Here is a 54,765-nt window from a genome sequence, read left to right on the forward strand (position 1 = left end):
CGCGATGACGGTGGCGATGATCGCGAAGCCGGTGATCACACCGTCCACGCCGCCACCCTTCGCATAATCGAACTCTCGGACGTATCCGGCGCGAGGTCAACGGGTTCTCGGATGGCGAGACATGCCGCGCGGCCACCCGGCGAGGGAACCCCAGGGGGATAAAGTCCCATTTCGTGACTTTTCTTCCGTGGCGGTCCGGCTCCCTCGCCCTGGCCGCGCTCACCGTCGTCTCCCTGCTGCTCGGCGGCCCCGCACGGGCGGCGACCGACGCGCCGAACGCGTCGGCGGACGTTCAGGGCGACGCGCTGGCGCGCACGCTGGTCGCACGCACCACCGCGGACGGCGCCATGCGCCACCTGGCGGCGTTCCAGCACATCGCCGACGAGGCCGGGGGCAACCGCGCCGCCGGCACCCCCGGCCATGACCGGTCCGCCCGGTACGCCGGCGCGCTCCTGACCGCGGCCGGCTACCGCGTCACCTACCAGCGCTTCACGTTCCCCTACCGCGAGCCGGTCACCGAGCGGCTGACCGTGCTCGGCGACCAGCCGCGCGACATCCCCGTGAACGCGCTGACCTACACCGCGAACACGCCCGAAGGCGGCCTGACCGCTGGCCTCGCCCCGGCCGGCACCGGCTGCGCCGCCGACGACTTCGACCCCGCCGCCCACACCGGCCGCATCGCGCTGATCGAACGCGGCACCTGCACCTTCGCCGCCAAACAGGCGAACGCAGCCGCGGCCGGCGCGGTGGGCGCGCTCGTCTTCAACAACGCGCCCGGCGAGCTGTCCGGCACCCTCGGCGGCCCGGATCCCGACGCCATCCCCACCGGCGGCATCACCCGCGACGCCGGCCGCGAACTCGCCGCCGAGCTGGCCGCCGGCCGCCCGGTGACCGTCCGTCTGGAGCTGGCGGAGCTGGCCGAGGAGCGCACCACGACCAACGTCCTCGCCGAGACCCGCGGCGGCGATCCCTCCCGCGTGGTGCTGGCCGGCGCCCACCTGGACTCGGTCCCCGAGGGGCCCGGGATCAACGACAACGGCTCCGGCGCGGCCGGCGTGCTGGAGACGGCGCTGCGGCTGGCCGAGGCCGACCCGGCCGGCCGCCACCCGCACAAGGTGCGGTTCGCGCTGTGGTCCGCCGAGGAGTTCGGCCTGCTCGGCGCCCGGCACCATGTGAACGGCCTCTCCCCGGCCGCCCGCGAGGACATCGCCCTCTATCTCAACTTCGACATGATCGGCTCGCCCAACCACGGGCTGTTCGTCCACGACGGCGACCCGGCCATCGCCGCCGACCTCACCGCGTTCCTGACGGAACGCGGCCACACCCCGCGCGGCACCCCGTTCGACGGCCGCAGCGACTACGCCCCGTTCGTCGAGGCGGGCATCCCCTCCGGCGGCCTGTTCACCGGCGCGGAGGGCATCAAGTCCCCGGAAGAGGCGGAGCGTTGGGGCGGCACCGCGGGCGTCGCCTACGACCCCTGCTACCACGCCGCCTGCGACGACCTCGGCAACATCGGCCGGACGGCCCTCGGCCTCGGCGTCAAGGCGATCGCACACGCCGTCGGCCGTTACGCCTGGGGGGTGCCCGATTCGTCACCATGACATGAGGCTGCGACACAAGCGTCCCGCCCGGTAGGCTCTCCGTGTGATCTTCAAGCGCATCGGCAACGGACGACCGTACCCTGACCACGGCCGGGACCACACCCGGCAGTGGGCAGACGTCGCGCCGCGCCCGGTCCGCCTCGACCAACTGATCACCACCAAACAGCAGCTCGACCTGGAGACACTGCTCGCCGAGGACTCGACCTTCTACGGAGACCTGTTCGCCCACGTCGTGAAGTGGCAGGGCGACCTCTATCTGGAGGACGGCCTGCACCGCGCGGTTCGCGCGGCGCTCCAGCAGCGCCAAGTGCTGCACGCCCGGGTCCTGGAGCTCGAGTAGGCCCGGGCCGTTGCCCCGTTCGGGGCCCGACCGGCATTTCAACTGATCATTTGGTAGGCGGCCGACGCTCACCTGACTACGCTGCGTCCATGAGCATGTTGACGCCCCCGGGCATGGGCGGCAAGAAGTTCCGCGTGACGGGCGACCGGTACCCCAGGATGCGGCCCCGCCGGCGCCGCGGCAGGCTGGTGTTCCTGCTCGTGGCCGCGGTCACCGTGCTCTCCCTGATCGGCTACGGCACGCTTCAGCTCATCGATGTGTTCTCCGGGGACGACGACGGCGGACGCGCCCCGCGCGCCCAGTCCGGCGCCCGCCCCGACCAGGACTGCGCGCCCCCGGCCCGCGACACGCGCACGAACGAGCCGAGCGCGCCCCCGGAGCCCGCCGCCATCACCGTCAACGTCTACAACGCCACCGACCGCACCGGCCTGGCCCAGGAGACCGCCGACGCGCTGGCCGAGCGAGGCTTCACCATCGGCAAGGTGGAGAACGCCCCGCGCGAGCTCGACGGCCAAGTCACCTCCCCCGGGCTGCTCCTGGGCGCCACGGCGGCCGAGGAGTCCGGCGCGCTGTCCGTCCTGGCCACCCAGCTCGACGGCGCGGAAAACGGCGAGCCGCTGGCCCTGGAGGAGGGCGCGGACCCCGCCACGGTCGTCGACCTGGTGATCGGCGACGGCTTCACCGAACTCACCGCCGCCGACGAGGCCCAGCGCCGCCTGGACGGACTCGCGTCGCCCGCTGCGGACGCCTCCGCCCCCGCCTGCTGAGCCCGCGCGGAACGCGCGGACCGGCCGTCAGTCCACCGTTCCGTACATGCGGTCGCCCGCGTCGCCGAGGCCGGGCACGATGAACCCGGAGTCGTTCAGCCCCTCGTCGAGGGCGCCCGTCACGACCGTCACCGGCGCCCCGGCCAGCTCGCCCTCCAGCCGCTCCACACCCTCGGGGGCGGCCAGCAGGCAGATCACGGTCACGTCGTCGGCACCGCGCCGCATCAGCTCCCGCACGGCCGCCACCAGCGTGCCGCCCGTCGCCAGCATGGGATCGAGGACATAGACCTGCCGCCCGGACAGGTCCTCCGGCATGCGATTCGCATAGGTGGACGCCTCGAGCGTCGCCTCGTCGCGGATCATCCCGAGGAAGCCGACCTCCGCCGTCGGCAGCAACCGGACCATCCCGTCGAGCATGCCCAGACCGGCCCGTATGATCGGCACGACCAGCGGACGGGGATGGGACAGTCGCACGCCCGTGGTGGCCGCGACCGGGGTCCTGATGTCGACCAGCTCGGTGCGGACGTCACGGGTCGCCTCATAGGCCAGCAATGTGACCAGCTCATCGGCCAGCCGCCGGAACGTCGGGGAGTCGGTACGCGCGTCGCGCAGTGTGGTCAGCTTGTGCGCCACCAGCGGGTGGTCGACGACATGGGTCCGCATGGGTTCGACAGTATCGAACGGGACCGACACTCCAGCACTGACCGGCCGGTTTACCGTTGTGGATCGCAGGTGGACAAAGAACGGCGGCGACGTGGAGAGTGGTGCGAGGAGGGAGGAGAAGGCATATGCCGCACCGGGTCGGGGACCCGCCACGCCACGCCCGAACCGTCCGTCGGCGCGCGGAACAGCGCCCCCGGACATTCCGTTGGTGAACTGTCGAGTTACCCGACAGCGCACCCCTTTTCTGCCACGATGCAGGTGGCACTGCCGAACCGAGTGGGGAGAGTCACGGTGTACTTCACCGCACTGCTCGCGCGGACCGATGATGGTTGGGAAGCGAGTGATACAGAGCTCGATGACGTGGAGAGCCTCGACGAGCTGGCCGAGTTGGCCCGCGAGGCCACTCCCGATGACGAGACCGTTCTCGTCTGCATCGAGCAGGAAGGCGCCTGGTTCGGCCTCGTCCGCGTGGACGGCGAGGACGACCCACGGGTCTTCGTCTCGGACGCCGCACGGGCGCTGCGCAGCGCGTACGGCGAAATCCTGCTGACCGATGAATTGCTGGGCCGGGAGCCGGAGGACCCCGACGTCCTGGACCAGCTCGTGGACCTCGACGGCACGGAGGACGGTGCCGTCGACGAGGAAGAAGAGGACGACAACGAGCCCGGCTCCCCGGACGCGGTGCCGCGCGGTCCGGTCGGGGACGCCGACATCCTGACCGATCTGGGAATCGACGCCGACACCGTGCTCAAGCTCACACCGGACGACGCGCTCAGCGAAATCGCCGACGCGCTGGGCTGCTCCGAGGTGCTGGAGGCGGTCAGGTGACGACCGCTTGATGGGCAACGGGTCACTGGCGACCACCGGAGACCCGCTGCGCGACCCGTGGCGGCCGGCGATGCGCGAGGCGCTCGCGCAGGCGGCCGCCGCGACCGGAACGGGGGACGTGCCGGTCGGCGCACTGCTGCTCGGCCCCGGCGGCCCGGCGGGTCCGGTGCTGGGCCGGGGCCGCAACGAACGCGAGGCCACCGGCGATCCGACGGCGCACGCGGAGGTGCTGGCGCTGCGCGAGGCGGCCCGGCAGCTCGGAAGCTGGCGGCTGACCGGCTGCACGCTCGTGGTCACCCTGGAGCCGTGCACGATGTGCGCGGGCGCCAGCGTGCTCGCCCGCGTGGAGCGGGTGGTCTACGGCGCCACCGACCCCAAGGCGGGCGCGGCCGGCTCCCTCTGGGACGTCGTGCGCGACCGCCGTCTCAACCACCGCCCCGAGGTGATCGCCTCGGTCCTCGCGGACGACTGCGGCCGGCTCCTGACCGACTTCTTCCGCGCCCGCTGACCCCCGTCCGCTTTCCGGTTTTCTCCCGGCGTGGACCGTGGGATAGGCTTCCTCCCGGTAGCGTGTCCGAGCGGCCTAAGGAGCTCGCCTCGAAAGCGAGTGTGGGGGCAACTCCACCGAGGGTTCAAATCCCTCCGCTACCGCTCGTGAGCAGGACAGACGAGAGGGCGGGCCCCACGCGCGGGGCCCGCCCTCTCGCATGCGCGTCAGGAGGGTGTGTGGACAAGGTCGTCTCGGTCGTCACCGCCGTCCACGCGCCGGGCGCCGGCTTCCTCGCGGAGACCTACCGGTCGCTCGCCGCACAGGAGTTGCCCGCCGGGTGGCAGTGGCGGTGGGTGATTTAGGGCCTGTATCGAGTTCCCGCCCGGGCCCGCGACGCCAGTCACGGCACCTCGCCGCTCCCCCAGACTCCGTCTGGGAGGTGCCCCCAGCCGAATCGCGCGAATACGGCCGGGTATGAGCTGCGATCCGGTGCCTTGCTGGGGGTACCTCCCAGGCCCCCAAGGGCCTGGGGGGGCACCGCGTCTGACGCCGCGGGCTGATCCGACCGGGAACTCGATACAGGCCCTAGGAGGACGGCGAAACGGACACGGTCGAACCGCTGCTCCCCGTTGACTCCCGCGTCGGCTTCGGCCAGGGCGGCCCCGGCGGCCCCGGCGTGACGCGGACCATGGCGCTCGCGCGGGTGACGGGGGAGTACGTCCGGGTCCTGGACGCGGACGACCTGCTGCCGCCGGGCGCGCTGGCCCGGGACATCGCCGTGCTGAACGAGCACCCCGAGATCGGCTGGACCACGTCCCGCGGCCTCGACCTGCTCCCGGACGGCACAACGGTCGGCTTCGACGACGACCCCCCGAACGGCCCGATCGACCGCGGCGCGGTCCTGGAGTACTGGAAGGCGAACGACCACCGCCCGCCTGTGCTGCCCGGAACGCTGTGCGTGCGGCGGGAGTTGCTGCTGGCCCTGGGCGGCTGGATGGCCCTCCCGGCCTCGGAGGACACGGGCCTGATCCCCTGGCCCTCAACGCCGTGGCCCTGGGCTGGTTCACCCGCGAGCCCGGCCTGCTCTACCGCAAATGGCCCGGCCAGGTCACCGGCCAGCCACCCCACCACGCCGAGGCGGAACGGTCGGCACGGATGGCGATCGCGGAGGCGCGGGCGCGTGCGCTACTGGGGTTGGGCGGGTGGCGGTGGTGAGGCGGGGGGCGAGGCGTCCGCCTTGGCCTGCCAGTGGGCGAGGTTGCCGCGGGTGATGATGATGTCGGGGTGGTTGTCGGGCCAGGCATCGACGAAGGCGTCGGCCGCCACACGGGCCACCGCCTCCCGCTCCTCCATGGCGAGGCTGTCGCTTGTGGCGCGCTGGACGAGCGCGTGGATGCGGACGGCTCGGCCGGGGTCGTGGTCGTGGTCGTGGTCGATCAGGCTCAGTCGGTGCAGGGCGCGCAGGGCCGCGACCGCCTGCGCCGGGTCGTCGATTCCCAGGTGTTCCAGGACAGGTCGGCTGGTCAGCACCGACTGCGGGATGCCGTTCGGCGAGAGCATCGCGGCGATCTCCAGCATGGGCCGGGCCAGCCCGGTCGGCCGCATCGCGTTGGCGCGCTCGATCGACAGCGACCAGGTCGCGGCCACCGGCGCGTTCTGCTCGTCGGGCAGCAGCTCCGACTCCGGCACCAGGTCCGCCAGCGCCCGGGTGCGGTCCGCCAGCAGGCGCCGGTACGAACCCTCCCCTTCAATCGGCAGCCCTGCGTCCACGACATACGCCGCGGCCTGGGACAGCGCGAGCGGAAGGAAGCCCAAGTCGCGGGCGAGCGCCCGGACATGAGCCGGGTCTTCCGTTCGGCCGTGCGCGGACAGGACCGCGGTGAGGTAGCCCGCCGCCTCGTCCTCGGTGAACAGGCCGATGTGCGCCATCCGCCGCCCGCGCCCGGCCAGCGCCGCCTCCCGGCGGCGGGTGGTCGTCACCGTCCGGCCATGGGGGCTGGCCGGCGGCCACAGCCCCTTCATATCTGCCGATGAGGAGACATCGTCCAGCACGATCAGCCACCGCACCGCGCGGTCCCCGGTCGGCTCCAGCCACGCGAGGAACGCCTCGGCCGCGCGGTCCGGATGCCGCGGGTCCACGCCCAGGATCTCCACGGCCGCCCGGGCATAGGCGGAAACGACGGCATCGCGCGTCGTCGCCGTCACCCACACCAGCAGGTCCACCTCACCCGCCCGCCAGGCGCCCCGCGCGGCGTGGGCGGCGAGCTGCGTCTTGCCCACGCCGCCCAGGCCCGCCAGCACCTGCTCGTCCGCCGCCGCCCGGAGCCGGTCCACGGCCTCCCGGTGCTGGAAGCAGTCGGCCTCGGTCGGAATCACTCCCACCAGCAACGGCCAGGCCACCGACCGCCGCGCCCCGCCCCCATTGATGGTGACATCCCCGTTCACCACCCCGGCCGCCAACGCACCCGCGCTCGCCCGCAGTTCGGCGCTCCCACCGGAGGCGAATCCCCGCTCCCCGGCCGGTACACCTTCCGCCATCACGCCCTCCCCGCCCACGAACGTCACCGCCCCAAAACCGTAATGCCCAGTGCGCCCGAGACGTCACCGGTTGGCCGCGAGGTCGGCGGTCGGCGGTACCGCTCGAAACGCCGGGGGTGTGCCGACGTCGCCACACGGCTACGGTGGACCAGCGCGCGACTACTCTGGGGGATTCATGGTCGACATTGCGCCACCTGACGTCATCGGTTTTCCGCCCTTCGACGACCGTGTGCCATATCTCGGCCGGCTGGAGGACAAAGAGCGGACGGCGCTGCTCGGCCTGGGCCGGAAGACCACCTACAAGGCGCGGACCGAGGTCATCCGCCAGCATGACCCGTCCACGCACGTGCTGCTCATCCTCCGGGGCCGGCTGATGGTGACCGCGGTCGCCGCCCGGGGGTATGTGGCTCTGCTCGCGCTGCGCCGGCCGGGTGACATCGTCGGCGAGTCCGCCGCCCTGTCGCACGAACCGCGCTCCGCGACCGTCACCACGCTGGAGAGCGCGGAGTGCCTGCTCGTCAGCCGCGAGTCGTTCCATGAGTATCTGGAGAACCACCCGGCCGCACACCACCAGTTGACCGGCTTGTTGATCGACCGGGTCCGGGCCGGCGACCGCAGGGCGCTTCAGTTCGCCTCGCTGACCGTGCGGGAACGGCTCGCGGTGCTGCTGCTCGACCTCATGCGTTCGCACAGCCGCCGGACGGAGTGCGGGCTGCTGCTGACCGTCCCGCTGAGCCAGCAGGAGCTGGCCGGCTCGGTCGGGGCCTCCCGGGAGGCGATCGCCCGGCTGTTGACCAAGCTGCGCGAGGACGGCGTGGTGGTCACGGCCCGGCGCAAGATCTGGGTGGTGCAGCCGGACGTGCTGCGCCGGATCGCGGCGGGAAGCTGACCTTCCCGAGCCGTTGTGCGTCATCGGTCACAGTCCGTCTGTGTACGTCGTCCTACGACGAAACCGGCCCCTGCAGCAGGCTGCTCCTCCTACCCGGTAACACCGAACGAGGGGCCGCCATGACCGAACCGCTGCATCAGACCATCCTGTTGGCCGACATCGAGGGATCGGGCCGGAGTGACGACGTCGTCCGGCGGGTGAAACGGCACCACATGTACGAGGTGGTGCAGTGCACGCTCGACGCCGCCGGGGTGAGCCGGACCGACCAGCGCCTGGAGGACCGGGGTGACGGGGTTCTGGCACTGGTGAGCGCGGCCGTGCCCAAGGCCGCGCTGCTGCGCGCCATGCTCACCGAGATCCCGGCCCGGCTGCACGACTACAACCGCATCGCGGCAGACAGCTCCCGGGTGCGGCTGCGCACCGTACTGGCGGCCGGAGAGGTCGCGTTGGACGAGATTCCCGGCGCTCTCGGCGGCGTCATCGGCTGGGACCTGGACCAGGCGTTCCGGCTCCTGGACAGCGAGCCGCTGCGCGCCGAGCTGCGCCGCCGGCGGGACAGCGGCGGCACGGGCGAGGACGCGGTGATCTGCGTCTCGGAGGCGGTGTTCGGGGGCGTGGTGCGCCACGACCACCACGGCATCCGCCGCGCCGCGTTCCACCCGTTCACGGTGGAGGGCAAGGAGGGTCCCGTCCGCGGCTGGCTGTACGGGGAGCCGACGAGGGAGCGCGAGCCGGCCGGGAACGAGGAGCACGGCGGGCACGCCGGTCCCGCCAGTCGGCCCGGCGGCGCCCGGCCACCGGCGGGCGCGGTGTTCAACGGGCCCTATGTGGCCGGGAATCAGTACGGCGTCTCCGGCGGCCAGGTCGGCGGCGACGTCGTCATGGGGAACAAGATCGTCGGCGACGGGACCGGCGGTGAGCGGCCGTGAGCGCCGAGCCCGTGCCCGTGCCCGAGGCGCGGCAGCCGGACGCCAACGGGGCACCCGCGCCCGGCAACGCGGAGGAGCAGCCCGCCGCCGACGCCCCCCGACCGCAGCAGGACACGGACCGGTCCGCCGACGCGGAACCGGCGGAGGGCGAACACCCCACCGAGGCGTGGGCGGCGGCACGTGAACTCCGGGACTACGCGCCGCCCTCGTTTGGCGGCGGCCTGGTGGCCGGGAATCAGCACGGCGTCTCCGGCGGCCGGGTCCACGGCCATGTGGTCATGGGAAACGCCTACTTCGGCGCGCCCGTGGCGGAACGGCTCCAGGGCTCCGGGGAAGTGCTCGGCGGGGACGTGGACCGGCTCGCCGACGTGTTCCACGAGAGCCCGGCCTTCGTGGCCGCCCTGGAGGAGTTGCGCGCGTCGCGCGTGGTGATCCTGCGCGGCGAGCACGACTCCGGTCGCGGCACCGCCGCGCTGATGCTGCTGCGCCATGTGGGAGCCGCGCGTATCCGTGCGGTGGATCCGGAGGACGGGCCGGCCGTGCTCGTCAAGGAGGCCGAGGCGGCGGACGGTTACGTGGTCGCCGATCTGCCGACCAGCCGCAGCCGGCCGCTGGGCGAGCACCATCTGCTGCGCTGCCGGGAACGCCTGCGCAAGCGCGACGCGTACCTGGTGGTCACCGTGGAGAACTCCGCGGTGCTGCGGGACGTGCGCCCGGTGGCCTGGCGGCCCCCCGCGGCCGACGCCGTCCTGCGCTCCCATCTGCGCGCCTACCTGGACACCGGTGATGCCGCCGAAGTGGAGGGCGTCGTCGACGCGTTGCTGGACGTGGCGCAGGTGCGGGCCTTCCTCGCCGTGGAGGCCCGCCCGGTGGCGCAGATCGCCGGCTTCGCGGCCGAGGTCGCCCGTTACCACCGGGGCGAGATCGACGCCGAGCGGCTGGACCAGTTCGGTCAGGAGTCGCTGCTGGGTCAGGTCCGGGAGTGGCTCGGCGCTCCCGAGGACTCCGTCACGCTCCGGGACAAGGCGTTCCTGCTGGCGCTGGCCGTCTGCGACGAGGGCCCGTACGCCACCGCCGCCGAGTTCGGGGACCGGCTCTGTCACCGGATGCAGCGGGTGGAGTCCCCGGAGGAGGATCCGGGTCTCACCATCTTCAGCACCTCTCCGGCCGAGCGCATGAAGCTGGCCCGCGCCAGGTGCTACAAGGAGAACGAGCAGACGCCCTGGGGCCCGCTCCCCCAGTCCCTGGCCCGGTTCGAGGACCCGCGCACGGCGGAGCTGCTGCTCCGCGAGGCGTGGGCCGGTCATCCGGCGGTGCGCGCCCCGATGTCCGGCTGGCTGACCGACCTGGCCCGGCACGCCGACCCGTTCGTGCGGACGCGCGCCGCGGCCACCGCGGCGACGCTGGCCGTTCACGACTTCTCCTCCACGATGCACGGGCTGCTGCTCGACTGGGCGTCCAGCCGCGACTACCGGCTGTGCGTCCAGGCGGCCAACGCGCTGGCGCTGGCCGCGGACGCCGGGACCCCGGCGGTACACCGGGTCCTGCGGGACTGGAGCACGGACAGCCACCCGCGCCGCCGTTGGACGGCTCTGCGCGCGTACGGCCTCGTCGGGCCGCTGGCTCCGGCGCAGACCCTGGACAGCCTGGCCGACCTGGTCACCCGCCCCGTGCCCGGGGCCGGGGAACCGGACGGACCGTCGGCGGCCGAGCTGGCCGCCGTGGTGGACGCGGCCGAACTGCTGCTGCTCGACACGCCCGGCAGCATCGTGCTGCGGCGGTTGACGGACTGGTGCGACGCCGACCCGCCGGCCCTGCGCGCGGTCGCCCACCAGACGCTGCTGGCCGCCGCGGCCCGCCGGGAGGTCCCCTTCGACGACCCCGCGAGCTGGCCGTTGCTGCTGCGCTTGTACGACGACGCGGAGCCCGGTTCGCCGGTCACCGACGCCTTCACCGCGCTGTGGCGGCGGGTGCTCGGGGACCGCCGGATCACCGCGGCCGCGCAGCAGCGCCTGCGTGAGTGGGTGCTGACCTCGGAGGACGAGGCCGGTGTGGAAACCGTGCTGGCCGGGCTGCTCCCCCAACTGGTCGCGTCCGATTCCGATCGCGACCGGCTCTGCCACCTGCTGCGTGTCATGCCCGGCCGGGACGGCGGCCCGCCGCCTCCCGTGGCCCACCGCCTGCTCGGAGGGCTGACCGCCCGCTCGGAGACCTGACCTCCGCCAACCACCCATCGAGAACAGCGCGACCCATGTGTCCAGCGCAGTTAGGAGCCACCATGGCGGGTTACCGCTACGCACCCCAGTGGGATCAGCACGCCCGGCGCGACACCGACCTCGTTGACCCGGTGGTGACGGTGCGGCCGCTCTCCCGGTTCGAGTTCATCGGCCGCACGCCCGAACACCAGGTGGACTACGCCCTGGTGTTCACCGGCGCGCACGGCGGCTACGAGGTTTTCATCCCGCCGCGACGGCCCACGCGTGGCGAACTGAGCGGCGGCCGTTTCCTCTCGGTGCACGAGGTGGACATGGGCATCCACCACTTCAAGCGGGAGTTCCCTCTGCCATCCGACAACGACGCGTTCACCTTCCTGGGCGAACTCGACGTCTCGTGGCGGGTCGTGGCCCCGGACCGGACGGTCGCCAGTCAGGTGCGCGACGTGCCGGCGCACGTGACCCCCCGGCTGGAGGAGCGGCTGCGGGTGATCACGCGCCGGTTCGCCATCGAGGACAGCGCGGGTGCCGAGACCGCGGTGCGCGACAACCTCACCCGCGCGCAACTGGCCGAGGACCTGGGGCTGCACATGACCTATGGGGTCCGGCTGACGCTGGACGAGGCCGCCCGCAACCACCAGGCGGCACTGCGCGACCTGGCCTACCAGTCACAGCTCGCACCCAGGGAGATCGACCTGGAACGGCTCCGGGAGACGGGACGGCAGGAACTGGAGGAGCTGAAGCAGCGGCACCGCCACCAGATCGAACGGGCCGACCTCGCGCACGAACAGGAGATGCTGGCCGAGAAGGCGCGTTATTACGCCTGGTACCTGGAGCAGCGCGGCGTTGTCCCCTGGGCGCTCGAACTGGCTCAGCGGCCCCATGACCTGCCGCAGATCCGGCAGTTGATGAGCAAGGAGCAAGAGGCCCGCATCGCGCAGCAGTTGGACCTGCTCGACCGGGTGGAGCAGAGCGGGCACTGGGAGAGTCACCAACTGGCCGAACCGGTACGGGAGACCCTGCGCGCCATCCGGGAGCTCTTCGCGGCCCCGGACGCCGCGCCGCCCGCCGTGCCGCCGTCCCTGCCTCCGGGCGGCGGCGACGGCCCGGCGGGGGCGGCCCAGGAGTCGGCGAGTGACGCGCCATGAGCGATCCCGATCCACCGCCCCGGAGCTTTCCCCAGCCACTGGCGGAGCAACTGCTCGCCGAGATCCGGGTGGAGATAGGCCGCGCCGACAGCAAGGCGGCCATGCTCGTCGCCGCGCTCGGGGCGGCCGCGGCACTGTTCGGCGGGACGGTGGCGCAGAGCGGCTGGACCCCCGGGGCGCTGCCGGTGGCCGGGCAGGTCCTGTGGTGGTGCGGAACGCTGTCCCTGGGCCTGTCCCTGGCCGCGTTCCTGCTGGCCGTGGCGCCTCGGTACGGGCGGCGGCGGTGGGAAGCGGGCGACCCGCTCACCTATTTCGGGGACGTCCTCCGCGCCGCCCGGCAGGGAGAACTGCCGGCGGCGCTGGCCGAGACGGATGAGTCGGCGGAGCGCAGGCTCGTTCGCGCGCTCGCCATCAACAGCCGGATTGCCGCCCTGAAGCTGCGCTGGGTGCGGCTCGGGCTGACGGCGTTCGCCGCCGGGGGGCTCCTGCTGCCGATGGCGCTGCTCAGCCGGTGACCGGGGGCCGGCGGAAGCCCGGAAGACGGCGGAAGTCAGCGGAACGGAAGAGAAGTTCGGAAGAGTAAGGAAAGGAAGAAGAATGCCGGACCAGCAACGGGATGACGGCATGCCGCCGCGCTACCCGGGAACAGACGTACCACCGGCCTACCCCCAGCAGCCGCACACACCCGCCGCGGCCCCGCCCGCCTACCCCGGCGACGTCCCCGCGGCCCCGTCGGCACCGCCCGCACCACCCCCGCCCAGCTACCCGGGCGAACGGCCGCCCGCGCTGTCCGCGCCGCCGCCCGCACCGCCCGTGCCACCGCGGCCGCCCGCGGCGCCACCACCGACCCGCGTCTTCGACCCGGCCCGCGACCTCGCGCTGCACGACGGGCGCCACGTCATCTCCGGCATCCAGCGCGGGACGGACAGCACGGCCATCACGCAACTGCTGGCGCTGCTCCCGCACTTCGTGTGCAGCCTGGCCATCGTCGGTGCGCTGACCGCGGCGCTGTTCGGCGGCGCGTCCGGCACCGTGGCGACCATCGCCTGGGTGCTCTCCGGCGCTCTGGTGTTCCACCGCCCCACCGAGCGGCTGATGGCGCGCCGCCTGTTCCGGCTGCGACCGCCGACCGATCAGGAGTTCTCCTACCTTGCTCCCATCTGGGTGGAGATCGCCAAGCGGGCCCGGGTGGACCACACGGTCTACGAGTTGTGGATCGAGGAGAGCGACGAGATCAACGCGGTGGCGGCGGCGGGCCACATCGTCGGGCTGACCAAGCGCTCGTTCACCGAACTGCCGCCCGGCCAACTGGCCGGCGTGCTGGCGCACGAGCTGGGCCACCACACCGGTGGGCACTCCTGGGCCCGCCTGATGGGCCAGTGGTACGCCCTGCCGACGCGCGTCACCTGGGCCGTGCTGCGCGAGATCACGCGGGCGGTGCTCCTCGTCTCCCGCAAGCTGTTCTGCATGGGCGGGGTCTTCGTGATCACGGTCATCGGGTTCACGGTGATCGCCGCCGTGCTGAGCATGCCGTTGATCTTCGTGCCGATGCTGCTCAGCCCTTATGTGCTCGCGGCGGTGGACCGGGCCGCGGAGCTCCGCGCGGACCGCAAGGCGGCGGAGCTGGGCTTCGCGCTGACCCTGATCGAAGTGCTGCGGCAGAGCGATCTGGTGGAGGCGGACCGGCGCGGCCGGACCGCGGAAAAGTTGCTGAGCACGCACCCCAGCAGTGAGACGCGTATCCGCAGGCTCCAGGAGTACGTTCGCCAGGCGGGCTGACACCGCCCTCCGGCGGGCGCCCTGTTCGGCTATCGTCCGTGCTGGTGTCCCGCCGGACGGCGGGGAAGGAAGCGAAACGGACGGAGGCGGGGCGATGACGCTGGCGCAGGCGAGGAAGATCGCTCTCTATCTGCTGCTCGCCGCCGTCCTCTATGCCGTGCTGACCTTTCCCGACCGGTCGGGTGAGTTCGCGCAGCTCGCCTTCACGGCTCTCTCCGGTGCCGCCGACGCCGTCGGTGATCTGTTGACCGGGCGCTGACCAACACGTCGTTATCGGGTGCTTGCACACGGTGGATCCGTCTTGTGATGCTATGAGTGCTTTTGCCCGTGGTGACGGCCGTGAAGGGGTGGTCGGCAGTGGCGGCGACACAGAGCCGGGGTGCCGGCGCCCGGGCGCTGACGCAGGCTCTGTTCGAGCGGCTGGCCGGCTGTGCCCCGGGGAGTGCCGAGCACGCGCGGGTGCGCGGTGCGCTGATCGAGGCCAATCTGCCGCTCGTCCGCTATGTCGCCCTGCGCTTCCGGGGCCGGAACGAGCCCATGGAGGACATCGTCCAGGTCGGCACCATCGGGCTGATCCACGCCATCGACCGCTTCGACAGCGCACGCGGTGTGCAGTTCCCCACGTTCGCCATGCCGACCATCGTCGGCGAGATCCGCCGGTACTTCCGGGACAGCGTGCGCACCGTTCATGTGCCGCGGCGGCTGCACGAGCTGTGGGCGCGGGTGCGGAGGGCGGCCGAGGAGCTCACGGTGGCACTGGGGCGCACGCCGACCTCGGCGGAGATCGCCGAACGGCTGGAACTGCCCGAGGAGGAGGTGCTGGCCAGCTTCGACGCGGGCCGCGCCTACCGGGTGTCGTCGCTGGAGTCGGCCGGCGAACGCGACGACGGGATGCCCGGGCTGATCGACCGGCTCGGCTACGAGGATCCGGAACTGGCCGGCGTCGAGCACCGGGCGCTGGTGCGGCATCTGCTGGTGCAACTACCGGAAAGGGAACGGCGGATCCTGCTGATGCGGTATTACCGCGATCTGACGCAGGCCCAGATCTCTGCCGAGCTGGGCGTTTCGCAGATGCACATCTCCCGGCTGCTGTCCCGGAGCTTCACCCGGCTGCGCGCCGCAAATCCGCTCGACGTCTAAGTCCGAAGAGGGACCCAACTCCGGGAACTCCCACATCGGCTGTGCCGTTTTATCGACATGAAGCTACGTCGCGTTGATGACATGTGACATTCTGTGGGAACCGCGTTTGCCGTGGCGGCAGGACCGGTATCCACGAGAGGGCGCCTTCTCTCGTCGGATGTCACATCCGGAAGCGCGCCGCCGCGACCCGTCCACGACCTCAAGGGGGTGGCATGTCCGTAGAACTGGGCAGCTCGAAGGTGCTCACCACGACCGGCACGCCGCACGTACCCGCGCCGCACCTACCCTCGTTGCCGCAGGAAGCTCCCGCGGAGACCGACAACCTCGACACCCGCACGCTCTCGCGCTCCCTGTTCCAGCGGCTGGCCGCGCTCGACGCGGACAGCCCCGAGCGGGGCTACGTGCGCGATACCCTCATCGAGCTCAACCTCCCGCTGGTTCGCTACGCGGCGGCCCGGTTCCGCAGCCGGAACGAGCCCATGGAGGACATCGTCCAGGTCGGCACCATCGGACTCATCAAGGCGATCGACCGCTTCGACTGCGAACGGGGCGTGGAGTTCCCGACGTTCGCGATGCCGACGGTCGTCGGTGAGATCAAGCGGTTCTTCCGCGACACCTCGTGGTCGGTGCGCGTCCCGCGCCGCCTCCAGGAGTTGCGGCTGGCGCTGACCAAGGCGAGCGACGAGCTGTCCCAGCGCCTGGACCGTTCCCCCACCGTTCCCGAACTGGCCGCCTGCCTGGGCGTGTCGGAGGACGAGGTCGTCGACGGGCTCGCCGTGGGCAACGCCTACACGGCCAGCTCGCTGGACTCGCCGTCCCCCGAGGAGGATGGCGGCGAGGGCTCGCTGGCCGACCGCCTCGGGTACGAGGACAGCGCCCTGGAGGGCGTCGAGTACCGCGAGTCGCTCAAGCCGCTGCTCGCCCGGCTGCCCGCCCGCGAGCGGCGCATCATCATGCTCCGCTTCTTCGGGAACATGACGCAGTCGCAGATCGGCGAGGAGGTCGGCATCTCACAGATGCACGTCTCCCGGCTGCTGACGCGCACGCTGGCACAGCTCCGCGAGGGGCTCACCGCCGAGGAGTGAGGGGACCGGACCGGCGGACGGCCCCCGCCGGTCCGGGCGAGTTCAGCGGATCGTCCCGGTGGCGGCCAGGACGCGTCGCCCGGACGCGTTCAGCCGAGGGCCAGCCAGGCCACCACGGCGAGCACCACGATCGCGACCACGACACCCACGATCAGACCGACGCGCGGGCCCGGTGCGGGCGTGCCCGGCGTGGCCTGCCGCGTGGCGGCGTCGTCGTTGACGAACGCGCGGAACATCTGCGTGCTGCCGGCCGGGTCGTGATCCTGGGGACCCTGCGGAGGCTGGGGTGCGTGAGGGTTGTGCGCCATGCCTGCCGACCCTAGCGAACCGGGCCCCGGGAGGGACACCCCGGTCCCACGCCTGCTTCGAAACGGGTCCGCTCCTACGGGGTCAGCCGCAGCACGGTCAGCCCGCCCGGCGTGCGCACCTCCAGCGAGGCGATGTCGGCGCGCCGCAGCGGCGTTCCCACCGACAGCGACGCCTCGTCCTTGGGCAGCGCGTACCAGCGCGCCAGTTCCTCGACGTTCCCGTCGGGGCCGACCGCGACCAGCAGATAGTCGCCGCCGCGGCCTCCGTCGTACGCGCAGTGCATGTCCACCCGGGTGCCGCCGTCGTCCTCGACCAGGCTGACCGTCGCGCTCACCGGGTACGCGCCGACCGGCGTCATCGGGGATCCGGCCGGCCCGTCCTCGCCGCCGCCGTTCACAAAAGTGAACATCAGCGCCAGGCAGGCGGCCAGCGCCACCGTGCCGGCCGAGACCGCGACCAGCACCCGCCGCCGGCGGCGTTCCCGGCGCACCCGGGCCAGCAGTTCCGGCAGCAGGTCGGCGGGCGGCGGCGGTCCGGCCGTCGACTCCGTCTGGGCGAGCAGCCCGGGCAGTCCGGCCAGCTCCCGCACGGCGCGCGAGCAGTCGTCGCAGCCGCGCATGTGTTCCTCGAACGCGGCCCGGTCCTGCGGCGAGAGCGCGCCCAGCACATAGGCTCCGTCGAACGTGCGGAACGGATCCCCGCTCATCGGGTCACGCCCTTCTCCTCAAGCACCAGGCGCAGGGCGCGGAGCGCGTAGTGGGTACGGGACTTGACCGTTCCCTCGGCCACGCCGAGCCGGGTCGCCGCCTCGGCGACCGACAGACCCTGGAAGTAGCACAGGACCAGCACCTCGCGGTGCCGCTCGGAGAGTTCGCCGAGCGCGTCGGCGACCACCCAGCCCTGGACGGCGCGTTCGGTGTCGTCCGGCACCGCCCGTTCCGGGGGCTCGTCGGTGCTGATCTCGGCCCGCGCCGCCGCCGAGCGCCAGTTGTCGATGACGATGCGCCGGGCGACGGTGAACAGCCAGGACCGCGCCGACCGCGCCGACTGGTCGAGCACCCCGGGGTGGCGCCACGCGCGCAGCAGCGTCTCCTGCGTGACGTCCTCGGCCCGGGCCCGGTCCCCGCCGGTGAGCTGGAGGGCGAACGACCACAGCGCCGCGGCGTGCTCGTCGTGCAGCGCGCGCATGAGCTCGTCCTCGGCCCCCTCAGCCACGCGCGCCCGCCCTGCCGCCGAAGCGGAGGGCGAGCAGGGCGGCACCGAACACCACACAGCCCACCTCGGTCACCACGCCCCACACCTCCTCGTCCGTACGGAACTGCTCCTCGACGCCGAAGAACCCGACCGTCAGCGACAGCACGTACGCCAGCAGCGTCGCGACGCCGAAGCCGACCGCGAGCAGTTCCGGCAGCCAGTGCCCGCGCCAGGCCAGCACGGCCACCGCGATGACGGCGCCGGCCCCGACGTTGACCAGGAACATCGGCCCGACCTCGTCGTCGTAACGCGCCCAGTCCTGCCACACGACCAGGTGCACCCACGCCGAGCCGAGCAGGCCCAGCGCCACCAGTACCCGCAATCCCCAGCCGACCATGGTTCGCTCCCTCGTGTCACGTTCTCGTTCATCACACGAGACGGGGCTCCGTCCGGTTCATCCCGCGATCGGCTTCGTCCCGCGATCGGCGAATCCGGCCGGGGAGTGAACCGGCGGCGGCGCCGTTCCGTGTGCAGGGGTATGACTGCGACCTCACACAGCCGCCGCGCCCTGCTCGCCGCCTCGGCCGCCTCCGCGGGCGCCCTGGCCCTGGCCGCGTGCGGCGACGACAGCTCCGACTCCCCGGGCGGCTCGGGCTCCGACAACTCCGGGAACGCGGAGAGTTCCGGGGGTTCCGGGGACTCCGAGGGCTCCGGCTCCGCCGAGCCCGGCACGCTCGCCGCGCTGGCCGACGTCCCCGTGGGCGAGGCCACCCCCGCCACCACCCCCGACGGCGAGAACGCGCTGATCTTCCGCGCCGACGAGACGACGGTCGTCGCGTTCAGCGCCGTCTGCACCCACCAGGGCTGCGGCGTCGAGCCCGACGGCGCCGAGTTCCACTGCCCCTGCCACAACTCCGTCTTCGACGCCGCCACCGGCGAGGTCATCAGCGGCCCGGCCAACGCGCCGCTGCCCGCCATCCGGGTGAGAATCGAGGGCGACCAGATCGTCACGGAATAGCCGCGCCGCGCGGCGGGGTTCTGGCCCGCATGGAAACGACTACCGCGCACCCTCTCGCCCAGGACCTCGGCCGCGTCGGCATCTGGAGCAGTGCGCTGCGCTCGGAGGATCCGGCCCGCCGCACCGAGATCGCCGACGCCGCCGCCGAGCTGGATGAGCTGGGCTACGGCACGCTCTGGCTGGGCGGCAGCCCCGGCGTCGCCCAGGCCGTGCCGGTGCTGGCGGCCACCTCCCGGCTCACGGTGGCCACCGGCATCCTCAGCATCTGGCAGCACGAACCGGCCGATGTGGCAAGGGCGTTCAACGAGACGAACGCGGCGCACGGCGGCCGGTTCGTGCTGGGCCTCGGGGTCAGCCACAGCGCCCTGACCGACCGCTACCGGCGGCCGTACTCGGCGATGGTCGACTACCTCACCGCGCTGGACGAGGCCCCCGACCCGGTGCCGGCCGACCGCCGCGTGCTGGCCGCGCTCGGGCCGCGGATGCTGAAGCTGGCCCGGGACCGGGCGGCCGGGGCGCACCCCTATCTGGTCACGCCCGAGCACACCGGCGTGGCCCGGGACGTGCTGAGCGACACGGTGGTCCTGGCGCCCGAGCTGAAGGTCGTTCTCGACACGGACCTCGACCGCGCCCGCGCGACCGCCCGCGCGTATCTGTCGTTCTACCTCGGCCTGCCCAACTACACGAACAACCTCCGCCGCCTCGGCTTCGACGACCAGGACTTCACCGGCGGCGGCAGCGACAAGCTGCTGACGGCGGTGTTCGCGCTGGGCGACGCGGACGCTGTCCGGCGGCGGGCCGACGCGTATCTGGCCGCCGGCGCGGACCACTTGGCGCTTCAGGTGGTCACCGGGGATCCGCTCAACGACATCCCGCTGCCCGCGTACCGCGCGCTCGCCGACGCGTTTGAACTGGGCGGCCAGGGCGGCTGACCGGACGCGGCGGCCATGGCCGGCACCATCCACCGGTTCCGGGGGCTCGTAGGGTAGGAGGCGTGCGACCAGGTGAACTGCTCGGTTCGGGCCGGAGCGCCGATGTGTACGCGTTCGGCCCGGGCCGCGTGCTGCGCCGGTACCGCGACGGCTTCGACGCCACCGGCGAGGCGGACCTCATGGCGCGCCTCGCCGCCCACGGCTACCCCGTTCCCGAGGTCCACCGCGGCGCCGAGCCCACCCCGGCCGATCTGGTGCTGGAGCGGCTGACCGGTCCGACGATGGCGGAGGCGCTGTTCAGCGGCGCGGAGCCGCCGGAACGCGCCGGCGCCACCCTCGCGCGCCTGCTGCGCGACCTGCACGCCCTGCCCGGCCGGATCGTGCACCTTGACCTGCACCCCGAGAACGTGCTGCTCACTCCGCGCGGCCCGGTCGTGATCGACTGGCGCAACGCCGAGGTGGGCCCGCCCGGCCTCGACGACGCCATGACCGCGCTGATCCTCGCCGAGGCGGCGGTCGGCCCGTACCCGCTGGCCGAACGGGTGCTCCCCGCGCTCCTCGACGGCGCGGACGCCACCCTGCCCGACCATCTGGACGAGGCCCGCGCGCGCCGCGCCGCCAACCCCACCCTGTCCGCCGAGGAAGTGGCCCGGCTCGCAACGGCGGTCTCACTGATACACCGTCTGTTCACCGGAGAACCTCAAATTTCGCTCTGAGTCCTGTCCTCCGGCATTTCACCCGGGTGGCGCTCGGGCATGGTGAGGGTGAACGCTGACCACGCGGTACGGAATCTCCCCTCCGGAGTCTGGCCATGACAGGAAAACCCTCCGCCACCATCCCGGAAGTCGGCACGATGGTCCGCGACCTCTCACGCGACAAGGTCGGCCGCGTCATGGCCCACCTCTACGGCGCCATCTGGCTCCGCCCGCCCGGCGGCGGCCAGGAGTGGACGGCCCGCCCGGAGGACATCACCCCCGTGACCGCCAGCGAATCCCTGCGGGGCCGCGTCGCCGAACTGAACCGCCGCGCCCGCAACGTCTTCTGACCCGCGCCCCCCGCTTGTGCTCCCCGGGTGAATGTCGACATCACCACCATCGCCGACCGCCCCGACCTGCGAGAACAGCTCTGGATACCGGACACCTGGCCCGAGTTCGTCCTGCACGACCCCATCGGCTGGGCACACTTCCCCCGACTCGCCGACATCTCCCGGAGTTCACCCTCGCCGCGGTGAACGAGGACGGCGAGGTGGTGGCCCGTGGGCACAGCGTTCCGTTCGCCCTGCACACCCCGCGGCGCGGCGCGCTGCCGCCCACCGGCTGGGACCAGGTGCTGCTGTGGGCGTTCTCCGACCGGCGCCGCGGCGCCGAGCCGGACACGGTCAGCGCGATCGACATCACCATTCACGCCGAGTACCTCGGCCGGGGCCTGTCCTCCCGCATGGTCGCCGCCCTCCGGGGCAACGCCCGCGCCCGCGGCTTCGCCGAACTGGTCGCGCCCGTCCGCCCCAACGCCAAGCACCACGAGCCGGCCACGCCCATGGCCGAGTACGCGTTCCGCACCCGGGACGACGGGCTGCCGACCGACCCGTGGCTGCGCACCCACCTCCGCGCGGGCGGCCTGATCGACTCGGTGGCGCCCGCGTCCATGGTGGTCACCGGCTCCCTCGGCCAGTGGCGGGAGTGGACCGGGCAGCCGTTCGACACCGACGGCTGGGTCGACGGGCCCGGCGAGCTGATGCCCGTGCGCTGTGTGCCGGACCACGACTACGCCATCTACGTCGAACCGAACGTCTGGGTCCGGCACGCCCTGCGGTGAACGTCACCGGCCGCCCAGCCGGGCGGCGCGGCGCAGCACCTCCCGGAGCATGGCGGGGGTCAGCCGGCCCGTGGACGTGTTGCGCCGACTGGGGTGGTAGCAGCCGAGCAGCCTCAGCTCCGGCCCGCCGTCCGCGTGTTCCACGGCGGCCTCGGCTCCGTGCCCGAACACCGGGCGCGGGCGCGGCGGGCGCCACCCCGCGCTGTCGAGCGCGGGCAGCAGCGCCTGCCAGGCGAACCCGCCCAGCGCGACGGCCACCCGCAACGTCGGCCGCAGCAGCTCCAGTTCGCGCACGAGCCAGGGGCGGCAGGTGTCCCGTTCCCCGGTGGTGGGCCGATTCCCCGGCGGGGCGCAGTGCACCGGGGCGGTGACACGCGCGCCGAGCAGCTCCCGCGCGTCCGGCCGGTCGGCGAGCCCGACGGCGTGCAGGGCCGGAAAGAGCACGTCCCCCGACGGGTCACCGGTGAACATCCGCCCGGTGCGGTTCCCCCCGTGCGCGGCCGGCGCGAGGCCGACCACCAGCACCGCGGCGTCCGCCGGCCCGAACCCGGGCACGGGCCGCCCCCAGTACTCCTGATCCCGGAAGGCCGCCCGCTTGACCCGCGCGACCTCCTCCCGCCAGGCCACCAGCCGCGGACACGCCGTACAGCGGACGACGGCCTCCGCCAGTTCCCCGACACTCCGGGCACGCGCCGCGCCGACCACCGGATACATGCACAAAATGGTGCACCATGACCCACCGCATCACCTACCGCCGCATCTACGAGGCGCCCTCCCCCGACGACGGCAAACGCATCCTGGTCGACCGCGTCTGGCCACGCGGCATGCGCAAGGAGGATGCCCACCTGGACGAATGGCTCCGCGACATCGCCCCGTCCACCGACCTCCGTCGCTGGTACGCGCACAGCACCACGCGCTTCCCCGAATTCCGCCGCCGGTACCTGGCCGAACTGTCCGACGAATCCCACCACCCCGCCGCCTCCCACCTCCGCGCCCTCGCGTCCCACTCCCCGCTCACGCTGCTGACGGCCACGAAGGACACCTCCCACAGCCAGGCGGCGATCCTGGCGGACTGGCTGTCGGAGCGGTGAAGCCGGCGTTCCCTGCCGTACGACACGAAAAGCCCCCGCCGGATAACCGACAGGGGCTTTGACCTGCGCGCTCGGCAGGATTCGAACCTGCAACCTTCTGATCCGTAGTCAGATGCTCTATCCGTTAAGCTACGAGCGCTCGGCCCGGGGGCCTGTTGCGGGGACAACACTACATGACCCGCCGCCGGGGGCGAAATCAGATTGCGGTGGGGGCTCTGACCTGCGGAAACAGCGAAAAGCCCTGGTCCCGTCGGGGGGCCAGGGCGTCGCTCGGTGATCTTGCCGGAGGTGGCGGAGGCTCCGGGATTTGAACCCGGGATGGGGGGTTACCCCAAACCGCATTAGCAGTGCGGCGCCATAGACCAGACTAGGCGAAGCCTCCTCGCACAGCAGCGCTGGCGCTGTGTGCGTGCGAGCAAATGATGCCACAGCCCGAACGGCCGCAGCCAATCGGATTCCACCCTATGGGGGTGTCGCCGTCGCGTCGAGTTGCGCAACGTGACGGCCCGAGGAGCGTTAGCAGTGGGAGCGAAGGTGCGACCGGCGCCTTCGGCCCTTTGGAACATGGAGAGCACCCGCATGCTGCACAAGAGCCTCGCCGCCGCACTCGTCCTGGCCGCCTCGGCCGTCGCTCCGGCCGCTGCCGCGCCCGCTCCCGAGCCGTACCGTCTGCTGATCACCGTCTCCGGCAGCGGGTCGGCGGACGGCACCCATGAGCTGACCTGCCGGCCGGCCGGCGGCGACCACGCGGACCCGGCCGGGGCGTGCGACGCGATCGCGGCGGCGGAGCAGCCGTTCGTGGCCGCGGACGCCAAGGCGCTGTGCACCTACATGTACGGCGGTCCGGCCACCGCGACGATCGAAGGGACCTGGGCAGGGGAACCCGTCCGGGCGACCTTCAGCCGGGAGAACGGATGCGAGATCGCGCGCTGGGACGCGCTGGTCCCCGCGCTGCCCGCGGTCGGGGCCTGAGCTGCTGTTTTCGAACGCACCGCCGCGCCCGTTGCGCCTGCCCGTAGACTCCCCCTAATGAAGGCACGGGGGACGTGCACCTGAACACGTGGGTCAAGGGAGGAACCGACGTCGTGAGCAGCAGGCCAGCGAGGGGCGCTGCTCGCCTCGCCGCCATACTCGACGCGCTGCCCGACGCGCTGTTGCTCGTCAACGGCAACGGCACCGTCGTCAACGCCAACGCCATCGCCGTGGAGACGCTGGAGGCTCCGGGCGCCCCTCTCGTCGGCCGTGGGCTGCTCGATATCGTGCCGGAGTTCGACCCGCGCCGTATCCCCGGTTCGATGCGCCGGCCCGAGGAGGATCCCAGCGTCCGCACCCGGCCGACGCGGATGATCGCGCGGCGCACCGACGGCACCGAGTTGCCGGTCGAGGTGACCAGCGCCGGGCTCAACGCGGGTCATACGCCCTACCGGTCCGCGATCGAGGCGGCCTTCGCCGACGACTACTCCGGTGAGGAGCTTCTGGTGCTGGTGGTCCGCGACCTGTCCGACGCGCTGGACACCGAGGCCGAACTGGTGCGCCAGCAGCGGCAGACCGAGATGATCCTGCGGGCCGCCTCCGAGGGCGTGGTCGGTGTGGACACCGCGGGCCGCATCGTGCTGGTGAACCCGGCCGCGGCGCAGATCCTGGGGCACCGGGCCAGTCAGCTCGGCGGTCAGGAGCTGCACGCGCTGGCCCAGCATTCGCGGGCGGACGGGACGCCGTTGGCGTTCGAGGAGACCCCGCTGCACGACACCCTGACCTCCGGCCGCAAGCACCGGGTGCGCGGCCAGGTGCTGTGGACGAAGGACGGCCGCGCGGTGCCGGTGGACCTGACCACCGCGCCGGTGCGGGACGGCGATCAGTTGGTGGGCGCGGTGCTGGCGTTCACCGACCGCCGGGCGTACGACGCGCTGGCCGCGCGGAACGAGCAGCTCACCTCGGTGTTGCGGGAGGGGCTGCGGGGGCCGCTGGAGCAGTTGAAGGGGGAGCTGTCGGCGCTGGCGTCGGATCCGGCCGGGCAGTTGTGGCCGGAGGCCAACCAGGTACTGCACCATCTGGCCGCCGGGTACGCGCGGATGACGACCCTCGTGGACAACGTGCTCAGCTATCAGCGGCTGGACGAGGGCCGGGAGAAGCTGTCGCTGAAACGGGTGTCGCTGGACACGGTGGTGACGGCGGGCGTCGAGGGCGCGACGGAGCTGATCGGGCCGGGCCGGGCGCAGTTCGCGGTGCACGCGCCGCCGATCGAGGCGGAGGTCGACCCGGACCGGATGGCGCAGGCGCTGGCGCATCTGGTGGCGGACGTCGCCGGGGTCGACGCGACCGGGCAGGCGGCGGGCGCGTCCGGGGCCGGGGACTCGACGATCGTGGTGGCCGCGGCGCAGCGCGGCGATGTGGTGCGGATCGAGGTGCGCGGGCCGTTCTCCGGTGGTGATCCGGTGCACGAGCCGATCGTGCGCGGGATCGTCCGGCAGCACGGTGGTGTGCTTCAGACGCACGAGGTGGGCGGTTCGTCGGCCTATGTGCTGGAGGTGCCGGTCGCCGCGGGCGGTGGCAACGCGCCGCCGGCGAAGCCGCGGGACGCGACGGGCGACACGACGGTGATGCCCGTTCCGGCGCAGCCGGTGCGGGGCACGGGCAAGGCGCCGATGGCCATCGAGCCGGCGCCGTCGGGCGAGGCGCCGACCGGGCGGCGGCGCAGGCAGGCGCCGGCCGCCGAGGACGCGCCGGAGCAGGAGCCCGAGCCGGACACGGGCAACGGGCGGCGGCGCCGGGCGCTGGCCGCCGTGGAGGAGACGCCCGCGCCGGCCGCCGTGCCGCCGGCCGAGGGGCCGACCGGGCGGCGTCGGCGGGCCCGCCCCGCGGCCGAGGAGACCCCGGCGCTCGCGCCCGCGGTGCCCCAGCAGTCGCTTCCGCAACAGCACCAGTCCCAGTCCCAGCCCCAACAACAGCCCCAGCCCCAACAACAGCTCCAACCCCAGCAACAGCCTCAGCCGCAGCAGCCCGAGCCGACCGGAGCCGCCGCGCTCGAACCGGCCGTGGCGCAGCAGCCCGCGGCCCAGCACGGCCCCATGCACGGACCGATGCAGGGACCCATGCACGGGCCGCAGCCGCAGCCCCAGCCTCCGCAGCAGGGGCAGCCGCAGCCGGAGGACTCGGACGAGCCGCCTGTTGTCGAGCACTCGGTCGTGGCGGCCAGCCCGATCCTGGACGGCAGCGTGCCGGTCTCACCGCCGCCGCGGCAGCCGCGCGCGTTGCCGATGCCGGGCAGCGACCGGGCGAAGGCCGACCACCGGTCCTCCGGGGTGAGTGTGCAGACGCTGGGCCAGGGCGTTCCGGTCGGGCCGCACCTGCCGGCGCCGGCGCTGCCCGCCCCCGCGCAGCCCGTTCAGCCGGCGCGGCGCCGGAAGCTGGCGACGCCGCCGGCCGACGACCCGCGGCTCGCGCCCGTGCCGGGCGCGCCGGAGCGGGAGGAGACCCAGGGCCGGGGTCGGCAGTTCGCGATCAGCGCCCCGGCGGCGGGCGCGGCCGAGGGGCCGGAGCCGCTGGACGGGCCGAACGGCGCGGTGGAGGTGACCGGGCGCGGCGCGGTCGGGCGCGCTCCGGCGCCCGCCGACGACGAGTTGCCGCCGGAGCCGCTGGACAATCCGCGCCGGTTGCTGGTGTGGCCGGAGCCCGATGTGTCCACGCAGCAGGCGCTGACCGACCGGGGTTACCGGCCGGTGATCGTGCACTCGCGCGAGGAGGTGGACGCGCAGATCGCGGCGTATCCGGCCGCGTTGTTCGTCGACCCGCTGACGGGGCCGATCACGCGGACGGCGTTGCAGTCGCTGCGTTCCGCCGCGGTGGCGGCCGAGGTGCCGGTGCTGGTGACGGCCGGGCTGGGCCAGGCCAGCCGGGAGGCCGCGTACGGCGCGGACCCGGCGGTGCTGCTGAAGGCGCTGGCGCCGCGCGACTCCGAGCAGCATCCGCCGCGGGTGCTGCTGGTGGAGGAGCAGCAGGCCATCGCGAACGCGCTGACCGCCTCGCTGGAGCGGCGCGGGATGCAGACCGCGCACGCCACGACGGACGCGGAGGCGATGGAGGTCGCGGCCCAGATCCGGCCGAACCTGGTGGTCATGGATCTCAACCAGGTCCGCCGACGGCGGGCCGGGATCATCGACTGGCTGCGGGTGAACGGCCTGCTGAACCGCACCCCGTTCGTCGTCTACACGGCCGCCGAGATGGACCCGAGCCAGCTTCCGCTGCTGGCCTCCGGGGAGACGGTGCTGTTCCTGGCGGAGCGTTCGACGAACCCGGAGGTGCAGGCCCGGATCGTGGATCTGCTGACCAAGATCGGGGCGCACTAGGCCGGTGGGGAGCCCGGCTGGTCCAGGGTGGTGACATCGAGTTCGCCCTGGGCGTAACGGGCGCGGAGCACCTTCTTGTCGAACTTGCCCACGCTCGTCTTCGGCACGGCCTCGACGCGGGTCCAGTGTTCGGGGAGCTGCCAGCGTTCGACGCGTTCGCCGAGGAAGTCGCACAGCTCGCGGTAGGTGGGGCACTCGGCACCGCCCTCGCCGGCCAGGACGACGGCGGCCAGCGGGCGTTCGCCCCACCGCTCGTCGGGCACGGCGACGACGGCGGCCTCGGTGACGGCGGGGTGCGCCATGAGGTGGTTCTCCAGGGCGACCGAGGAGATCCACTCGCCGCCGGACTTGATCACGTCCTTGGCGCGGTCGGTGAGGGTGAGGTACCCGTCGGGCGAGATGACGCCGACGTCGCCGGTGCGCAGCCAGCCGTCCGGGCTGAACCGGTCGGCGGGGCGCTGGGGTTCGCCGTCCGCGCCGCCGTGGTAGGCGGCGGCGACCCAGGGTCCGGTGACCTCCAGCTCGCCGGCGGAGGAGCCGTCCCACGGGAGGAAGCTGCCGTCGGGACCGGCGAGCCGGGCCTCGACTCCGGCGGGGAAACGGCCCTGGGAGACGCGGTAGGGCCATTCCTCCTCGGGGGTGAGGCCGGCGGGCGGCAGCGAGGTGGTGCCCAGCGGCGAGGTCTCGGTCATGCCCCAGGCGTGCAGGACGCGGACGCCGTGCCGTTCCTCGAAGGCCCGCATCAGCGCGGGCGGGCAGGCGGAGCCGCCGATGGTGACGCGGGCGAGGGAGGAGATGTCGCGGGGGCGTTCGGCGAGCTCGGCGAGGAGGCCCTGCCAGATGGTGGGCACCGCGGCGGCGTGGGTGGGGCGTTCGGCCGCGATCATCTCGGCGAGCGGGGCGGGCTGGAGGAAGCGGTCGGGCAGCAGCAGGCCGGTGCCGGTGAGGAAGACGGCGTGGGGTATGCCCCAGGAGTTCACATGGAACATGGGCACCACCGGCATGGACGTGTCGGCCTCGGTCAGGCTCATCGACTCGGCCATGCACGCCTGCATGGAGTGCAGGTAGATCGAACGGTGCGAGTAGGCCGTTCCCTTGGGGTCGCCGGTGGTGCCGGAGGTGTAGCAGAGGGCGGCGGCGGTGCGTTCGTCCAGGTCGGGCCAGTCGTAGTCGGTGGGGCGGCCCTCCAGCAGCGCCTCGTAGTCGTGGACGGCGGCGCGGGTGCCGGCGAGGGCGGCGATGTCGCCGGGGCCGACGACGACGATGTGGCTCACGTGCGGGAGGTGGGGAAGCAGCGGCGCGAGCAGCGGCAACAGGGTGCCGTTGACGAGGATGACGCGGTCGGCGGCGTGGTTGATGATCCAGGTGAGCTGGTCGGGCGGCAGCCGCAGGTTGAGGGTGTGGAGCACGGAGCCCATGGCGGGGATCGCGAAGTACGCCTCGACGTGCTCGGCGTTGTTCCACATGAGCGTGCCCACGACATCCGCGCGGCCGACGCCGAGGTCGTCGCGCAGGGCGTGGGCGAGTTGGGCGGAACGGCTGCCGGTCTCGGCGAACGTGCGGCGCCGGGGCGCCGCGGCGTCGCCGGTCCAGGTCGTGATCCGGGAGCGCGCGTGGATGGTCGTGCCGTGCCGCAGCATGCGGCTGACCAGAAGCGGGACGTCCTGCATCGTGCCGAGCACCGGGGCCTCCTGCGGTCCGCGCGGTCGCGCGCGAGCGGTGGGTGTCCGGTGATTGTGCGGGCGGCGGGGCCGCCGGGGCATTAGTACGGAGCTACCAATTACGCGGCCATCGCCTGGCTGTCCCGGTGTGCGACCTCGGCCAGCTCCTCGTCCTCGCGCAGCTTGGCGAGGGCGCGGGAGACGGCGCTCTTGACGGTGCCGACGGAGACGCCGAGCACCTCGGCCGTCGACGCCTCGCTGAGGTCCTCGTAATACCTGAGGACGACCATGGCGCGCTGGCGGGCGGGGAGCTTGACGACGGCGCGCCACATGGCGTCGCGGATCGCCTGCTGCTCCGCCGGGTCGGGCTCCGGCAGCGGGTCGGGCTCGGGCAGCTCGTCCACGGCGTACTCGTCGACGCGGCGCTTGCGCCACAGCGAGGTGCGGGTGTTGAGCAGGGCGCGGCGGACGTAACCGTCCAGGGCCCGGTGGTCCTCGATCCGCTCCCAGGCCAGGTAGGTCTTGGTGAGCGCCGTCTGGAGCAGGTCCTCGGCGTCGCTGGGGTTGGACGTCAGCGAACGGGCCGCGCGCAGCAGCACCGGGCCGCGGGCCTGCACATACGAGGTGAAGGTCGGCGGGGTCACCGTCTGGGCCGTCCTGGGCGTGGTCATGCCTTACAAATTAGGAGACATCACCCCCCGAACGGATCGGCCACAGGTCGCGATGACGCATCCCCCCCAGGGTGTAGAAGGGGTGCTGGCGCCACCTCCCAGAGGTGGAGGGGACCGCTCCTTTCCCTCAGGGGCGGTCAGGGATTCCCCTGGTGATCATCCGCCAGGACGGCGACCGGGGCGGCGACGAGGTTGCGGTCGATGAGGAGTTCCCGGCCGCCGTGGGTCTCGGGCACGTCGCCGGCGTACTGGTGGATGCGGCGGTCCGGCTGCCAGGCGGCGGGGTCGAGGGCGGGCTCGGCGTGCAGGGTGGGCTCGGTACTCCAGCGGGCGTACCACAGCACCTCGGGCAGGTCGGGGGTGCCGGCGAGGCGGGCGTTCTCCAGGTGGGCGATGCCGGAGGTGGCGCTGGAGTAGTAGCCGGGGATGAAGCCGGCGGCGTCGAGGCGGTGGGTGAACCCCTGGACGAACGCGAGGGTGGTGGCGGCGCAGCCGGGGTCCTGGTGGTCGTAGTCCTCCATGTCCAGGTAGATGGGGCTGCCGGGGGCGAGGCCGAGGGCCTGGGCGGCGGCGATGGCGTCCTGGGCCTCGGCGGCGCCCTGTTCGCGGGGGCGTTCGGCGTCGATGGGAACGCGGTTGGTGCCGGGCAGGCGGGTGCAGGGCGACTGGGAGCCGACGTAGAGGGGGAGCAGGCGCCAGCCGAGGTCATGGACGGCGGTGACCCAGTCGGGGGTGAGGTGGGGCTGGCCGGGGCAGCCGCGGCCCCGGCCGCCGATGTAGACGCCGACGGCGCGGTAGGGGGAGGCGAGCCAGGCGCGCATGGTGTCGAGGTCGGGGGCGTCGCAGGTGTCGAACGCGGGGCCGCGGTAGATCTCGGCGCCGGCGGCGGCGAGGTCGCCGGTGGTGGGCGGGGGTGCGGGGGTGTCGGCGAGCGCGGGGGTGGAGGGGAGGAGGGTGAGGAGGATCAGCAGGGTGGGCAGGGTGAGCAGCGGGAGGAACCGCGACGGGCGGTTTTGCCGCGACGGGGCGCGGCCGGTGTGATGGACATACCGCATGGCACGAGTGAAGGCCGGGCGCGGGGCGCGGGCGGCGGTGACACTCCCGGGGGCGGAGGCGTTCATCCGCACGGCGGTGCGGGCGTTCCGGTCCGTTCCGTTCGGAATGAACGAACCGCGCGGCCGCTCCCGAGGGAGAGCGACCGCGCGGCGGCGTGACGTTCCTGCTGACTCTGCCGGCCGGAGTCGCTTGTGCTGGACAGCGCCCCGGCTGGGCCCGGCCGGCTAGTCGACGAGGAAGAAGTTGAAGGCGGTGTCGGACTGGTCGATGTAGGCGAAGGCGGGGCCGATCACGTTCGCGACGTTGCTCTCGTTGGAGTTGCCGAGACCGACGGCGGACTGCTGGGTGGTGGTCGAGTTCCCCAGGTTGTCGTCGCCGACGCCGCTGCCGAGGCTGCCGACGTTTCCGCTGGCCAGTGCGGCCTGGTCGGCGGCCTGGGCGACGCCGGCGGCGACGCCGAGCAGCAGCGGGACGGCGGCAAGGGTGGTGACGGCGCGAACGATGCGGGTGTGTGCCATGGGTCAATTCCTCCGTGGAATCACGTGCTTGGGGTGTACTCGGCAGTCGGCCGGGCTGCCTCGAATGGAGTACGACGTCGCGGCATCAGAATTGCCCACCTGACACCTCAGCACCACTCAGCGCAGTCGTATTCGCCCGCACGCGTGACCTCGGGGGATTAAACTCGTTCAGCCTGCGGCGGTCAGCTCTTCGATTCGCTTGGCGAAGTCGGCCGCCGGCAGCGGTAGTTCGATTTCGTCGACGAACTGCACGGCGTCCGGCACGTAGTGCACCACCGCCGCGGCGACCTCCGTGAGGTAGGCGCGGTCCCCGCACAGCCGGGCCAGCACCCGCAGCACCAGCGCGGGGCTGCTGCCGTCCTCGGCCTCTTCCTCCTCTTCGGCGGCCTGCGCGTGGCCCTGGGGGTCGGCCTGCCGGTGCCACAGCTCGGCCTCCCAAGTCTCGCCGAGGGTCATGTGGTGCAGGTAGAGGCAGTAGGCGGCGGCGCCGTCCCCGGCGCCGGCGGCGAACTGCCACCAGAAGCGGGCGCTGTCCTCCCGCCCGGCCAACTGGAGCACGCAGCCGAGAACGCGCGCGCCCTCCGGCTCCGGAACGCGCCCCCCGAGGAAGCCGGCCATGTGCTGGAGCGCGCCGTCCTGTTCGACGACGGTGCGGCAGAGGATCGCCAGGTACTGGGCGATCTCGGCGTCGGCTTCGTGGGTCTCGGTGTTGTGGGCCTCGGCGCTGTGGGCCTCGGCGCCGGGCTGGCCCGGCCGGGCGACGCGGTCAGCGATCCGCGCGGCGCGCTCGGCGATCCGGGCCGCGATGCGGGCCTCGGCCGCCGCGATCTCCTGGTCGCTGTAGTTGAGGGGGCGGTCGGCGAGGACGGCCCGGGCCAGCGCCTGCTCAATCGACCGGACGGCCATCCTCGTTCCTCCCCTCTTCGTCCTCGATGCCCGGAACGTCCCGCAGGCCGAGCGCCTCCTTGAGCCGGTGCCGCGCGTACCGCGCGGTGGACCGGACGCCGGGCACGCTGATGCCCAGGATGTCGGCGGTCTCGGCGGTGCTGTAACCGATGCAGTAACGCAGCACGATGACATCGTGCTGGCGCTCGGGCAGCTCTCGGATGGCCTGGTAGATGGAGAGGCTCTCCTCCAGCTCCCCTATGGGGTCGACCGCCGAGTGCAGGGCGTGCGTCTCGAACGCGGCGGTGTCCATCACGACCGGCCGGCGGCCCCGGGCCCGGGCGGCGTCGATCGTCCGGTGCTTCAGGAGGGTCCAGGCGTATCCGGCGGGGCTGTCCAGCCGGAGCACGGTCGGCCACTCGGCGGCGAGCTGCTCGAAGGCACGGTCCACGGCCTCCTCCGCGTCGGACCGGGCACCCAGGTAGAGCTCGGCCCACCGGACGTACGCGGGCCGGTAGAGCTGGTGAAAGGCGCGGAAGTCCGCGGGCAGCGGCGACAGCGGAGCCACACCGGTTTGCCGCGCGGGCAAGGAGTCGGTCACCGGACCTTCGGGTCCTCTCGTCGAGTCTTCGTGAATGGGGTGCCTCTGCCCCTTATAGCGACCGGCGGCTGCCGATCGTGCATGGCGGACGACAGGAATCTTACGGAACGAAGCTTTTCAGTTACGAATTGGATCAACGTCGGGTCAGCGGGCACCCGCATAAGGCCAGTTGAGCGGCAACGCCCGCCCCCGCCGAACACCGCACCCAGGCTGGCAAAGTCCCCGTCGGATCACGGTAAACCGCCCGGGCCTGAGGCGTCGTCATCCGCACACAGCCGTACCCCCGTCAGATCACGGCTATCCACGGCGCCATGCCTAGCGCGCCGGCCCGGGCGCCCGATGCCGTGATGTTCATACGTCCAGCGTAACCAGGCCGACGACCCCGCCGACGCCGGATAACGGTCACCACGGCCACGACGCGGAACCACGCACTCGGCGCGCTGTCGCTGCCCGGGGGCGCGCAAGGCGTTCCACGCGCCCGTGCGGGCTCGGACCTCAGTAGCCGATGACTCGCCAGCGCTCGACCCACCGCAGCCAGCCCCCGCCCGTTCCGCGTATCTGCACGCGGTCGGCCTCCACCTGCCAGACGGTGCCGTAGAGGGTGGCCTCGGGGAGGTCCGCCCTGACGATGTCGTAGACCTCCAGGTCGTCCTCGACCGGCCGGGACCACGCGTGAGCACAGTGCTCGCAGAGGTACCCGACCACGTCACGCCCCGCCACGGACGCCGGCACACCCGGACGGACCGCCTCCACGTGGCACCGAGGGCACGGATCGGCGGTGTGCGCACCCACTGATCGGGACATTGCCCGATCGTGCGGCACGGCGGCGGAGCACGGCAACCCATCCGTCGCCAAGGCCGGCGAGCCAGGGGGAGTCCGGTGGAAGGGGGGTGGGGTCAAAGCTGCACGAAGTCCGGGGGCCGACAGGGCTCGCGGACCTCTTCTGAGCCACCCCCCTTGGCCGCCACACCCCGCGTTCGAGGCATCGGACCGGCCCAACACGCGGCAGGGCAGCGCTCACTGCTGACACAGGCGGGTGAGGGCGTTGGACAGCGGCCGGCCGACCGCCGGGAACGCCGACGGCCCCTGACCGTTCCTGCTGGTCAGGGGCCGTTCTCACTGTTCGGCGAGCGGAGGCGGTGGGATTTGAACCCACGGTGACGTTGCCGCCACGACGGTTTTCAAGACCGTTCCCTTCGGCCGCTCGGGCACGCCTCCCGGGTGCGCGGGGGCCGCGCACCCGGACAGCCTAGCGGCTGTTCATTGGTCGCCCACGCGTTCGCCGAGGACGATCGTCGTGGTCTGTTCCTGGCCGTCGCGTTCATAGGTGACCTCGACCGAGTCGCCGGGGGCGTAGGTCCAGATCTGGCTGATCAGCGTGGGGCTGCTGTCGATCAGCGTGTCGCCGAAGCGTGTGATCACGTCGCCGGGCTCCAGGCCCGCCTGGTCGGCCGGGCCGTTCGGGGTGATCGGCTCGGTGCCGTCGTTCGTGGCCTCGACGATCTGGGCGCCCTCCGTCTCGCCCGTCGCCGGCTCCACGGAGGCGCCGATGATCGGGTAGACCGGCTCGCCCGTCTCTATCAGGTCGGAGGCGACCTGCACGGCCTGGTTGATCGGGATGGCGAAGCCGAGGCCGATGCTGCCGACCTCGCCCATGCCGTTGCTGGAGCCGCGTATCGCCGAGTTGATCCCGATGACGGCGCCGTCGGCGTTGAGCAGCGGGCCGCCGGAGTTGCCCGGGTTGATCGAGGCGTCCGTCTGGAGGGCGTTCATGTAGGAGGCGCTGCTGCCCTGCGCGTCGCTGGAGGCGACCGGGCGGTCCTTGGCGCTGACGATGCCGGTCGTGACGGTGCCGGACAGGCCGAAGGGCGCGCCGATCGCGATGGTGGCGTCGCCGACGGCGACCTCGTCGGAGTCGCCCATCGCCAGCGGCTCGAGGTCGCGGCCGTTCAGGTCGGTCAGGCGCAGCACGGCCACGTCGTAGCCCTCGGCGCGGCCGACGACCTCGGCCTCGTACGTCTCGCCGTCGGAGAACGTGGCGGTGAGCGTGCCGCCGTCGGCGGCGGTGGCCACCACGTGGTTGTTGGTGAGGATGTGGCCTTCCTCGTCGTAGACGAAGCCGGTGCCGCCGGAGCCGCCCTCGGTGCCGCTGGCCGCCTCGATCGTGACGACGCTGGGCAGGGCCTCCTCCGCTATCCCGGCGACCGACTCCGGCGGGCGGGCGACGGTGTCGCCGTCGTCCGTCTCGTCGCTGACGATCGACGAGCCGCCGTCGCTCTCGTCCGCCACCACGTAGCCGACTCCGCCGCCGATGCCGCCCGCGATGATCGTGGCCGCGACGACTCCGGCGAACAGGCCGGTGCGGCGCTTGGCCGGCGGGGGCGGTGGCGGGGGGAACGCCGACCAGGGAGCCGGCGGCTGGGTGCCGTCGGCGGGCGGCTGGGCGGCCGGCTCGGGCATGAGCGGCGGCGGAGCGCCGTGCGCCATGGGCGGCGGGCCCTGGGGAATCGGGGCGGGAGCCGGAACCGGGGGACCCGCGGGCGGTGGCGCGGCGGCCGCCGGGGGCGACGGCGGAGGAGGCTCGACCGGCGGCGGTGCGGCCGCGGGTGGGGTGGCCGGCGGGCCCGCCTGCGGCTCAGGCGCACCGGCGGCTGGCACTTCCGGCTTGCCGGCGCCTTCGTTCTCGGTGCTCACAGCTTTCTCCTCAGGTGCACGACAGATGTGCGAGCAGTCTTTCCCATGGTCTGTCAGACGGACATAAACCCCGCCGGTGCTTCGCCCGCGTGGCACGATGTCGCGGTGACCGCCGACCGCCACCACCGCATCAAGGTCATCGCGCACCGGGGGGCCTCCGAGGATGCCCCGGAGCACAGCCTGGCCGCCTACCGTCAGGCCATCTCGGATGGCGCGGACGGGCTGGAGTGCGATGTGCGGCTCACGGCCGACGGGCATCTCGTCTGTGTACACGACCGCCGTGTCAACCGTACCTCCAACGGTCGGGGAGCCGTCTCGGCGCTGGAGCTGGCGCAACTCGCGGAGCTGGACTTCGGCTCGTGGAAGTCGCCGGCGGGCCGCACCGAGACGCCGGACTCGGCCGATCCGGAACGCACCACCGTCCTCACCCTGGAACGGCTGCTCCAACTGGTGGCCGACGCCGGGCGGCCGGTGGACCTGGCCATCGAGACCAAGCACCCCACGCGCTGGGCGGGTCAGGTGGAGGAACGGCTGCTGCGGCTGCTGGAACGGCATCCGCTGCCGGGCCGGGTGCGGGTCATGAGCTTCTCCGCGCGCTCGCTGCGCCGAATTCAGCTCGCCGCGCCGGAGGTGCCCACCGTTTTTCTGATGAATTTCCTGCTGCCGCGGCACCGCGCCGGCCGGCTGCCGCCGGGCAACCGGATCGCCGGGCCGGGCATCCGCATCCTGCGCCGCGACCCCGGCTATGTGGAACGGGCGCACCGGGCGGGGCACGACGTATACGTGTGGACCGTGGACGATCCGGCGGACGTCGAGCTGTGCGCGAAGCTGGGCGTGGACGCGGTGATCACCAACCGGCCGCGTACGGTGCGTGACCAGCTCGACCGCCTCGGCTGACGGGAGCTGACCGAAAGGGCCCCGGCTTTCACCCGGCGTGCCCCGGCGCATCCGCTTCGTATCCGATCATTACGACTGCGTCAACAGATGTCGCATGGCCGGTTTCCGTCGGATGCCCCGAGGGCACCAATCCTGTGGCGTGGGGCATAAGGAGGTCTCGGGGGTGGCTTTGGTGGTCACACAGCAGGTACCGACGTCGTCGATGTCGGTGCCCCACGGCCCATCAGGCGTGGGGACGGCACGGCGACGATTGCGCGCGGATTTGCGCGAAAGCGGGGCGTCGGAATCCGTTATCGAGGATGCGGTATTGATCCTTTCCGAACTGCTCAGCAATTCATGCCGGCATGCCCGGCCGCTCAATCAGAACCAGGAGATTCATGCCTCCTGGAGTCAGGACAGCGACGGCGCCGTGACGATCGCGGTCACGGACGGTGGCGGCCCGACCCGGCCGCGGCCCGCGTCGCCCTCCGTCACCGCCCGCGGCGGACGCGGGCTGACGATCATCACCTCCCTCGCCCGGGCCTGGGGCGTGCGGGAGGCGGCCACGGGTGCGGTGACCGTCTGGGCGGTCCTTCCGGCCCTGGGCGGCTAGGCTGCGGCGCACAGTCGTACGCTCATCCATCCAGGAGATCCGCACACCATGGCCAAAAAGCGCCGCCCCCGTCCTCAGCCAAGCGCCTCGGCCACGGGGCGGCCCACCGACGGCGACGTCCCCGTCGTCGGCGCCCGGGAGCCGTGCCCGTGCGGTTCCGGCCGCCGCTACAAGGCCTGTCACGGCCGGGCCGCCGCCCAGGCCGCCACCGAGCTGGTCCGCCGCCCGTTCGAGGGGCTGCCGAGCGAGTGCGACTGGGTCGCGCTGCGCGAGCTGGTCCCCGCCGCCACCGTGCCGCTGGTGCTGGCCGACGGCCTGCCGGAGGACGTTCCCTCTCTGACCCTGGGCACCGTGCTGCCGATGGCCTGGCCTGCGCTGCGCCGGGACAACGGGGAGGTGCTGCTCGGCCTGCAGAACGACACCGCCACCGGCGATCTCAGCCGCGACCTCGCCGACGTGCTGACGCGGGCGCTGACGACCACGCCGGGCAATCCGGTGTCGGCCGGCCGCCCCGCGCCCGACGGGCCCCGGCTCCAGGACCTGCTGGACCTGACCGCGCCCTTCGAGCCGCAGGTGCACGAGGGCTTCGACTTCTGGCTGGACGACGCCGAGAAGGCCACCGGCGACGTGGCCGCCTCGCTGGAGCGGGCCAACGCCGCCGCCACGCCCACCGCCCGGCTCACCGGGGTGGACGCCGCCTACTGGTGCAAGACGCCGGAGAAGAACCATCTGCGCTGGGTGATGCCGCACCCGGAGGAGCAGTTGCTGGACGCGCTGGCCCGGCTGCACGCCGCGGGCGCCTCGTCGCTGGGCGAGGGCACCCGGCTGGTGGGCTCGTTCCGGGCGCACGGGCTGACCGTTCCGGTGTGGGACCTGCCCACCGCGCAGGGCGCGGACGAGTGCGAGAAGCCGACCGCGGCGTTCCAGGAGCGGCTGGCCGAGGCGCTGGCCGTGACCGCGCCGCTCTCCGCCGACGAGCGGCGCGCGCGCAACGGCCTCACCAACCGTCAGATCACCCTGAACTGAGGTCCGATCGGGAGAGCCGACACCCCCGCACGGGGTAGTGATTCCGGTCACAACTCCCCCCATCCGACGCGAGTTCGGGCGATTGAGCGGCCTCGCGGGATTTGCGAATCCCCGATGAGTTGTTACCTTCTGAGGTGGGCCCGGTCGCTGGTGCATCCCCCGTCGCCAGCGATCGGGTCCTTTCATGTCGCCGTCGTCCGCGTGCGCGGCCGTTCATCGCACCTCAGTGCATGAGCCAGCCCCCGGGATCCGGCGCGGACAGCCCCGCGTCGGCCAGCACGTCCAGCAGGTCGCCGGCGCGCGGCAGCGCCACCTCCCCGTCGCGCGGCTCCGGCTCGCGCGCCCAGCCGACCCGGCCCGGGCCCGTTCGCGAGGGCGGCAACGGAATGTAGCCGCCCGTCCCGTGGAAGCGCAGCGAGCTGGGCACCCGGTCCAGGGCGGCCAGCAGCTCGCCCAGCTCGGGCAGTTCATAGGGCTCGACCAGCAGCATCCAGCGCGTCGGCCCGGCCACCACAGGGCCCGGCCGCACCCCGCGCCGGTCGAGCTCGGCCAGCGCCCGCGCGCCGGCCACCGCGGGCAGGCTCATCGCGCACGGCGCCCGGCCGCCGGTGGCCAGGATGATGGCCGCGCGCGGGCGCGCCGTCCACCACCAGTGGACCATCGGGCCGTCGGTCGTGGCCGCCAGCACATCGGGGTCGAGGGGATGCGCCCCCGGCACCACGCAGTCCGCGCGGGGGCAGCAGCAGCCGCCGTCCGGCCGGGCCTCGGCACCGGGCACGACCGGCCACCCCCACTGCCGCGCGTAGACCAGGGCGGCGCCGCGCAGCGCGGATCCCTGGTGACCGTTGCCGTTTCCGTTCTTGCGTCGCTCTCCGAGGATCTCGCGCATCAGCGCTCGTCCCTTCCCGTCGCGGGTCAGTTGCACCACGTGGAACACAGATCACCGTATGCAGCGGGTCGCGCTAGCGAGGAGCGGCGGGCACCGGGGCCTGGCCGCCAGTCGGTAGGACGTCAATTCTCAACGATCCGTTCCGATATGTACCCAGCCCGCCCGGCTCGATCCTCCGCCGGGCCCGTTCAGTCGACCGCGAGTTGACCGACCGAGCGCCTCTTTTCCGCCAATTTCCGCCAAACTCGTCCCGGCCCGGCCTGTCGGACCCGGAACCCGCCCGCTACCTGGGCATCATCCAACACGGCAGGACAATACTGGACAGCCGTCCGCTCCACCCGTTCCCGCGGAAAGTCCCATAGCGACGCACATCACATGGGGGTTCGCCTCGCACATGAGTACCTCACCCCCATCGAAAGTGGCTGGAATCCACCACACCCTGCCCACCGTGCCGCAGACTTCCCCGCCCGGCGACGACATCTCCCCCACGCGCCCGGGCGGCGTCCACGACCGGCTCGCCTCCTGGATCTCCGACCTCACCACGCTGCACGCCCTCACCGAACGCCTGGCCCGCGCCCGCACGCTCGCCGACGCGCTGAACGAAACGCTCCGGGCCGGCGCCGGGCTCATCGGCGCCCGCCGGGGGCTGGTCTCCCTCCGCCCCGCCGACGGCCTCGGCCCGGAACGGCTCGCCGGGCTCGGCCTCTGCCACGCCGACCTCGGCCACCTGGAGACCGTGCCGCGCGGCTTCGAACTCCCGCCGGACGCGGCCGGCCGCCCCACCGAGATCGTGCACCGCGACATCGCCCGCGAGACGGCCGACCCCCGGCACCGCGAGGTCGCGGCGAAGCTCGGCTTCGCCGCCAGCTACGCCGTGCCGCTCACCGCCGAGGCACCCGGCCACCTCGGCTGTGCGGTCTGGCTGTACGACCAGCCGGGCCAGCCCGACCACCGCCAGCGGCGGCTCCTCGCGCACTATCTGCGCGGCGCCGGCCAGCACATCGCCAACCGGCTGGAGTTGTGCCGCGCCCGCGCCACCGTCCGATCCGTCCACGAGGGGCTGCTGCCCACCCGGCTGCCGCGGCTGCCCGGCGTCTCGCTCGCGGTGCGCCACCGCAGCGGGCCGCGCGGCGGCGGCGACTTCTACGACGCGCTCGCCCTGCCGGACGCCGCCCTCGGCCTGGCCGTCGGAGGCACCACCGGCACCGGGCCCACCGCGCTGGCCGCCATGGGCCGGCTGCGCGCGGGCCTGCGCGCGTACGCCGTGATGGAGGGCGAGGACCCGGTCGCGGTGCTGTCCGACCTGGAGCTGCTGCTGCGGCTGACCGAGCCGGGCCGGTCGGCCACCGCGCTGTTCGGCTACGCCGAGCCCGCCGCCCGCCGCATCGTCCTCGCCTCCGCCGGACACCCGCCGCCGCTGGTCGTCGGCGCCGGCCGCGCCGTCTTCGCCGAGACCACCCTGTCCGCGCCGCTCAACATGCTGGCCTGCTGGGAGGCGCCGAGTGTGCACCTCAGCGTGGCCGAGGGAGAAACGGTCCTGCTCTACAGCGACGGCCTGTTGCACCGCACCGGCGAACCGCTCGACCGCGCCTTCGCCCGCCTCCAGGCCGCCGCCGCCTCCGCCGGCGCCGCCGCCCGCGCCGACCCCGGCGCCCTCGCGGACCACATCCTGGCCGCGCTGCTGCCCGACCTCGACGGGCCCGGCAGCGCCGACAACACCGAGGACGTCGTTCTCCTCGCCGCGCGTTTCGGGTGACCGCGGGCGCTGTCGCCCGGCGTTCCGCCCGACCTACGATGGAGCGAACCCGGAAGCGAGGAGGCGCGTCGTGGCCGACGAGCAGCAGGCGCAGGAGCAGGAAGCCGCCGAGAAGCAGAGCGAGGAGCGCAAGAACGGCGTGACGCGCCAGGTCTCCGACGAGCTCGCGGAGAACATGAAGCAGGGCTGGGCGGACACCGAACGGCGCGACCTGTCGCCCATTCCGCAGGCCGATCACACCGCCCGCCGCCGCGCCGAGCTGTCCGCCCGTTTCCCCGGCGAGCGCATCGTCGTGCCGGCCGGCCGGCTCAAGACCCGGTCGAACGACACCGAGTACCCGTTCCGCGCCTCCGTCGAGTACGCCTACCTGACCGGCGACCAGACCGAGGACGGCGTCCTCGTCCTGGAGCCCACGGGCGACACCGGCCACGACGCCGCGCTCTACCTGCTGCCGCGCTCCGACCGGGAGAACGGCGAGTTCTGGCTGAGCGGCCAGGGCGAGCTGTGGGTCGGCCGGCGCAACAGCCTGACCGAGGCCGAGCAGCTCTACGGCCTCCCGGTCAAGGACGTCCGCACGGTGACCGACGTGCTCCGGCAGGCCACCGGCCCGGTGCGCGTGGTGCGCGGCCACGACGCGACGGTCGAGGAGGCGCTGACCGACAAGATCACCGCGGAACGGGACGCTGAGCTGCGCGTATTCCTGTCCGAAATGCGGCTGATCAAGGACGAGTTCGAGATCGCCGAGCTGACCCGCGCCTGCGAGTCGACCGCGCGCGGCTTCGAGGACGTCGTGCGGGTGCTGGACAAGGCGCAGGCCACCTCCGAGCGCTACATCGAGGGAACGTTCTTCCTGCGCGCCCGCGTCGAAGGCAACGACGTCGGCTACGGCTCGATCTGCGCCGCCGGCCCGCACGCCACCACCCTGCACTGGGTGCGCAACGACGGCCCGGTCCGCGCGGGCGACCTGCTCCTGCTGGACGCCGGGGTGGAGACCACCGAGCTCTACACGGCGGATGTCACCCGCACGCTGCCGATCAACGGCCGGTTCGACGCGCTTCAGCGCCGTGTCTACGACGCCGTGTACGAGGCGCAGGAGGCCGGGATCGCGGCCGTCCGGCCGGGCGCGAAGTACCGCGACTTCCACGAGGCGGCGCAGCGCGTGCTGACCGAGCGGCTGGTCGAGTGGGGCCTGCTGGAGGGGCCGGTGGAACGCGTTCTGGAGCTGGGTCTCCAGCGCCGCTGGACGCTGCACGGCACCGGCCACATGCTCGGCATGGACGTGCACGACTGCGCCGTGGCGCGCCGCGAGACGTATGTCGAGGGAACGCTGGAGCCGGGCATGTGCCTGACGGTGGAGCCGGGGCTGTACTTCCAGCCCGACGACCTGACGGTGCCGGAGGAGTACCGCGGCATCGGGGTGCGGATCGAGGACGACATCCTGGTCACCGAGGACGGCAACCGGAACCTGTCGGCCGCCCTGCCGCGCACCGCCGACGACGTCGAGGAGTGGATGGCGCGCCTGCGCGGGTGAGTGGCGGGACGCGGCGCTGACGGGCAGGTGTCAAGGGGGCGAATCCGGGTACAGCCTGGGCACGCGGATGTGCGCAACCGCGTTGTTTGAGGCAACTTCTGCCGGAAGGGGACCGTGTGTCCGACCAGTCGACGGATCCTGACGGGCATAGTCCCGGACCACCTCGCCAGCATCCTGCGTGCCGCGGCACCGGGCGGGGTGGTGTCCGTTGAGTGCCGCTCTCGGCCTGCTCGCCGTGCTCGTCCTGACCGCCGGCACAGGCTATTTCGTCGCCCAGGAGTTCGCCTATGTGGCCGCCGACCGGCTGGCCCTGCGGCGGGACGCGGCGGCGGGCGACAGGCGGGCCGCCCGCGCCCTGAAGGTGCAGGAGCGGCTGTCGTTCATGCTCTCCGGCGCCCAACTGGGCATCACCGTCACGGGCCTGGTCGTCGGCTTCCTGGCCGAGCCGGCGCTGGCCGCGCTGCTGGACCCGGCGCTCGGCGCGGCCGGGGTGCCGGACGCGGCGGTGTCGGGCGTGGCGCTGGTGGTGGCGTTCGCGCTGGCCACGGGGATTCAGATGGTGCTGGGCGAGCTTGGCCCGAAGAATCTGGCGCTGGCCGTGCCCGAGCGGCTGGCCAAGGGCCTGGCCGCCTCAACGCTGCTGTATCTGCGGGCCGCCGGGCCGCTGATCCGGATCTTCGACGCCTCGGCGAACCGGCTGCTGCGCCGGGTGGGCATCGAGCCGGTCGAGGAGTTGCACCACGGGGCGACGCTGGAGGAGCTGGGGCATCTCATCGGCGCCTCGCACGAGCAGGGGCGGCTGCCGCACGCGACGGCCGAACTGCTCGATCACGCGCTGGAGTTCTCCGAACGGATCCTCGCCGGGGTGATGGTGCCGCGCGTCGAGGTGAACTCGGTGCGGGCCACGGCGCCGGCCGCCGAGGTCGTCGATCTCATCGGCGCGCACGGGCACTCGCACTATCTGGTGGTGGGCGAGCGGATCGACGACATCGTCGGGGTCGTCGGGGTGCGCGAGTTGATGCGGATGTCGCCGGAGCGGATCGCGCGGCGCACGGCGGGCGCGCTGGCGCGGCGGGCGCTGCTGCTGCCGGACACGCTGCCGCTGCCGGGCGCGGTGGAGCAGATGCAGGCCGCGGACGAGGAGTTCGCGGTGGTGCTGGACGAGTACGGCGGGGTGGCCGGGATCGTGACGCTGGAGGACATCGCCGAGGAGTTGGTCGGCGAAATCGCCGACGAGAGCGATCAGGTGGAGGAGCTGGCCGTGCCGGACGGCAGCGGCTGGCTGGTGGACGCCGGGCGGCGGGTGGACGAGGTGGCGGAGGCGACCGGGGTGCCGCTGCCGGAGGACGACGCGTTCGAGACGGTGGCCGGGCTGGTGATCGACCGCTGCGGGCGGTTCCCACAGGCCGGGGATGTGATCGTGGTGGAGCTGGCCGATCAGGCGCTGGCCAAGCTGGAGGTGCTGTCGCTGGACCGGCGGGTGCCGGCCCGGATCCGGCTGGAGCGTGCCGAACGGACCCGCGTCGCCGAACGGCCCGGGCGGGGATCCGTCCGCCAGCGCGAGGGGCAGCCCTCATGACCGGCGCGCGGGCCGCCGGGTCCGGGGAGGCGGCGCGGTGAGCCCGGGGCCGGCGATCCTGGTCACCGTGGCGCTGCTCATCGGCAGCGGGTTCTTCGTGGCCGCCGAGTTCGCGCTGGTGGCGGCGAAGCACCACCGGCTGGAGCAGGCGCGGACCGAGGGCGCGCGCGGCGCGCGGGCGGCGCTGGCGGGCATGCACGAGCTGTCGCTGATGCTGGCCGGGTCCCAACTGGGCATCACCGCCTGCACGCTGGGCCTGGGCAGCATCTCGGAGCCCGCGATAGCGCACCAGGTGGATCCGCTGCTGCACGAGGCGGGGCTGCCCGGAGGGCTGAGCTATGGCATCGCGTTCGTGGTGGCGATGACGGTCGTCGTCTTCCTGCACATGGTGGTGGGCGAGATGGCGCCGAAGTCGTGGGCGATCTCGCACCCGGAGCGTTCGGCGATGCTGCTGGCGCCGCCGTTCCGCGCCCTGGTGCGGGTGGTGCGCCCGTTGATCCGCTGGCTGAACGGGATCAGCAACGCGCTGGTGCGGCTGTGCCGGGTGACGCCCCGGGAGGAGCTGACACCGGTGCACGACCGTGAGCAACTGGCCCACCTGGTCGCCGAGTCGCAGCGGCTCGGGCTGATCAGCGAGACGGACTCGGGGCTGATCACGCGGTCGCTCACCGAGCCGCAGGCGCCGGTCGGCGCGATCGTGGTGCCGGCCGAGCAGATCATCGCAGTGGGCGGGGACGCGGGCACGGAACAGATCCTGGCCACCGCGGCGGCCAGCGACCACACGCGGCTGCTGGTGCGCGACGGGCCGCGCGTGGTCGGTTCGGTGCACGCCCGGGACGCCATGGTGGCCCGCGCCCGGGGCCGCCGGGTGACGGCCCGGGAGCTGGCGCGCCCGGTGCCGGAGCTGACCGCGGACGACACGGTGGCGCACGCGGTGGAGCAGCTCCGGCAGCGCCGGGCGTCCCTGGCGGTGGTGCGGGGGGCGGACGGCCGGGTGACCGGGCTGATCAGTCTGGACGATCTGCTGGTGCGGCTGATGGGGCCGGCGGCCGGATCAGCTCGATGACGCTGCTGAAGCTGTCCTCCCCATGGCCGGCGGCGACGGTCCGGTCCACCAGCGCCAGGACGGAGTCCAGGGCGCTGGTGTCCAGGCCGTGGGCGCGGCTGACCTCGGCGATGTGCCGGATCGCGGCCGCGTCCATGCGGAGGTTGCCCGCCGCACCGAGGTGCTCGCCGGTGCCGATGGCCGAGGCGAAGCCGGCGGCGATGGCGGGCAGCAGGGTGGCGACCTCGGTGGCGTAGGACAGGAAGTCCTCGGGGGAGATGCCCTCCGCGCCGGCCAGGGCGAAGGCGTGCACGAGGCCGGCCGCTCCGGTGAAGAAGGCGTCGAGCATGGCGAGGTCGTGGGCGGCGGCCAGGCCGGGGTCGGTGCCCAGGTGGCGGACCTTGCCGCCGAGTGCGGCGAGGGTGTCGCGGTGTGCCTCGAACGTCTTGGGCGGGCCGCTGGTGAGGATCAGCGCGTCGGGGGTGCCGACGACGGGGACGGGCACCATGACGGCGCCGTCGAGGAAGGCGATGCCGTGCTTCTCGGCCCAGGCGGCGAGTTCGCGGCCCTGCTCGGGGGTGCCGTTGGTCAGGTTGACCAGGGTGCGGCCGGCCAACGTGGTGGCGAGCGGGTCGAGCACCTGGCGGGCCGCCGTGTCGTCGACGACGCAGATGACGGTCAACGGGGCGGCGGTGACGGCCTCTTCGGGGGTGGCCGCGACGCGGGCGCCGCGCGCGGCCAGCGGCTCGGCGCGGGCGGCGGTGCGGTTCCAGACGGTGACATCGTGGCCGGCCGTGAGGAACGCCCCGGCGAGCGCGGTGCCCATGGCACCGAGCCCGAGGACGGCGACGGATGCCATTTCATGCCTCCTTGGCGAGCAGGGTCACCATGGCGGCGGCGTCCTTGCCGCCCTGGCCGGCCGCGACGGCGCGGTGCAGCAACTCGCCCATCGGGACCATCAGATCGGGGCGGATGCCCTGGGCCTCGCTGGCGTCGAGGATGTTGACGTAGGCGGCGGCCTGCATCGCCAGGTTGGAGTTGGCGGCGTCGCCGGGAGCGCCCTCCTCGGTCTGGCGGGCGATCTCGGGCAGGCTGGTCAGCATGGCGTTCAGCCAGGGCAGCAGCCGGGTGGTGGTGAACTCGGTGGCGCTGATGCCCTCGGAGCCGGTGAGCGCGAGAGCTTGCAGGGCGCCGCCGAACAGCCCGTACATGCCGCTGAGCAGCGCCAGGTCGACGAGCGCGGCCAGCCCGGGATCGGTGCCCAGGAAGTCGGCGACGCCGAACCGTTCGAGGGTGGCCTGGTGGGTGTCGAACGCCTCCCGCGCGCCGCTGTAGAGGATGCTCGCGCCGGGGTGGCCGATCATCGGCGGGGTGGCCATGATGCCGCCGTCGAGGAAGGCGATACCGTGCTTCTCGGCCCAGGCGGCGAGTTCGCGGCCCTGCTCGGGGGTGCCGTTGGTCAGGTTGACCAGGGTGCGGCCGGTGAGCGAGGCGGCGACGGGGTCGAGCGTTTCATGGACGGAGGCGTGGTCCAGCAGGCAGGCGATCACCAACGGGCTGGCGGTGATGGCCTCTTCGAGGCCGGCGGTGCGGGCGCCCCGGGCGGCCAGCGGCTCGGCGCGGGCGGCGGTGCGGTTCCAGACGGTGACATCGTGGCCGCCGGACAGCAGTGCGTCGGCCAGCGCGGTGCCCATGGCGCCGAGCCCGAGCAGGGTGACGGCGGGCGCGGCGGGCGTGCGGTCGGTCATCTGAGGGTCTCCCGAGACATACGTGTCGCTGAGGTGGTTGAACGAGGGGAACGCGGGCCCGCGCCACCGCAAGACTTACTCAGCGCTGTACGCTCGACAAGTACCGACTAATTTGTCAGGTACCAACTTATGGGTCAGTAATGGGGGAAGGGGCGGTCACCATGCCACAACGGCCCTATAGCTGCGGAATTGACGCGGCCATCGACGTCGTCGGCGGGAAGTGGAAGGTGCTGATTCTCTGGGCGCTGCACGACGGGGAGCGGCGCTTCGGGGAGCTGCGGCGCTCGATTCCCGGGGTCAGCGAGAAGGTGCTGATCCAGCAGTTGCGGGAGTTGGAGGCGGACGAGATCGTGCACCGCGAGGTGTTCCGGGAGGTGCCGCCGCGCGTGGAGTACTCGCTCACGGAGTTCGGCGTGTCGCTCAACCGCGCGCTCGGCCCGCTCGGCGCCTGGGGCAAGGAGCACAAGCAGCGGATCGAGGGCATCCGGGACCGGCAGGAGGCGGCGGCCGAGGCGAAGAAGACCCCGGCGCCGTGCGACGACGCCGGGGAATGCGTGGATGTGGTGGCTGTGGCGGACGGGGTGGGAGCGGGCGCTACTCCACGGTCACGGACTCGATGACGACGTCCTCGACGGGACGGTCGTTGGGGTCGGTCTCGGTGGTGGCGATCGCGTCCACGACGGCGCGGCTCTCGTCGTCGGCGACCTCGCCGAAGATGGTGTGCATCCCGTTGAGGTGGGTGGTCGGCGCGACGGTGATGAAGAACTGCGAACCGTTGGTGCTCGGCCCGGAGTTGGCCATGGCCAGCAGGTAGGGGTCGTCGAAGGTCAGCTCGGGGTCGATCTCGTCCTCGAACTGGTAGCCCGGGCCGCCCATGCCAGTGCCCTCCGGGTCGCCGCCCTGAATCATGAAGCCGTCGATCACGCGGTGGAAGATCGTGCCGTCGTACAGCGGCTCGCCGTCCTCCTGGCCGGTCCACTGGAGGGAGCCGTCGGCCAGGCCCACGAAGTTCGTCACGGTCAGCGGCGCGGACTCCGGGAACAGCGTGACCGTGATGTCGCCCTCGCTGGTGTGGATCGTGGCCTCGGTGACGTCCGTGACCTCCGCGCCCGAGGGGCCGGCCGGCACCTCCTCGGCGGGGGTCTCGGTGGTGGGCTGCTCCTCGGCGTCCGGCGGAGTGGAACCGCCGTCCGCGTCGCCCTCGTCGGAGTCCGAACCGCAGGCCGTCAGCAGCCCGAGGCAGAGCAGCGCCGTCGCCAGTCGGCGAGGAGAGCGGATCATGTCAGGTGCCTTCCGTGTGCCCGTACGCGGATGGTGAGCGCGCTCATCATGCACCACGCACGCCCCGGGCGTCTCCCCCGTGTCCACCCGTCGGAACGGCGGGCGGACACGGGAGAGTTGACCTGCTCACCTCCCGGCGAGCAGCTCGGCCCAGGCGGGATCCGTGGCTATGTCCCGGAGCTGGTCCACGCTCAGCGGGGTGCCCTCGCGCGTCGGCACGGTGTCCTCGTGGTTGGTGTTCTGCTGGGAGAGGCTGAGAGCGGTGCCGTCCGGCCAGACGGCGGTCACCGTCCACAGGCCCCACGAGCTGGCCTCGTCCGGCGGATATGAGCAGGTCTCGACCGCCACGCCGCCGTCGGCCCCGGTCACCACGCACTCCGGCCCCAGCGACTCGAAGACGGCGGTGTCGTCGTCGGGCATCATGTCGTAGGCGGCGTAGGCGGTGATGTCCATCGCCACCGGGCCCGCGCCGTCGTCGAGCTCCGTGTAGGCCGCTCCCGGCTCCTCGGTGTCGCCGACCTGGGTGACCGTCTGGCCCTCCGGGACCAGGTCCCGAAGGACCGCGACCAGGTCTGCGGAGGGTATGTCGCTGTAGTCCTCCGCCCAGTCGCCGGTGATGCCGCCGTCCTCCGGCGGCGGGCCGTGCTCCGCGGTGGCCGCCTCGAACGCGTCCTGCCAGACCTGGGCGTACGCGATGTCGCCGAGCTCGGACCAGTCCAGCGGCGGAGGGGTGCCGTCGCGGCCGTCGCGGCTCACCATCACGGACACCTGCCACATGCCCGGCGCCTCGGCGCTCCAGGTGCCGGGGCCCTCCAGCCAGACCTCCCAGGAGTGGAACGGCTCCTCCTCGGTGCCGCTGGTGCCGCCGCCCAGATCGGGGGCGTCGCCCACGGGATACGTCTCGGTGAGGGTGGAGAACCTCAGACCGTCCGGCTGCTCCCGCTCCTGGCAGCCGGGGATCCCCACACAGCCGGCCATCTCACGCCAGTCCTCGCCCCCGTAACGCGTCAGCGACACGGTCACCTCGAACGGGCCGGAGCCGTCGTCGGCCGTCACGGACACGATCGGGTCGCCGCTGACCTCGGGCCCGTCCACGTAGGGCTCACTGATCTCCCACTCGGACGGGAGCAGGCCGGTCAAAGCGTCGATCATGTCCTCGTCGGTCAGCTCCGGCGTGTCCGCGATCGCGGGAGGTCCGCCGTCGTCTCCGCCCCCGCCCGGCAACTGCACGGCGGCCACCCCGATCGCCGCCACGGCGGTGGCGGCGCCGGCCACCGCGCCGACCCGGCGCCGCCACAGCCGGGCCCTGCCGCGCCGCAGTCCCCCCGCGACCAGCGCCTCGGTGTCGGTGTGGAACGCGGTGCCGGCCTGCCGCAGCATCGCGCCGAGCTCCCGCTCGTAGTCGGGCTCGACGTCCCCGTACCCGTAACCGTTTCTGTCGTTCATGTCGTTCGTGGTCATGGCTGGTATCCCTTCCACCGGGCCCTATGCGGCGGTGAGTTCGGCGAAGCCCGCGTTCCCCAGCCGGGTACGGAGCTTGGCCAGCGCGCGGCTGGTCCGGGTGCGGACGGCGTTGGAGCTGACACGCATCGCGTCCGCGGTCTGCTCGACGCTCAGGTCCTCCCAGTACCGGAGCACCAGCACGGTGCGGTCCTTGGGCGGCAGGCCGTCGAGCGCCTGGAGGAGGGTGATCCGCAGCGACGAGTCACCCATCTCCACGGGTAGTTCGGGAAGCTGATCGGCGGGGCGCTCGGTGCTGCTGCGCCGCCGTCGGTAGGTGAGATAGGCGCGGACGAGCACGGTCCGCGCGTAGGCATCCGGGTTGTCGATGCAGCGGCGCCGGTGCCACACGGTGTACATGCGGCCGAGCGTCTCCTGCACGAGATCCTCGGCGAGATGGGTGTCCCCGCCCGTGAGCAGGCACGCCGAGCGGTAGAGCGCCGGGCTCCTGCTGACTGCGAACTCGCGGTACGCGTCCTGATCGCGCCGCCTCATCTGCCCCCCTGGTGTTTCTCGGCGTCCGTGCACTTATCTCGACGCGCCGGGCCCGCCGATATGTTGCACCCGGCGGTGCCGCCCCGTGACGGCACCGCCGGGAGACTGGATCAGGCGGCGAACAGAGCCCGCCACTGGTCAGCGGTGGCGATCTCCGTCAGCTCCTCGACGCTCAGCGGCGCGTCGGCGCGGACCGGCTCGGTCTCCCAGTCCGGCGAGTTGACCGCGGAGACGCTCAGCGAGGAGCCGTCCGGGTAGACGACGTCGACCCAGTTGAGCACGTACGGGTCGTCCTCACCGGCCGGCCACTCGCAGGCGCTGACGGTGGTGCCGTCCGGCAGGGTGGTGTCCTCGCAGGTCGGCTCGGACGCCTCGGCCTCGGCCTCCTCGGCGACGAGCTCGTCCTCGGTCACCAGCTCAAGCTCCTCGTAGGAGGCCACCAGCTCGGAGTCCTCCGACGCCATGCCCTCTTCCTCGGTGCCCTCGGTGGCCTCCCAGGCGGTGATCTCCACCAGGCCCGGGCCCTCGCCGTCGTCCACCTGGAGGGTGGCGTAACCGGGGTCCTCGTCCGTGCCGTCGGTGATCTCCAGGCCCTCCGGAGCCAACTCACGGAAGACGGCCCGCAGATCGGCGGACGGAATGTCGCTGACCGGCAGGTCGCCGTCGTCCGGCGGACCGTACTGCGCGTCCGCCTCGTCGAGCACGTCCTGCCACAGCGGGCTCTGCACGACCTCGGCGAGCTGGTCGAGGTCCAGCGGCGGCGCGTAGGAGGCCGGGTCCTCAAGGCCCAGCAGGTCCTTGCTCTCCGACAGCACGACCGCGCGCCCACCGGGCTGCTCCAGCCCGGAGCCGCCCGGGCTCTCCAGCCACGCCTGCCAGGTGATGTCGTGGTAGGGCTCGTCGCCCTCCTCGTCCGAGCCCGCGTACGCGTCCTCGGTCGTCACCAGGGAGAGGATCGACCCGTCGGGCAGGACGGTGTCCTCGCAGGTGAAGCCCTCCGTCGGCTCGCCCCAGCCCTGGCAGCCCGCGATGTCGTGCCAGTCCTCGGTCGCCCAGCGGTACACGTCCAGGGAGAGCGAGACTTCGCCCGCGCCGTCATCCGCCGTCAGATAGGCGTACGGCGCGTCGGTGGTCTCCAGTCCCTCCCCGTCGGACCCGGTGATCGCCAGGTCCGCCGGGAGCTGGGCGGTCAGCGCGTCGATCGTCTCCTGGGCGGTCACCGGCACCTCAGCGGCCGGTGCCTCACCCACGGTCCCCGGCGTCTGCCCGACGGCGGCCTGAGTCGGTGCCGCGGCGGCCATCGTCGCGGCGGCGGCCGTCGCGATCGCCGCGGCCAGCAGCACCCGGCGCCGCCCACGCGGCTTCGTCATGGTGTCCCCGTTCGTCATTGCCAATCCCCTTCGTCGGCTCGCGCCCCGCAGGGCGCTTCGGCGAGCCGCGATCCCCCGCGTCTCTCGCCCTTCACTTCACTCGACGCGCCGGGGCTCAAGGGATGTTGCAGACTTTTTTCGAGTGACTTCGGAGAACTTCCGAGGGGACCTCCGGGGGGGACCTCCGGGGACGCCAACTCACCCCTCAGACCAGCGCCTTGGGCAGCGCCGCGAGGATCGCGTCCACCGTCTCCTCCGGCGTCCACTCCGAGGTGTCGAGCCACAGCCCGAGGCGGGGCGTCCGGGCGCGCAGCGACTCGTCGAGCGCGGCGACGGTCCACGGCCCATAGCCGTTCTTCTCCCGCCCCGCCTCCCGGGCGGCGACGGCCTCGGGGCGCGGCGCGAGCACGACGACGTACAGCGGCCGGGTGCGCACGAGTCCGGTGAACGCGGTCAGGTCGTCCTCCAGCACGATGTCCTGCACGACCGCGGTGACCCGGCCGAGGCGTACAGATCCGCGGCGGACGCGGCGAGCCGGTACCGCAGCCGAAGCTGCGCCCCGGCCTCGGCCGCCGCCTCGGCGGGCGCCCCGGGCAGCATCTCCTCGCGCCCGGAGACGATCATGCGGCGGAACGTGTCGCCGCGCACATGGGCGGCCCGCGGCAGCCGGGCGGCCAGCGCCTGGGCGACCGTGGACTTGCCGGCCGCCATCACGCCGGTGATCAGCACGACCGCGCCGTCGAGTGTGCCGTTGGTCGTCATCGTTCGGGCTCCTCACCACGCGGTGGTCCGGGCAGGCCAAAGCGCCCCCGGTCGCGGTGGACCGGGGGCGTCGGCAGGCGGGTCAGGCCTGCGTGGCCGGCTTCGGCTCGTCCACCGGCCGGGAGCTGGTGACGTCGCCGGGGGCGGCCTGGATGGTCTTGGCCGTCACCGGCTGCTGCGGCTCGGGCTCCTCGCCCTTGGGCGGAGCCGCCGCCGCGGAGGCGTTCTCGGCCTTCATGGCCGCGGTCTCGCTCTTGAGGATGCGTGCCGACTTCCCCAGCGAGCGTGCGATGTCGGGCAGCCGCTTGGCCCCGAAGACCAGCAGCACCACGATGAGGAGGAGAACAAGCTCTCGCGCCCCGATCTGACCCATGACTTCCACCTCCATGGAGACGTACACAAAACGTCCCGCGCCAGCCGCAACGGTAGCGCGCCTGAGGTAAAGATTGCACAAATCGCAAGACAATACCTCTACGCAGCCCGTATTAACAAAACGCATAAGGCACTTCACGCCCATATCCCCCCGGACCGCCGACCCACTCCCCGCCCACCACCCCCTGTGGCATGATCCGGTGCTCGGCGTAACGGCACGGGGAGACCGGACACACAGGCCTGACAGGGGGACGCGAACATGCGGCTGCGAAGCGCGCGAAAGGTACGGAACGCACTCGTCGGAACGGTCGCCGTCTGCGCGCTCGCGGCATGCGGCGGCGGCGGTGACGACAACGACGGCGACGGCGGCAGCACGAGCGGGGACACCAAGGACAGCGGAGCCGAGGAGGGCGCGGGCGGCGGTGACGACGGCGCCCCGGAGGACACCCCGCCCGCCCTCCAGCTCACCGTGCCCGCCGCGTACGACACCTCCCGGGGCTGGCAGACCGACGGGATCGGCACCACACTGGCCCTGCCCCGCTCCGGCGCCGTCGCCACCTTCACCGGGGACGGCATCGCCGAGGGAACGTTCACCGTGCGGGACGTGACCAACGGCGAGCCCCTGTGGACCAGCGCCCCCGTGACGGCCGTCGGCGAGAGCTCGCTGGGCTCGTTCACGCTCACCTCGGGCGGCGCGGAGTACCTGGTGGCCTGGTCGGCCGGCGCCGCCGGGGCGGACGCCGTCGACCGGGGCGACGACACCGTCTCGATCGACATCTTCGCCGTCGAGGGCGCCTCCGGCGACGCCGTCGAGCCGCTGCACGTCGACGTGCCCGGCGAGGGCAGCGTCAGCGACGGCGGCACCGCGCTGCTGGTCGAGCTGGGCGACGGCAAGGTCGTCTCCGTGGACCCGGCCACCGGCGAGACCGCCGAGCACGACCCCGAGACCCTGGCCCCGCCCGCCTCCTGCAAGGACTGCTCGCCCGGCGGCGAGATCTTCGCCATGACCGCGAACGGCCCGCTGGCGACGGACAGTTGGTCCTACGACGGCCTCTGGGTCCCCGGCGGCTGGGCCAGCGGGGACCTGACGCCCGCCGACGCCCGCTCCGACTCGTCCCCGACCGGCATCTTCATCGGCGACAACCTGCTGCTCACCCAGTGGGAGCGGGAGGGCGACGACGCCGACATCTGGGTCGCGCTGGACACCGCCACCGGCGAGACGATCTCCACCGTCACCTGCCAGCCGGACGACGGCTGGGGCGGCAGCGGCGGCGACGGGGAGCCCGCGCTCTCCGGGGACGCCCGTTACCTCGTGAACGACCAGGTCGTCCTGGACCTCCAGGAGGGCACCGGCGTCTGCTACCTGCCGACCGAGGAGACGAACGAGATCACGTTCACCTCGGTGAGCTCGACGGGCACCGCCTGGGGAACGGCCCATGTCAGCGACGGCTGGTCCACCACCGAGGAGCCGGTCGCGGTCGAGGTCGCCAGCGGTGAGTACGAGTCGCTGGCCGACGGCCCGGTCTACCCCTTCGACGACTTCGGCGGCATGGGGCTCTTCCTGGACGAGGAGAGCAACACGGTGGTGGTCTACCCGCACGCCGAGTGAACGGGCGGCCGGTCGAAACGAAAGGTCAGGACGCCCGCAGCAGGGCGCCCTCGCGCCACTTCAGCACCTTGTCGAACGTCACGACCGCGCCGCCGCTGCCCGGCTGGTTGTCGAACCGGACCCGGTCGGCCAGCGCCTCGATCAGCCGCATCCCGCGCCCGTCCTGCTGGAGCTCGCGGGGCTCGGGCCGGGCGAGGAAGGCGTCCGCCGGGAAGCCGGGCCCGGAGTCGGTGACCTCGATGCGGCACACGTCCCCGTGGATGGAGGCGGTGACCTGGTAGTTCTCGGAGTGGCCGCCGCCGTGCCGGACCGCGTTGGAACAGGCCTCGGACAGGGCGACACACAGTTCGTGGGAGATGTCCGCGTCCACCCCCGCCGCCTCCATGGCGCCGAGCAGAAGCCGCCGCGCGAGCGGGACGCTGGCCGCTTCGCGCCGCAGTTGGAGAGACCACCAGATGCTCATGTTCCAGCCTCCTGGCCGCGGCTCGACATATCCGTAGGTATTGCCTACCGGTCCGCGCCGTAAGCGCGGAACGCCCAAGCTCCCCCATTCAGCGGACGTATCGGGACATACCAGCCGATACGTCATCGCTTCCGGACACCTCACCAATCGCTTATCGAACGGGTGCCCAGGAGTCCCCCCACTATGCCTTCGATGAGATGATGACCCGGCCATGCGTGCCGGAGCCGATCTGCGACTGCTGCGAGCCGCGGTCTTCGCCGCGGCCTGCGCCGCGCTGGCCGCCACCGGGCACCTCGCCGCCACCGGCTCCGGAAGCGGCACGCTGCCGCCCGCGACCCTGGCCGCCGGCTGGGCCGTGGCCTTCGCCGCCGCCGTGCCGCTGGCTGGGCGCGAACGCCGCTCGGCACCCGCCATCGCCGCCGCCCTCGCCGCCGGACAGCTCGCGCTCCACGTGCTCTTCTGCCTGGGCCAGCACCGGCCCGGCCCGGCCGGGAGCGGCCAGCACGGGACCGACCCGATCGCGCTGGCCCGCCGGCTGCTGTGCAACGACCACGGGCTCACGCTCACCGAGGGCAGCGCGCTGCGGATCATCGACGCCGCCGGGCTCCACCACCCGGGCCCGGGCACCACCCCGCACGCGGCCGAGGCC

At 72.9% G+C, this 54,765-nt stretch carries 56 protein-coding genes, 4 tRNA genes and 4 pseudogenes (2 of these 64 running past the window's edge); 35 read left to right on the forward strand and 29 right to left on the reverse strand.

Annotated elements, in window-relative coordinates; all coding sequences use genetic code 11:
- A protein-coding gene (locus RM590_RS05040; RefSeq protein WP_311703135.1) for an AEC family transporter crosses the window boundary here: on the reverse strand, positions 1-48 show its start. The gene continues 876 nt to the left of window position 1, outside the view; 48 of the gene's 924 nt are visible here — the first part of the coding sequence; the start codon lies at positions 46-48; its stop codon lies beyond the left edge, outside the window.
- A 125-nt stretch (positions 49-173) separates the two neighbouring features.
- Between RM590_RS05040 and RM590_RS05045 the strand changes: the two genes are divergently transcribed.
- The 3 genes from RM590_RS05045 to RM590_RS05055 all read left to right on the forward strand — a co-directional run bounded on the left by RM590_RS05045 (position 174) and on the right by RM590_RS05055 (position 2,708).
- Entirely contained in the window at positions 174-1,601 is a 1,428-nt protein-coding gene (locus RM590_RS05045; RefSeq protein WP_311703136.1) for a M28 family peptidase, read from the forward strand.
- A gap of 43 nt (positions 1,602-1,644) precedes the next feature.
- Positions 1,645-1,941, forward strand: coding sequence for a type II toxin-antitoxin system VapB family antitoxin (locus RM590_RS05050; RefSeq protein WP_311703137.1), 297 nt, complete (start codon positions 1,645-1,647; stop codon positions 1,939-1,941).
- Between the two features lie 89 nt (positions 1,942-2,030).
- Complete coding sequence (locus RM590_RS05055) at positions 2,031-2,708, forward strand: LytR C-terminal domain-containing protein (protein WP_311703138.1); 678 nt, start codon at positions 2,031-2,033, stop codon at positions 2,706-2,708.
- Between the two features lie 27 nt (positions 2,709-2,735).
- Here the strand turns inward: RM590_RS05055 and upp are convergent, their stop codons facing one another.
- On the reverse strand, positions 2,736-3,371 hold the full coding sequence (gene upp / locus RM590_RS05060; protein ID WP_311703139.1) for a uracil phosphoribosyltransferase: 636 nt from the start codon (positions 3,369-3,371) through the stop codon (positions 2,736-2,738).
- A 291-nt stretch (positions 3,372-3,662) separates the two neighbouring features.
- Between upp and RM590_RS05065 the strand changes: the two genes are divergently transcribed.
- From RM590_RS05065 to RM590_RS05085, 5 genes and pseudogenes are all read left to right on the forward strand, one after another.
- Positions 3,663-4,199 carry a tRNA adenosine deaminase-associated protein gene (locus RM590_RS05065; protein WP_311703140.1) on the forward strand — a complete coding sequence of 179 codons (537 nt, stop codon included), beginning with the start codon at positions 3,663-3,665 and terminating at the stop codon, positions 4,197-4,199.
- A 10-nt stretch (positions 4,200-4,209) separates the two neighbouring features.
- Positions 4,210-4,707 (forward strand): tRNA adenosine(34) deaminase TadA, encoded by a 498-nt coding sequence (gene tadA / locus RM590_RS05070; RefSeq protein ID WP_311703141.1) that lies wholly within the window; start codon positions 4,210-4,212, stop codon positions 4,705-4,707.
- A 56-nt stretch (positions 4,708-4,763) separates the two neighbouring features.
- Positions 4,764-4,850 (forward strand) — tRNA-Ser (locus tag RM590_RS05075).
- Positions 4,851-4,925: 75 nt separating this feature from the next.
- Positions 4,926-5,051, forward strand: a complete 126-nt coding sequence (locus RM590_RS05080; RefSeq protein ID WP_394813787.1) for a hypothetical protein — start codon at positions 4,926-4,928, stop codon at positions 5,049-5,051.
- 227 nt (positions 5,052-5,278) lie between these two features.
- Positions 5,279-5,904, forward strand: a pseudogene (locus tag RM590_RS05085) (glycosyltransferase); the annotation flags it as partial.
- Here RM590_RS05085 and RM590_RS05090 read toward each other — a convergent pair.
- Entirely contained in the window at positions 5,875-7,227 is a 1,353-nt protein-coding gene (locus RM590_RS05090) for an NB-ARC domain-containing protein (protein WP_311703142.1), read from the reverse strand. The pseudogene RM590_RS05085 and the gene RM590_RS05090 overlap by 30 nt on opposite strands.
- Positions 7,228-7,402: 175 nt before the next feature.
- Between RM590_RS05090 and RM590_RS05095 the strand changes: the two genes are divergently transcribed.
- From RM590_RS05095 to RM590_RS05135, 9 genes are all read left to right on the forward strand, one after another.
- Complete coding sequence (locus RM590_RS05095) at positions 7,403-8,116, forward strand: Crp/Fnr family transcriptional regulator (RefSeq protein WP_394813788.1); 714 nt, start codon at positions 7,403-7,405, stop codon at positions 8,114-8,116.
- 119 nt (positions 8,117-8,235) lie between these two features.
- Complete coding sequence (locus tag RM590_RS05100) at positions 8,236-9,045, forward strand: nucleotidyl cyclase domain-containing protein (RefSeq protein ID WP_311703144.1); 810 nt, start codon at positions 8,236-8,238, stop codon at positions 9,043-9,045.
- Positions 9,042-11,261 carry a hypothetical protein gene (locus RM590_RS05105; RefSeq protein WP_311703145.1) on the forward strand — a complete coding sequence of 740 codons (2,220 nt, stop codon included), beginning with the start codon at positions 9,042-9,044 and terminating at the stop codon, positions 11,259-11,261. The genes RM590_RS05100 and RM590_RS05105 overlap by 4 nt, the downstream gene beginning before the upstream one ends.
- A gap of 62 nt (positions 11,262-11,323) precedes the next feature.
- Complete coding sequence (locus RM590_RS05110; RefSeq protein ID WP_311703146.1) at positions 11,324-12,406, forward strand: PE-PGRS family protein; 1,083 nt, start codon at positions 11,324-11,326, stop codon at positions 12,404-12,406.
- Positions 12,403-12,921 (forward strand): Pycsar system effector family protein, encoded by a 519-nt coding sequence (locus RM590_RS05115; RefSeq protein ID WP_311703147.1) that lies wholly within the window; start codon positions 12,403-12,405, stop codon positions 12,919-12,921. The genes RM590_RS05110 and RM590_RS05115 overlap by 4 nt, the downstream gene beginning before the upstream one ends.
- Before the next feature lie 82 nt (positions 12,922-13,003).
- Positions 13,004-14,185: a M48 family metalloprotease gene (locus RM590_RS05120; protein ID WP_311703148.1), complete on the forward strand. Its 1,182-nt coding sequence runs from the start codon at positions 13,004-13,006 to the stop codon at positions 14,183-14,185.
- A gap of 94 nt (positions 14,186-14,279) precedes the next feature.
- Positions 14,280-14,444, forward strand: coding sequence for a hypothetical protein (locus RM590_RS05125; protein ID WP_311703149.1), 165 nt, complete (start codon positions 14,280-14,282; stop codon positions 14,442-14,444).
- Between the two features lie 62 nt (positions 14,445-14,506).
- A complete protein-coding gene (locus tag RM590_RS05130; protein ID WP_394813804.1) occupies positions 14,507-15,325 on the forward strand; it encodes an RNA polymerase sigma factor SigF in 819 nt (272 codons plus the stop codon).
- Between the two features lie 212 nt (positions 15,326-15,537).
- A complete protein-coding gene (locus RM590_RS05135; protein WP_311703151.1) occupies positions 15,538-16,410 on the forward strand; it encodes an RNA polymerase sigma factor SigF in 873 nt (290 codons plus the stop codon).
- Positions 16,411-16,499: 89 nt separating this feature from the next.
- On the opposite strand, the gene RM590_RS05140 is transcribed toward RM590_RS05135, so the two are convergent.
- The 4 genes from RM590_RS05140 to RM590_RS05155 all read right to left on the reverse strand — a co-directional run bounded on the left by RM590_RS05140 (position 16,500) and on the right by RM590_RS05155 (position 18,310).
- Complete coding sequence (locus RM590_RS05140; protein WP_311703152.1) at positions 16,500-16,718, reverse strand: hypothetical protein; 219 nt, start codon at positions 16,716-16,718, stop codon at positions 16,500-16,502.
- Between the two features lie 74 nt (positions 16,719-16,792).
- Positions 16,793-17,425: an anti-sigma factor gene (locus RM590_RS05145; protein WP_311703153.1), complete on the reverse strand. Its 633-nt coding sequence runs from the start codon at positions 17,423-17,425 to the stop codon at positions 16,793-16,795.
- Positions 17,422-17,934 carry a sigma-70 family RNA polymerase sigma factor gene (locus tag RM590_RS05150; protein WP_311703154.1) on the reverse strand — a complete coding sequence of 171 codons (513 nt, stop codon included), beginning with the start codon at positions 17,932-17,934 and terminating at the stop codon, positions 17,422-17,424. The genes RM590_RS05145 and RM590_RS05150 overlap by 4 nt, the downstream gene beginning before the upstream one ends.
- The gene (locus RM590_RS05155; protein ID WP_311703155.1) at positions 17,927-18,310 is read right to left on the reverse strand and encodes a hypothetical protein; all 384 of its coding nucleotides are present in this window, start codon (positions 18,308-18,310) and stop codon (positions 17,927-17,929) included. The genes RM590_RS05150 and RM590_RS05155 overlap by 8 nt, the downstream gene beginning before the upstream one ends.
- 141 nt (positions 18,311-18,451) lie before the next feature.
- On the opposite strand from RM590_RS05155, the gene RM590_RS05160 reads away from it, so the two are divergent.
- From RM590_RS05160 to RM590_RS05180, 5 genes and pseudogenes are all read left to right on the forward strand, one after another.
- Positions 18,452-18,931 (forward strand): Rieske (2Fe-2S) protein, encoded by a 480-nt coding sequence (locus tag RM590_RS05160; protein ID WP_311703156.1) that lies wholly within the window; start codon positions 18,452-18,454, stop codon positions 18,929-18,931.
- 29 nt (positions 18,932-18,960) lie between these two features.
- Complete coding sequence (locus tag RM590_RS05165; RefSeq protein ID WP_311703157.1) at positions 18,961-19,863, forward strand: LLM class F420-dependent oxidoreductase; 903 nt, start codon at positions 18,961-18,963, stop codon at positions 19,861-19,863.
- Positions 19,864-19,925: 62 nt separating this feature from the next.
- The gene (locus RM590_RS05170; protein ID WP_311703158.1) at positions 19,926-20,579 is read left to right on the forward strand and encodes a phosphotransferase; all 654 of its coding nucleotides are present in this window, start codon (positions 19,926-19,928) and stop codon (positions 20,577-20,579) included.
- A gap of 95 nt (positions 20,580-20,674) precedes the next feature.
- Entirely contained in the window at positions 20,675-20,908 is a 234-nt protein-coding gene (locus RM590_RS05175; RefSeq protein ID WP_311703159.1) for a hypothetical protein, read from the forward strand.
- Positions 20,909-20,935: 27 nt separating this feature from the next.
- Positions 20,936-21,678 (forward strand): annotated as a pseudogene (locus RM590_RS05180) (N-acetyltransferase).
- A 3-nt stretch (positions 21,679-21,681) separates the two neighbouring features.
- Here the strand turns inward: RM590_RS05180 and RM590_RS05185 are convergent.
- Positions 21,682-22,392 (reverse strand): uracil-DNA glycosylase, encoded by a 711-nt coding sequence (locus tag RM590_RS05185; RefSeq protein WP_311703160.1) that lies wholly within the window; start codon positions 22,390-22,392, stop codon positions 21,682-21,684.
- A gap of 17 nt (positions 22,393-22,409) precedes the next feature.
- Here RM590_RS05185 and RM590_RS05190 point away from each other — a divergent pair, with 17 nt between their 5' ends.
- Positions 22,410-22,769: a DUF488 domain-containing protein gene (locus RM590_RS05190; RefSeq protein WP_311703161.1), complete on the forward strand. Its 360-nt coding sequence runs from the start codon at positions 22,410-22,412 to the stop codon at positions 22,767-22,769.
- A 66-nt stretch (positions 22,770-22,835) separates the two neighbouring features.
- Here the strand turns inward: RM590_RS05190 and RM590_RS05195 are convergent.
- Positions 22,836-22,908, reverse strand: a tRNA-Arg gene (locus RM590_RS05195).
- A gap of 150 nt (positions 22,909-23,058) precedes the next feature.
- Positions 23,059-23,151: transfer RNA gene (locus RM590_RS05200), tRNA-Ser, on the reverse strand.
- Positions 23,152-23,348: 197 nt separating this feature from the next.
- Here RM590_RS05200 and RM590_RS05205 point away from each other — a divergent pair.
- Complete coding sequence (locus RM590_RS05205) at positions 23,349-23,741, forward strand: SSI family serine proteinase inhibitor (protein WP_311703162.1); 393 nt, start codon at positions 23,349-23,351, stop codon at positions 23,739-23,741.
- 113 nt (positions 23,742-23,854) lie between these two features.
- The gene (locus tag RM590_RS05210; RefSeq protein WP_311703163.1) at positions 23,855-27,115 is read left to right on the forward strand and encodes a PAS domain-containing protein; all 3,261 of its coding nucleotides are present in this window, start codon (positions 23,855-23,857) and stop codon (positions 27,113-27,115) included.
- On the opposite strand, the gene RM590_RS05215 is transcribed toward RM590_RS05210, so the two are convergent.
- From RM590_RS05215 to RM590_RS05255, 9 genes are all read right to left on the reverse strand, one after another.
- Positions 27,112-28,797, reverse strand: coding sequence for a long-chain fatty acid--CoA ligase (locus RM590_RS05215; protein WP_311703164.1), 1,686 nt, complete (start codon positions 28,795-28,797; stop codon positions 27,112-27,114). The genes RM590_RS05210 and RM590_RS05215 overlap by 4 nt on opposite strands.
- A gap of 98 nt (positions 28,798-28,895) precedes the next feature.
- Entirely contained in the window at positions 28,896-29,447 is a 552-nt protein-coding gene (locus RM590_RS05220) for a SigE family RNA polymerase sigma factor (protein ID WP_311703165.1), read from the reverse strand.
- 137 nt (positions 29,448-29,584) lie between these two features.
- A complete protein-coding gene (locus RM590_RS05225; RefSeq protein WP_311703166.1) occupies positions 29,585-30,502 on the reverse strand; it encodes a glycoside hydrolase domain-containing protein in 918 nt (305 codons plus the stop codon).
- A 225-nt stretch (positions 30,503-30,727) separates the two neighbouring features.
- Entirely contained in the window at positions 30,728-31,021 is a 294-nt protein-coding gene (locus RM590_RS05230; protein ID WP_311703167.1) for a hypothetical protein, read from the reverse strand.
- A 168-nt stretch (positions 31,022-31,189) separates the two neighbouring features.
- A complete protein-coding gene (locus tag RM590_RS05235; RefSeq protein WP_311703168.1) occupies positions 31,190-31,927 on the reverse strand; it encodes a hypothetical protein in 738 nt (245 codons plus the stop codon).
- Positions 31,908-32,465: an RNA polymerase sigma factor gene (locus tag RM590_RS05240; RefSeq protein ID WP_311703411.1), complete on the reverse strand. Its 558-nt coding sequence runs from the start codon at positions 32,463-32,465 to the stop codon at positions 31,908-31,910. The genes RM590_RS05235 and RM590_RS05240 overlap by 20 nt, the downstream gene beginning before the upstream one ends.
- A gap of 537 nt (positions 32,466-33,002) precedes the next feature.
- Entirely contained in the window at positions 33,003-33,227 is a 225-nt protein-coding gene (locus RM590_RS05245; RefSeq protein WP_311703169.1) for a hypothetical protein, read from the reverse strand.
- A gap of 411 nt (positions 33,228-33,638) precedes the next feature.
- Positions 33,639-33,725: transfer RNA gene (locus RM590_RS05250), tRNA-Ser, on the reverse strand.
- A gap of 42 nt (positions 33,726-33,767) precedes the next feature.
- Entirely contained in the window at positions 33,768-34,994 is a 1,227-nt protein-coding gene (locus tag RM590_RS05255) for a S1C family serine protease (RefSeq protein WP_394813789.1), read from the reverse strand.
- 312 nt (positions 34,995-35,306) lie between these two features.
- Here RM590_RS05255 and RM590_RS05260 point away from each other — a divergent pair, with 312 nt between their 5' ends.
- The 3 genes and pseudogenes from RM590_RS05260 to RM590_RS05270 all read left to right on the forward strand — a co-directional run bounded on the left by RM590_RS05260 (position 35,307) and on the right by RM590_RS05270 (position 37,716).
- Positions 35,307-36,098, forward strand: a complete 792-nt coding sequence (locus RM590_RS05260; protein ID WP_311703171.1) for a glycerophosphodiester phosphodiesterase — start codon at positions 35,307-35,309, stop codon at positions 36,096-36,098.
- A 75-nt stretch (positions 36,099-36,173) separates the two neighbouring features.
- Positions 36,174-36,672: pseudogene (locus tag RM590_RS05265) on the forward strand (ATP-binding protein); the annotation flags it as partial.
- 66 nt (positions 36,673-36,738) lie between these two features.
- The gene (locus RM590_RS05270; protein WP_311703172.1) at positions 36,739-37,716 is read left to right on the forward strand and encodes a DUF5926 family protein; all 978 of its coding nucleotides are present in this window, start codon (positions 36,739-36,741) and stop codon (positions 37,714-37,716) included.
- Positions 37,717-37,939: 223 nt separating this feature from the next.
- On the opposite strand, the gene RM590_RS05275 is transcribed toward RM590_RS05270, so the two are convergent.
- A complete protein-coding gene (locus tag RM590_RS05275; RefSeq protein WP_311703173.1) occupies positions 37,940-38,605 on the reverse strand; it encodes a bifunctional DNA primase/polymerase in 666 nt (221 codons plus the stop codon).
- 394 nt (positions 38,606-38,999) lie between these two features.
- On the opposite strand from RM590_RS05275, the gene RM590_RS05280 reads away from it, so the two are divergent.
- The 4 genes from RM590_RS05280 to RM590_RS05295 all read left to right on the forward strand — a co-directional run bounded on the left by RM590_RS05280 (position 39,000) and on the right by RM590_RS05295 (position 44,537).
- Entirely contained in the window at positions 39,000-40,361 is a 1,362-nt protein-coding gene (locus tag RM590_RS05280) for a PP2C family protein-serine/threonine phosphatase (protein WP_311703174.1), read from the forward strand.
- 70 nt (positions 40,362-40,431) lie between these two features.
- A complete protein-coding gene (locus RM590_RS05285) occupies positions 40,432-41,892 on the forward strand; it encodes an aminopeptidase P family protein (protein WP_311703175.1) in 1,461 nt (486 codons plus the stop codon).
- Between the two features lie 208 nt (positions 41,893-42,100).
- Positions 42,101-43,471 (forward strand): hemolysin family protein, encoded by a 1,371-nt coding sequence (locus RM590_RS05290; RefSeq protein ID WP_311703176.1) that lies wholly within the window; start codon positions 42,101-42,103, stop codon positions 43,469-43,471.
- Between the two features lie 37 nt (positions 43,472-43,508).
- Positions 43,509-44,537: a hemolysin family protein gene (locus tag RM590_RS05295; protein ID WP_311703177.1), complete on the forward strand. Its 1,029-nt coding sequence runs from the start codon at positions 43,509-43,511 to the stop codon at positions 44,535-44,537.
- Here RM590_RS05295 and RM590_RS05300 read toward each other — a convergent pair.
- A complete protein-coding gene (locus RM590_RS05300) occupies positions 44,479-45,375 on the reverse strand; it encodes an NAD(P)-dependent oxidoreductase (protein WP_311703178.1) in 897 nt (298 codons plus the stop codon). The genes RM590_RS05295 and RM590_RS05300 overlap by 59 nt on opposite strands.
- A gap of 1 nt (position 45,376) precedes the next feature.
- On the reverse strand, positions 45,377-46,264 hold the full coding sequence (locus RM590_RS05305) for an NAD(P)-dependent oxidoreductase (protein ID WP_311703179.1): 888 nt from the start codon (positions 46,262-46,264) through the stop codon (positions 45,377-45,379).
- A gap of 140 nt (positions 46,265-46,404) precedes the next feature.
- Between RM590_RS05305 and RM590_RS05310 the strand changes: the two genes are divergently transcribed.
- Positions 46,405-46,884, forward strand: coding sequence for a winged helix-turn-helix transcriptional regulator (locus tag RM590_RS05310; protein WP_311703180.1), 480 nt, complete (start codon positions 46,405-46,407; stop codon positions 46,882-46,884).
- On the opposite strand, the gene RM590_RS05315 is transcribed toward RM590_RS05310, so the two are convergent.
- From RM590_RS05315 to tatA, 6 genes and pseudogenes are all read right to left on the reverse strand, one after another.
- Positions 46,859-47,392 carry a peptidylprolyl isomerase gene (locus tag RM590_RS05315; protein WP_311703412.1) on the reverse strand — a complete coding sequence of 178 codons (534 nt, stop codon included), beginning with the start codon at positions 47,390-47,392 and terminating at the stop codon, positions 46,859-46,861. The two genes, RM590_RS05310 and RM590_RS05315, sit on opposite strands and share 26 nt — an antisense overlap.
- 279 nt (positions 47,393-47,671) lie before the next feature.
- The gene (locus tag RM590_RS05320; RefSeq protein WP_311703181.1) at positions 47,672-49,006 is read right to left on the reverse strand and encodes a hypothetical protein; all 1,335 of its coding nucleotides are present in this window, start codon (positions 49,004-49,006) and stop codon (positions 47,672-47,674) included.
- Positions 49,007-49,030: 24 nt separating this feature from the next.
- Entirely contained in the window at positions 49,031-49,540 is a 510-nt protein-coding gene (locus RM590_RS05325) for a SigE family RNA polymerase sigma factor (RefSeq protein WP_311703182.1), read from the reverse strand.
- 110 nt (positions 49,541-49,650) lie between these two features.
- Positions 49,651-50,910 (reverse strand): hypothetical protein, encoded by a 1,260-nt coding sequence (locus RM590_RS05330; RefSeq protein ID WP_311703183.1) that lies wholly within the window; start codon positions 50,908-50,910, stop codon positions 49,651-49,653.
- Between the two features lie 205 nt (positions 50,911-51,115).
- A pseudogene (locus tag RM590_RS05335) lies at positions 51,116-51,672 on the reverse strand (AAA family ATPase).
- Positions 51,673-51,754: 82 nt separating this feature from the next.
- Positions 51,755-52,045, reverse strand: coding sequence for a Sec-independent protein translocase subunit TatA (tatA, locus tag RM590_RS05340; RefSeq protein WP_311703184.1), 291 nt, complete (start codon positions 52,043-52,045; stop codon positions 51,755-51,757).
- Positions 52,046-52,303: 258 nt separating this feature from the next.
- Between tatA and RM590_RS05345 the strand changes: the two genes are divergently transcribed.
- The gene (locus RM590_RS05345; protein ID WP_311703185.1) at positions 52,304-53,653 is read left to right on the forward strand and encodes a hypothetical protein; all 1,350 of its coding nucleotides are present in this window, start codon (positions 52,304-52,306) and stop codon (positions 53,651-53,653) included.
- Positions 53,654-53,678: 25 nt separating this feature from the next.
- Here RM590_RS05345 and RM590_RS05350 read toward each other — a convergent pair whose 3' ends face one another.
- On the reverse strand, positions 53,679-54,116 hold the full coding sequence (locus tag RM590_RS05350; protein ID WP_311703186.1) for an ATP-binding protein: 438 nt from the start codon (positions 54,114-54,116) through the stop codon (positions 53,679-53,681).
- A gap of 211 nt (positions 54,117-54,327) precedes the next feature.
- Between RM590_RS05350 and RM590_RS05355 the strand changes: the two genes are divergently transcribed.
- Positions 54,328-54,765, forward strand: the 5' portion of a protein-coding gene (locus tag RM590_RS05355; protein WP_311703187.1) for a hypothetical protein. Its footprint extends 357 nt past the window's final position; 438 of the gene's 795 nt are visible here — the first part of the coding sequence; the start codon lies at positions 54,328-54,330; the stop codon falls past the right edge of the window.

The organism is Streptomyces litchfieldiae (assembly GCF_031845365.1).
Classification (GTDB): Bacteria; Actinomycetota; Actinomycetes; order Streptomycetales; family Streptomycetaceae; genus Streptomyces; species Streptomyces litchfieldiae.

Coding starts and splice junctions, on each gene's coding strand:
- RM590_RS05055 (WP_311703138.1), top strand. CDS start 2,031: ATGAGCATGTTGACGCCCCCGGGCATGGGCGGCAAGAAGTTCCGCGTG.
- upp (WP_311703139.1), bottom strand. CDS start 3,371: ATGCGGACCCATGTCGTCGACCACCCGCTGGTGGCGCACAAGCTGACC.
- tadA (WP_311703141.1), top strand. CDS start 4,210: ATGGGCAACGGGTCACTGGCGACCACCGGAGACCCGCTGCGCGACCCG.
- RM590_RS05090 (WP_311703142.1), bottom strand. CDS start 7,227: ATGGCGGAAGGTGTACCGGCCGGGGAGCGGGGATTCGCCTCCGGTGGG.
- RM590_RS05095 (WP_394813788.1), top strand. CDS start 7,403: ATGGTCGACATTGCGCCACCTGACGTCATCGGTTTTCCGCCCTTCGAC.
- RM590_RS05100 (WP_311703144.1), top strand. CDS start 8,236: ATGACCGAACCGCTGCATCAGACCATCCTGTTGGCCGACATCGAGGGA.
- RM590_RS05110 (WP_311703146.1), top strand. CDS start 11,324: ATGGCGGGTTACCGCTACGCACCCCAGTGGGATCAGCACGCCCGGCGC.
- RM590_RS05115 (WP_311703147.1), top strand. CDS start 12,403: ATGAGCGATCCCGATCCACCGCCCCGGAGCTTTCCCCAGCCACTGGCG.
- RM590_RS05120 (WP_311703148.1), top strand. CDS start 13,004: ATGCCGGACCAGCAACGGGATGACGGCATGCCGCCGCGCTACCCGGGA.
- RM590_RS05125 (WP_311703149.1), top strand. CDS start 14,280: ATGACGCTGGCGCAGGCGAGGAAGATCGCTCTCTATCTGCTGCTCGCC.
- RM590_RS05135 (WP_311703151.1), top strand. CDS start 15,538: ATGTCCGTAGAACTGGGCAGCTCGAAGGTGCTCACCACGACCGGCACG.
- RM590_RS05140 (WP_311703152.1), bottom strand. CDS start 16,718: ATGGCGCACAACCCTCACGCACCCCAGCCTCCGCAGGGTCCCCAGGAT.
- RM590_RS05145 (WP_311703153.1), bottom strand. CDS start 17,425: ATGAGCGGGGATCCGTTCCGCACGTTCGACGGAGCCTATGTGCTGGGC.
- RM590_RS05155 (WP_311703155.1), bottom strand. CDS start 18,310: ATGGTCGGCTGGGGATTGCGGGTACTGGTGGCGCTGGGCCTGCTCGGC.
- RM590_RS05160 (WP_311703156.1), top strand. CDS start 18,452: ATGACTGCGACCTCACACAGCCGCCGCGCCCTGCTCGCCGCCTCGGCC.
- RM590_RS05165 (WP_311703157.1), top strand. CDS start 18,961: ATGGAAACGACTACCGCGCACCCTCTCGCCCAGGACCTCGGCCGCGTC.
- RM590_RS05175 (WP_311703159.1), top strand. CDS start 20,675: ATGACAGGAAAACCCTCCGCCACCATCCCGGAAGTCGGCACGATGGTC.
- RM590_RS05185 (WP_311703160.1), bottom strand. CDS start 22,392: ATGTATCCGGTGGTCGGCGCGGCGCGTGCCCGGAGTGTCGGGGAACTG.
- RM590_RS05190 (WP_311703161.1), top strand. CDS start 22,410: ATGACCCACCGCATCACCTACCGCCGCATCTACGAGGCGCCCTCCCCC.
- RM590_RS05205 (WP_311703162.1), top strand. CDS start 23,349: ATGCTGCACAAGAGCCTCGCCGCCGCACTCGTCCTGGCCGCCTCGGCC.
- RM590_RS05220 (WP_311703165.1), bottom strand. CDS start 29,447: ATGACCACGCCCAGGACGGCCCAGACGGTGACCCCGCCGACCTTCACC.
- RM590_RS05225 (WP_311703166.1), bottom strand. CDS start 30,502: ATGCGGTATGTCCATCACACCGGCCGCGCCCCGTCGCGGCAAAACCGC.
- RM590_RS05230 (WP_311703167.1), bottom strand. CDS start 31,021: ATGGCACACACCCGCATCGTTCGCGCCGTCACCACCCTTGCCGCCGTC.
- RM590_RS05235 (WP_311703168.1), bottom strand. CDS start 31,927: ATGGCCGTCCGGTCGATTGAGCAGGCGCTGGCCCGGGCCGTCCTCGCC.
- RM590_RS05255 (WP_394813789.1), bottom strand. CDS start 34,994: ATGGCGCACGGCGCTCCGCCGCCGCTCATGCCCGAGCCGGCCGCCCAG.
- RM590_RS05270 (WP_311703172.1), top strand. CDS start 36,739: ATGGCCAAAAAGCGCCGCCCCCGTCCTCAGCCAAGCGCCTCGGCCACG.
- RM590_RS05275 (WP_311703173.1), bottom strand. CDS start 38,605: ATGCGCGAGATCCTCGGAGAGCGACGCAAGAACGGAAACGGCAACGGT.
- RM590_RS05280 (WP_311703174.1), top strand. CDS start 39,000: ATGAGTACCTCACCCCCATCGAAAGTGGCTGGAATCCACCACACCCTG.
- RM590_RS05300 (WP_311703178.1), bottom strand. CDS start 45,375: ATGGCATCCGTCGCCGTCCTCGGGCTCGGTGCCATGGGCACCGCGCTC.
- RM590_RS05305 (WP_311703179.1), bottom strand. CDS start 46,264: ATGACCGACCGCACGCCCGCCGCGCCCGCCGTCACCCTGCTCGGGCTC.
- RM590_RS05310 (WP_311703180.1), top strand. CDS start 46,405: ATGGGGGAAGGGGCGGTCACCATGCCACAACGGCCCTATAGCTGCGGA.
- RM590_RS05320 (WP_311703181.1), bottom strand. CDS start 49,006: ATGACCACGAACGACATGAACGACAGAAACGGTTACGGGTACGGGGAC.
- RM590_RS05325 (WP_311703182.1), bottom strand. CDS start 49,540: ATGAGGCGGCGCGATCAGGACGCGTACCGCGAGTTCGCAGTCAGCAGG.
- RM590_RS05330 (WP_311703183.1), bottom strand. CDS start 50,910: ATGACGAAGCCGCGTGGGCGGCGCCGGGTGCTGCTGGCCGCGGCGATC.
- tatA (WP_311703184.1), bottom strand. CDS start 52,045: ATGGGTCAGATCGGGGCGCGAGAGCTTGTTCTCCTCCTCATCGTGGTG.
- RM590_RS05345 (WP_311703185.1), top strand. CDS start 52,304: ATGCGGCTGCGAAGCGCGCGAAAGGTACGGAACGCACTCGTCGGAACG.
- RM590_RS05350 (WP_311703186.1), bottom strand. CDS start 54,116: ATGAGCATCTGGTGGTCTCTCCAACTGCGGCGCGAAGCGGCCAGCGTC.